The organism is Mesorhizobium sp. M0045 (genome assembly GCF_040323385.1).
GTDB lineage: Bacteria > Pseudomonadota > Alphaproteobacteria > Rhizobiales > Rhizobiaceae > Mesorhizobium.
Map to the genome: position 1 here is coordinate 340,054 of NZ_JAMYUY010000002.1, position 56,111 is coordinate 396,164.

At 63.6% G+C, this 56,111-nt stretch carries 49 protein-coding genes, 1 tRNA gene and 1 other RNA gene (1 of these 51 running past the window's edge); 22 read left to right on the forward strand and 29 right to left on the reverse strand.

All coding sequences use genetic code 11. The annotated features are described in order from the left end of the window. A protein-coding gene (locus NKJ72_RS04345; RefSeq protein WP_502901829.1) for an imelysin family protein crosses the window boundary here: on the reverse strand, positions 1-967 show its 5' portion. It extends 326 nt beyond the left edge of the window; the window shows 967 of its 1,293 coding nt (coding positions 1-967); it begins with the start codon at positions 965-967; its stop codon lies off the left edge, out of view. Positions 968-1,389: 422 nt separating this feature from the next. On the opposite strand from NKJ72_RS04345, the gene NKJ72_RS04350 reads away from it, so the two are divergent. Further along, on the forward strand, positions 1,390-2,640 hold the full coding sequence (locus NKJ72_RS04350) for an NAD(P)/FAD-dependent oxidoreductase (RefSeq protein WP_352475989.1): 1,251 nt from the start codon (positions 1,390-1,392) through the stop codon (positions 2,638-2,640). 120 nt (positions 2,641-2,760) lie between these two features. Beyond that, a complete protein-coding gene (locus NKJ72_RS04355) occupies positions 2,761-3,363 on the forward strand; it encodes a sulfotransferase family protein (RefSeq protein ID WP_352475990.1) in 603 nt (200 codons plus the stop codon). A 63-nt stretch (positions 3,364-3,426) separates the two neighbouring features. Here NKJ72_RS04355 and NKJ72_RS04360 read toward each other — a convergent pair whose 3' ends face one another. The 13 genes from NKJ72_RS04360 to ffs form a co-directional block, all read right to left on the reverse strand. Further along, positions 3,427-4,704, reverse strand: coding sequence for a 4-aminobutyrate--2-oxoglutarate transaminase (locus tag NKJ72_RS04360; protein ID WP_352475991.1), 1,278 nt, complete (start codon positions 4,702-4,704; stop codon positions 3,427-3,429). 144 nt (positions 4,705-4,848) lie between these two features. Then, complete coding sequence (locus NKJ72_RS04365) at positions 4,849-5,598, reverse strand: ABC transporter ATP-binding protein (protein ID WP_352475992.1); 750 nt, start codon at positions 5,596-5,598, stop codon at positions 4,849-4,851. Then, a complete protein-coding gene (locus NKJ72_RS04370; protein ID WP_254816190.1) occupies positions 5,595-6,428 on the reverse strand; it encodes an ABC transporter ATP-binding protein in 834 nt (277 codons plus the stop codon). The genes NKJ72_RS04365 and NKJ72_RS04370 overlap by 4 nt, the downstream gene beginning before the upstream one ends. Further along, positions 6,425-7,345 (reverse strand): nickel transporter permease, encoded by a 921-nt coding sequence (nikC, locus tag NKJ72_RS04375; protein ID WP_352475993.1) that lies wholly within the window; start codon positions 7,343-7,345, stop codon positions 6,425-6,427. The genes NKJ72_RS04370 and nikC overlap by 4 nt, the downstream gene beginning before the upstream one ends. Before the next feature lie 13 nt (positions 7,346-7,358). Continuing rightward, positions 7,359-8,426, reverse strand: a complete 1,068-nt coding sequence (locus tag NKJ72_RS04380; RefSeq protein WP_254816192.1) for an ABC transporter permease — start codon at positions 8,424-8,426, stop codon at positions 7,359-7,361. A gap of 18 nt (positions 8,427-8,444) precedes the next feature. Beyond that, positions 8,445-10,088: an ABC transporter substrate-binding protein gene (locus NKJ72_RS04385; protein WP_352475994.1), complete on the reverse strand. Its 1,644-nt coding sequence runs from the start codon at positions 10,086-10,088 to the stop codon at positions 8,445-8,447. After that, on the reverse strand, positions 10,085-10,243 hold the full coding sequence (locus NKJ72_RS04390; protein ID WP_352475995.1) for a hypothetical protein: 159 nt from the start codon (positions 10,241-10,243) through the stop codon (positions 10,085-10,087). Before NKJ72_RS04390 ends, NKJ72_RS04385 begins: the two co-directional genes overlap by 4 nt. Positions 10,244-10,288: 45 nt before the next feature. Continuing rightward, positions 10,289-11,608 carry a lytic murein transglycosylase gene (locus NKJ72_RS04395; protein ID WP_352475996.1) on the reverse strand — a complete coding sequence of 440 codons (1,320 nt, stop codon included), beginning with the start codon at positions 11,606-11,608 and terminating at the stop codon, positions 10,289-10,291. Positions 11,609-11,628: 20 nt separating this feature from the next. Beyond that, positions 11,629-12,234 carry a recombination mediator RecR gene (gene recR, locus NKJ72_RS04400; protein ID WP_254816195.1) on the reverse strand — a complete coding sequence of 202 codons (606 nt, stop codon included), beginning with the start codon at positions 12,232-12,234 and terminating at the stop codon, positions 11,629-11,631. 147 nt (positions 12,235-12,381) lie between these two features. Next, positions 12,382-13,320, reverse strand: a complete 939-nt coding sequence (locus NKJ72_RS04405) for a cell wall hydrolase (RefSeq protein ID WP_352475997.1) — start codon at positions 13,318-13,320, stop codon at positions 12,382-12,384. A gap of 420 nt (positions 13,321-13,740) precedes the next feature. Further along, entirely contained in the window at positions 13,741-14,064 is a 324-nt protein-coding gene (locus NKJ72_RS04410; RefSeq protein ID WP_254816197.1) for a YbaB/EbfC family nucleoid-associated protein, read from the reverse strand. Positions 14,065-14,095: 31 nt separating this feature from the next. Continuing rightward, positions 14,096-15,922, reverse strand: a complete 1,827-nt coding sequence (locus NKJ72_RS04415; protein ID WP_352475998.1) for a DNA polymerase III subunit gamma/tau — start codon at positions 15,920-15,922, stop codon at positions 14,096-14,098. 104 nt (positions 15,923-16,026) lie between these two features. Next, positions 16,027-16,123, reverse strand: an RNA gene (ffs, locus tag NKJ72_RS04420) — signal recognition particle sRNA small type. A gap of 359 nt (positions 16,124-16,482) precedes the next feature. On the opposite strand from ffs, the gene NKJ72_RS04425 reads away from it, so the two are divergent. From NKJ72_RS04425 to NKJ72_RS04435, 3 genes are read left to right on the forward strand one after another with little or no spacing between them, the layout of a single operon-like run. Continuing rightward, positions 16,483-16,902 (forward strand): HIT family protein, encoded by a 420-nt coding sequence (locus NKJ72_RS04425; RefSeq protein ID WP_023676868.1) that lies wholly within the window; start codon positions 16,483-16,485, stop codon positions 16,900-16,902. A 38-nt stretch (positions 16,903-16,940) separates the two neighbouring features. After that, a complete protein-coding gene (nudC, locus tag NKJ72_RS04430; RefSeq protein WP_352475999.1) occupies positions 16,941-17,882 on the forward strand; it encodes an NAD(+) diphosphatase in 942 nt (313 codons plus the stop codon). A 25-nt stretch (positions 17,883-17,907) separates the two neighbouring features. After that, positions 17,908-18,210 (forward strand): Dabb family protein, encoded by a 303-nt coding sequence (locus NKJ72_RS04435; RefSeq protein ID WP_254816201.1) that lies wholly within the window; start codon positions 17,908-17,910, stop codon positions 18,208-18,210. Between the two features lie 24 nt (positions 18,211-18,234). On the opposite strand, the gene NKJ72_RS04440 is transcribed toward NKJ72_RS04435, so the two are convergent. The 7 genes from NKJ72_RS04440 to NKJ72_RS04470 all read right to left on the reverse strand — a co-directional run bounded on the left by NKJ72_RS04440 (position 18,235) and on the right by NKJ72_RS04470 (position 27,742). Further along, positions 18,235-19,176, reverse strand: coding sequence for a 2-hydroxyacid dehydrogenase (locus tag NKJ72_RS04440; protein WP_254816202.1), 942 nt, complete (start codon positions 19,174-19,176; stop codon positions 18,235-18,237). A 95-nt stretch (positions 19,177-19,271) separates the two neighbouring features. Next, positions 19,272-20,900, reverse strand: coding sequence for an ABC transporter ATP-binding protein (locus NKJ72_RS04445; protein WP_352476000.1), 1,629 nt, complete (start codon positions 20,898-20,900; stop codon positions 19,272-19,274). After that, positions 20,897-22,036, reverse strand: coding sequence for an ABC transporter permease (locus NKJ72_RS04450; RefSeq protein WP_352476001.1), 1,140 nt, complete (start codon positions 22,034-22,036; stop codon positions 20,897-20,899). The genes NKJ72_RS04445 and NKJ72_RS04450 overlap by 4 nt, the downstream gene beginning before the upstream one ends. Then, entirely contained in the window at positions 22,036-23,130 is a 1,095-nt protein-coding gene (locus NKJ72_RS04455) for a microcin C ABC transporter permease YejB (protein ID WP_254816205.1), read from the reverse strand. Before NKJ72_RS04455 ends, NKJ72_RS04450 begins: the two co-directional genes overlap by 1 nt. A gap of 30 nt (positions 23,131-23,160) precedes the next feature. Next, positions 23,161-25,029 (reverse strand): extracellular solute-binding protein, encoded by a 1,869-nt coding sequence (locus tag NKJ72_RS04460; protein WP_352476002.1) that lies wholly within the window; start codon positions 25,027-25,029, stop codon positions 23,161-23,163. Beyond that, positions 25,029-26,915 carry an extracellular solute-binding protein gene (locus NKJ72_RS04465; protein WP_352476003.1) on the reverse strand — a complete coding sequence of 629 codons (1,887 nt, stop codon included), beginning with the start codon at positions 26,913-26,915 and terminating at the stop codon, positions 25,029-25,031. Before NKJ72_RS04465 ends, NKJ72_RS04460 begins: the two co-directional genes overlap by 1 nt. 173 nt (positions 26,916-27,088) lie before the next feature. Next, positions 27,089-27,742 (reverse strand): c-type cytochrome, encoded by a 654-nt coding sequence (locus tag NKJ72_RS04470; protein WP_352476004.1) that lies wholly within the window; start codon positions 27,740-27,742, stop codon positions 27,089-27,091. A gap of 192 nt (positions 27,743-27,934) precedes the next feature. Between NKJ72_RS04470 and NKJ72_RS04475 the strand changes: the two genes are divergently transcribed. Then, positions 27,935-28,663 (forward strand): 3-deoxy-manno-octulosonate cytidylyltransferase, encoded by a 729-nt coding sequence (locus NKJ72_RS04475; protein WP_023676856.1) that lies wholly within the window; start codon positions 27,935-27,937, stop codon positions 28,661-28,663. A 30-nt stretch (positions 28,664-28,693) separates the two neighbouring features. Next, the gene (locus NKJ72_RS04480) at positions 28,694-29,557 is read left to right on the forward strand and encodes a prephenate dehydratase (RefSeq protein ID WP_254816209.1); all 864 of its coding nucleotides are present in this window, start codon (positions 28,694-28,696) and stop codon (positions 29,555-29,557) included. A 7-nt stretch (positions 29,558-29,564) separates the two neighbouring features. Here NKJ72_RS04480 and NKJ72_RS04485 read toward each other — a convergent pair whose 3' ends face one another. Then, positions 29,565-29,921 (reverse strand): hypothetical protein, encoded by a 357-nt coding sequence (locus tag NKJ72_RS04485; RefSeq protein ID WP_352476005.1) that lies wholly within the window; start codon positions 29,919-29,921, stop codon positions 29,565-29,567. Between the two features lie 55 nt (positions 29,922-29,976). Continuing rightward, on the reverse strand, positions 29,977-30,921 hold the full coding sequence (locus NKJ72_RS04490) for a methyltransferase domain-containing protein (protein ID WP_352476006.1): 945 nt from the start codon (positions 30,919-30,921) through the stop codon (positions 29,977-29,979). 108 nt (positions 30,922-31,029) lie between these two features. Here NKJ72_RS04490 and NKJ72_RS04495 point away from each other — a divergent pair, with 108 nt between their 5' ends. After that, complete coding sequence (locus NKJ72_RS04495; protein WP_352476007.1) at positions 31,030-32,040, forward strand: ligase-associated DNA damage response exonuclease; 1,011 nt, start codon at positions 31,030-31,032, stop codon at positions 32,038-32,040. Between the two features lie 22 nt (positions 32,041-32,062). Beyond that, on the forward strand, positions 32,063-33,664 hold the full coding sequence (locus NKJ72_RS04500; protein ID WP_352476008.1) for a cisplatin damage response ATP-dependent DNA ligase: 1,602 nt from the start codon (positions 32,063-32,065) through the stop codon (positions 33,662-33,664). Between the two features lie 102 nt (positions 33,665-33,766). On the opposite strand, the gene NKJ72_RS04505 is transcribed toward NKJ72_RS04500, so the two are convergent. Continuing rightward, entirely contained in the window at positions 33,767-34,918 is a 1,152-nt protein-coding gene (locus NKJ72_RS04505) for a hypothetical protein (RefSeq protein WP_352476009.1), read from the reverse strand. 341 nt (positions 34,919-35,259) lie between these two features. Here NKJ72_RS04505 and NKJ72_RS04510 point away from each other — a divergent pair. Beyond that, positions 35,260-35,335 (forward strand) — tRNA-Thr (locus NKJ72_RS04510). Positions 35,336-35,652: 317 nt separating this feature from the next. On the opposite strand, the gene NKJ72_RS04515 is transcribed toward NKJ72_RS04510, so the two are convergent. The 5 genes from NKJ72_RS04515 to NKJ72_RS04535 form a co-directional block, all read right to left on the reverse strand. Beyond that, the gene (locus tag NKJ72_RS04515; protein ID WP_352476010.1) at positions 35,653-37,242 is read right to left on the reverse strand and encodes an indolepyruvate oxidoreductase subunit beta family protein; all 1,590 of its coding nucleotides are present in this window, start codon (positions 37,240-37,242) and stop codon (positions 35,653-35,655) included. Then, positions 37,235-39,388, reverse strand: a complete 2,154-nt coding sequence (locus tag NKJ72_RS04520) for a thiamine pyrophosphate-dependent enzyme (RefSeq protein ID WP_352476011.1) — start codon at positions 39,386-39,388, stop codon at positions 37,235-37,237. Before NKJ72_RS04520 ends, NKJ72_RS04515 begins: the two co-directional genes overlap by 8 nt. Before the next feature lie 45 nt (positions 39,389-39,433). Further along, positions 39,434-39,913, reverse strand: a complete 480-nt coding sequence (locus NKJ72_RS04525) for a MarR family winged helix-turn-helix transcriptional regulator (protein WP_352455076.1) — start codon at positions 39,911-39,913, stop codon at positions 39,434-39,436. Next, the gene (locus NKJ72_RS04530; RefSeq protein ID WP_352476012.1) at positions 39,913-41,484 is read right to left on the reverse strand and encodes a phytoene desaturase family protein; all 1,572 of its coding nucleotides are present in this window, start codon (positions 41,482-41,484) and stop codon (positions 39,913-39,915) included. Before NKJ72_RS04530 ends, NKJ72_RS04525 begins: the two co-directional genes overlap by 1 nt. A 309-nt stretch (positions 41,485-41,793) precedes the next feature. Continuing rightward, complete coding sequence (locus NKJ72_RS04535) at positions 41,794-42,585, reverse strand: cyclase family protein (RefSeq protein WP_254816222.1); 792 nt, start codon at positions 42,583-42,585, stop codon at positions 41,794-41,796. A gap of 117 nt (positions 42,586-42,702) precedes the next feature. Between NKJ72_RS04535 and NKJ72_RS04540 the strand changes: the two genes are divergently transcribed. The 12 genes from NKJ72_RS04540 to NKJ72_RS04595 all read left to right on the forward strand — a co-directional run bounded on the left by NKJ72_RS04540 (position 42,703) and on the right by NKJ72_RS04595 (position 56,081). Continuing rightward, entirely contained in the window at positions 42,703-44,277 is a 1,575-nt protein-coding gene (locus NKJ72_RS04540) for a phytoene desaturase family protein (protein WP_352476013.1), read from the forward strand. Positions 44,278-44,384: 107 nt separating this feature from the next. Then, positions 44,385-45,911, forward strand: coding sequence for an ABC transporter substrate-binding protein (locus NKJ72_RS04545; RefSeq protein WP_352476014.1), 1,527 nt, complete (start codon positions 44,385-44,387; stop codon positions 45,909-45,911). Positions 45,912-45,975: 64 nt separating this feature from the next. Then, positions 45,976-46,983, forward strand: a complete 1,008-nt coding sequence (locus tag NKJ72_RS04550; protein ID WP_352476015.1) for an ABC transporter permease — start codon at positions 45,976-45,978, stop codon at positions 46,981-46,983. Continuing rightward, complete coding sequence (locus tag NKJ72_RS04555; protein WP_352476016.1) at positions 46,976-47,824, forward strand: ABC transporter permease; 849 nt, start codon at positions 46,976-46,978, stop codon at positions 47,822-47,824. Before NKJ72_RS04550 ends, NKJ72_RS04555 begins: the two co-directional genes overlap by 8 nt. After that, a complete protein-coding gene (locus NKJ72_RS04560; protein ID WP_352476017.1) occupies positions 47,821-48,711 on the forward strand; it encodes an ABC transporter ATP-binding protein in 891 nt (296 codons plus the stop codon). Before NKJ72_RS04555 ends, NKJ72_RS04560 begins: the two co-directional genes overlap by 4 nt. Next, positions 48,704-49,534, forward strand: a complete 831-nt coding sequence (locus NKJ72_RS04565; protein ID WP_352476018.1) for an ATP-binding cassette domain-containing protein — start codon at positions 48,704-48,706, stop codon at positions 49,532-49,534. The genes NKJ72_RS04560 and NKJ72_RS04565 overlap by 8 nt, the downstream gene beginning before the upstream one ends. An 80-nt stretch (positions 49,535-49,614) precedes the next feature. Then, complete coding sequence (locus NKJ72_RS04570; RefSeq protein ID WP_254816229.1) at positions 49,615-50,214, forward strand: VOC family protein; 600 nt, start codon at positions 49,615-49,617, stop codon at positions 50,212-50,214. Positions 50,215-50,357: 143 nt separating this feature from the next. Then, positions 50,358-52,652, forward strand: coding sequence for a bifunctional salicylyl-CoA 5-hydroxylase/oxidoreductase (locus tag NKJ72_RS04575; RefSeq protein WP_352476019.1), 2,295 nt, complete (start codon positions 50,358-50,360; stop codon positions 52,650-52,652). Further along, positions 52,649-53,422, forward strand: coding sequence for an SDR family NAD(P)-dependent oxidoreductase (locus NKJ72_RS04580; RefSeq protein WP_352476020.1), 774 nt, complete (start codon positions 52,649-52,651; stop codon positions 53,420-53,422). Before NKJ72_RS04575 ends, NKJ72_RS04580 begins: the two co-directional genes overlap by 4 nt. Further along, entirely contained in the window at positions 53,416-53,886 is a 471-nt protein-coding gene (locus NKJ72_RS04585) for a MarR family winged helix-turn-helix transcriptional regulator (protein WP_254816232.1), read from the forward strand. Before NKJ72_RS04580 ends, NKJ72_RS04585 begins: the two co-directional genes overlap by 7 nt. Then, positions 53,883-54,695, forward strand: a complete 813-nt coding sequence (locus NKJ72_RS04590) for an enoyl-CoA hydratase family protein (RefSeq protein ID WP_352476021.1) — start codon at positions 53,883-53,885, stop codon at positions 54,693-54,695. Before NKJ72_RS04585 ends, NKJ72_RS04590 begins: the two co-directional genes overlap by 4 nt. A 237-nt stretch (positions 54,696-54,932) precedes the next feature. Then, positions 54,933-56,081: an acyl-CoA dehydrogenase family protein gene (locus NKJ72_RS04595; protein WP_352476022.1), complete on the forward strand. Its 1,149-nt coding sequence runs from the start codon at positions 54,933-54,935 to the stop codon at positions 56,079-56,081. Positions 56,082-56,111 lie beyond the last annotated feature (30 nt).

Below are 56,111 nucleotides of genomic sequence, written 5' to 3' on the forward strand. Positions count from 1 at the left end.
GCGTGTAGCTGCCGTGATAGGCGGCACGGATGCCGATCGCATCGTAGAGATGGGAGTTGTAGGTGTTGTCGGAGAAGCAATCGTGCTCCTCTTCCGGATCGTGCAGCAAAAGGCCGAGCTTCATCCGCTCGCCGGCGAGTTCGCCATAGGACAGCGAGCCCATGCCGGTGAAGATGGTCGAAATGGCGGCGTTCGGCTCGCCATCGACAAGGTTCTTGCGGGCGGCGCCGCCTGCCTTCCAGTCGTCGACCATATCCTTTAGATCGGAAACCAGAAGGTCGCTCGCCGATTTCAGGTACTGCGCCCGACGGTCGCAATTGCCGCCGGTGCAATTGGCGAGGTCGTAATCGGTGTAGGGCCGCTCGCCGGCGCCCGGACCGGTTCCGTGCAGGTCCTGACCCCAAAGCAGGAATTCGATGGCGTGATAGCCGGTCGCCACATTGGCCTCGATACCGCCGGCCTCCTGCAGGGCGCCGGAGAGGAACTCCGGCGTCAGATTGGTGGCGTGGACCTTCTTGCCGTTGATCTCGATCGACTTGTTGGCGATCACATTGGCGGTGTAGAGCGCGTTGGCGTCCGACTCGGTGCCGTAGCTCTTGGCGACATAGTCGATCAAGCCCTCGTCAAGCGGCCAGGAGTTCACCTTGCCTTCCCAGTCGTCGACGATGGCGTTGCCGAAGCGATAGACCTCGGTCTGCTGATAGGGAACGCGCGATGCCTTCCAGGCCTCGCGGGCGGCGTTCAGCGTCTCGGCCGATGGCTTGGCGAGCAGCGCATCGACAGCCTTGTCGAGCGCCTCGGCCGTGATCAGCGAATCCTCGTATTTGGCGAGCGCGATGTCGGAATAGGTCTTGATGACCGCCTTGACATCGGTTTGTGCCTTGGCCGGCAGCACGAACACCGCCGCCGTGAGCATCGCGGTGGCGCCGATCGCCGCAAGCCTGCCGCCATACCGTGCCGTGATCATCGTTCTCATGACTGTCTCTCCTCGGGAATCAATGAAATGCCGGCGCCGCGGCGGGCAGCTGCCAGCGGGCAAAGAAGGGTCGCGCCATCGCGCGGTTCGCGGAAGAAAGACACCGAAATGCCTCCAATCGAAAGGGTTCAAGGCCCAGACATCAAAGGGATGCGCTGACGCGCGAGCTTCCATAAAACGGCGAAGACACCGGATGTCAACTGGTAGCATAGAAAAAATTCAATTGAAACAACGGTTTAGAATTATTCTAAACTAGAACTGTCAACTTTAACACCGATGTATAGGGATGCCGGCGCAGGACGCGGTTGACAGGCGGCCGTTCCGGGTGCGACCCGGATCGGCGCTCTTGCGGCGGGACCAGACAATCGCCACCTGGCGGGACGTCCTAGATTTGGGTGAGGAATCGGGCTGTTATGAAGGTCGGGGTCGTCATTGTCGGTGCGGGTCATGCGGGCGTGCAAGCGGCCGCCAGTCTGCGCGAAGAAGGCTATGACGGGCCGGTAATCCTGATCGGCGACGAAAACGAATTGCCCTACCACAAGCCGCCGCTGTCGAAGACCTTCATCAAGGATCAGCAAGCAAAACCGCAGCCGTTGCGCGGCGAGGCTTTTTATACCGGCAGCGCCATCGACTACCGGCCAGGCCTCCGGGTCGAGCGGATCGACGTCGCCGGCCGCCGGCTGGAGATATCAGGCGGCGTGCTGCCGTTCGACCGGCTGATCCTCGCCACCGGCGCGCGTCCGCGCCTGCTGCCGCTGCCGGGTTCGAAGCTTTCTGGCGTTGTGTCGCTGCGCTCGCTCAGTGATGCCCGCCTGATCCGCGAATTGAGCGCGCAAAGCGAGGAGGTCGTCATCCTCGGCGGCGGCTTCATCGGCCTTGAGATTGCCGCAACGCTCACCGCCGCCGGCCGCAAGGTCACGGTGGTCGAGGCGGTTGACCGGCTGCTCGGCCGCGCCGTGGCGCCGGTGATCGCCGGCCATGTGCGCCAGCGGCTGGAGGCGACCGGTGTGCGCATTCTTACCGGCACCACCATCGAACGGCTGGAGGGCGAGAACGGCCGTGTTTCGGCTGCAATCACCTCATCTGGCGAAGGATTGCCGGCGCAGATGGTCGTCATCGGCATTGGCGTCGTGCCGAATGTCGAATTGGCCGAAGCCGCCGGCATTGCCATCGCCAACGGCATCCGCGTCGACCAGCAGATGCGCACGTCGGTGCCGGAAATCCTCGCCATCGGCGACGCGGCGTCCTACCGGCACTGGTTCACAGGCGGCGACGTGCGGTTGGAATCGGTGCAGAACGCCACTGACCAGGCGCGGCTCGCCGCACGCACCATCGCCGGCCACACCGACAATTACTCGGCGGTGCCGTGGTTCTGGTCCGATATCGGCGACATGAAGCTGCAGATGGTCGGCCTGATTGCGGGCGGCGACAGCCATCTCGTGCTGGGCGACGTGGCCGAGAACAAATTCTCTATCTACCACTATGCCGGAAGCCGGCTGCTCGGCATCGAATCGGTCAACCGGCCCGGCGACCACATGCTTGGCCGCAAGATGCTCGGCGCCGGCTTTTCGCCGTCGCCGCAGATTGTCGCGACTGGGCCCGACGGGCTGAAGGCGGCGCTCGCCGCCTTCCAGGAAGAAGAGCCTGTCCGCGCTGCGGGATAAGATCAAACCCAATCACCCTGAATGACCTAGTCTGGTTCGACCGGGAGCTGACCTTCAAACATATAGCGAAGTAAAGGAAACAGCGGTATTTTGACCAATTGAAATCGTCGGGGGGTGCTCATGGCTCTATATGTCATTGGCGCAGGCATGGGTCGCACTGGCACATATTCGCTGAAGCTCGCGTTGGAGCATCTTGGGTTCGGGCCGTGTCATCACATGGCAGATGTCCACGCCAATCCCGAGCAGAAGACGCTGTGGCGCGCAGCCGGCCAGGGACAACTCCCGACCTGGGATGCGGCATATGCCCGCTATCTTTCCGCGGTCGATTGGCCAACGGCGCATTTTTGGCGCGAAGTGAGTGACCACTACCCTGATGCGAAGGTTATCCTGACAGTTCGTGACCCCGAAGCCTGGTATGACAGCATGGCGCAAACAATAGGGCTCACGATGGATGCTGCTACCAATGATCCACAGTCCTTTGGTGTGGCGGTGATTGGAAACACTGTCTTTGGCGGTCGATTTGATAACCGTGATTACGCAATCGCTGTCTATGAAGCACATAACGCTTCCGTGAAATCAACGCTGCCACCTGAACGCCTTCTTACTTATCAGGCCTCCGAAGGGTGGGAGCCGCTTTGTGCCTTTCTCGGTGTACAGTTGCCTTCCGAACCGTTTCCACGCACCAATTCGACTGCCGAATTTCGTGCTCGCATAGGGCGTTGAACGGCGGCTTGCCGCCTATCTCGGCCTTCGCCGCAGTTGAATCCCAGGCCATATCCTCGCCGCTCAGGCGGCGCGGGCGTCGCGGATCGAACTTTCCAGGATGTCGAGCGCCTCGTTCATGACGCCGTCCTGGATGGTGATCGGCGCGAGGAAGCGGATGACGTTGCCGTAGACGCCGCAGGTCAGCAGGATCAGACCCTTGTCGAGCGCCTTCAGCCGGACCGCATTGGCGAGTTCCGGCGACGGCAGGCCCTTCGTCACATCGTTGAACTCGACCGCGTTCATAAAGCCGGGGCCCCTGATATCGACGATCTCCGGCGCTTCGTCACGGATCGATTGCAGGCGCTGCTTCAGACGGTTGCCCAGCGTGTTGGCGCGGTCGCAGAGCTTCTCCTCGTCGATGACGTCAAGCACGGCATGCGCCGCGGCGACGCCGATCGGACTGCCGCCATAGGTGCCGCCGAGCCCGCCGGGGTTCGGCGCATCCATGATCTCGGCACGTCCGGTGACCGCCGCCAGCGGAAAGCCGCCGGCCAGGCTCTTGGCCATGGTGGTGATGTCGGCCGCCACCTCGTGGTGGTCCATTGCGAACATCTTGCCGGTGCGGGCAAAGCCGGTCTGCACCTCGTCGGCGATCAGCAGCATGCCGTGCTGGTCGCAGATCTTGCGCAATGCGGTCATGAAGTCGCGCGGCGCCTCGTAGAAGCCGCCCTCGCCCTGCACCGGCTCGACGATGATGGCGGCGACGCGGGCCGGATCGACGTCGGCCTTGAACAGCCGGTCGAGCGCCGCCAACGAATCGGCGACCGACACGCCGTGCAGCGCAACCGGGAACGGCGCATGGAAGACATCCGCCGGCATGGCGCCGAACCCGACCTTATAGGGCACGACCTTACCGGTCAGTGCCATGCCCATGAAGGTGCGGCCGTGAAAGCCGCCGGAAAAAGCGATGACCGCCGGCCGGCCGGTGGCGTTACGGGCAATCTTGATAGCGTTCTCGACCGCCTCGGCGCCGGTGGTGACAAAAATCGTCTTCTTGTCGAACTTGCCGGGCAGCATGCCGTTCAGCCGTTCGGCCAGCCGGATATAGCTCTCGTAGGGCACGACCTGGTAGCAGGTATGGGTGAAGCGGTCGAGCTGCGCCTTGACCGCTTCGATCACCCTGGGGTGACGGTGGCCAGTGTTGACGACAGCGATACCGGACGAAAAATCGATATAGCGGCGGCCTTCGACGTCCCAGATTTCCGAGTTTTCGGCGCGATCGGCATAGATCTGAGTGGTCATGCCGACGCCGCGCGAAATCGACTGGTTCTTGCGTTCGGAAATGGCTGAATTTGTCATCGTATCCCTCACCGGACCGGCGCCCGCTCTCGTTTGATGGCTGTTGAGACTCTTTTGGGCTTGTTTCAGGTTTTCCTCAAGTTGGCACCGTCGCCCGGCGATTGGGCCTGTCGATGCCGATGTCGGCAACCGAACGCCCGTCGCTCATGCCGTCCTGACAAACCCCTCGCTCGCCCTCAGCAGATTGCGCGTGTAGTCCTTGGCGACGCGGCGCTCGACGAGGTCGCCGGCGGTGAGGTGCTCGACCGCCTCGCCGTTCTGCATCACCATCAGCCGCTCGCACATATGGGTGATGATGGCGAGGTCGTGGCTGACCATCAGGAAGGTCAGCTTGCGCCGCCGCCGGATCTCTTCCAGCAGGTTCAGCACCTCCGCCTGCACCGAAGCGTCGAGCGCCGAGGTCGGCTCATCGAGCAGCAGGATCGACGGTTCGAGGATCAGGGCACGGGCGATTGCCACGCGCTGGCGCTGGCCGCCGGACAATTGATGCGAATAGCGAAAACGGAAGCCGGTGCCCAGGCCGACCTCGTCCAACGCCCGCTGGATGCGCTTTTCGCCGTCAGCAAAGCCGTGAATGGCGAGCGGCTCCTGCAGCAGGCGGTCGACGGTCTGGCGCGGGTGCAGCGAGCCGTACGGGTCCTGGAAGACCATCTGCACCTCGCGGTAGAACGCCTTGTCGCGGCGCGCGCCGAGCTGTTTGCCGTTGACGGCGATGGTGCCCGAAGCGGCCGGCGCCAGGCCGGCGATTGCCCTGAGTAACGTCGACTTGCCGGAGCCGGACTCGCCGACCAGGCCGAAGGATTCACCGGACTCGACTTCAAGGCTGACGCCCTTCAGCGCGCGAAAACGGTCGAAGACCACCTCCAGCCGGTCGACGGAAAGGGCTGCCGTCATGCCGCCCACTCCGGCTTGCGGTCGAGCACCGGCAGCGGGTGACGGTCGGCGCCGATCTTGGGCATGCAGTTGAGCAGGCCGCGCGTATAGGGATGCTGGGCACGGCCGAGCTCCGAGGCTTTGAGCTGTTCGACCACCTTGCCGGCATACATGACGATGACACGATCGCAGAAAGATGAGACCAAGCGCAGGTCGTGCGAGATGAAGATCAGCCCCATGCCGCGCTCGCTGACCAGCCGGTCGAGGATGCCGAGCACGTCGAGCTGCACGGTGACGTCGAGTGCCGAGGTCGGCTCATCGGCGATCATCATCTCCGGCCCGGCGATCAGCATCATGGCGATCATGGCGCGCTGGCCCATGCCGCCGGAAACCTCGTGCGGATGCAGGTCGAAGACACGGGCCGGATCGCGGATCTGCACAGCCTCCAGCATGGCAAGCGCGCGGTCGCGGGCTTCGGCCTTGGAGACTTTCTCATGCGTGCGCAGTGTCTCGACGATCTGGCGGCCGATGCTCATCACCGGGTCGAGCGAATATTTCGGATCCTGCAGGATCATGGCGATACGCTTGCCGCGCAGTGCGCGGCGCTCGCGCGGCGAGGCGGCCAGCAGGTCGATGCCGTCGAAAGCAAGCGTCTTTGCGGTCACCTCGGCCTGCGGCGGGGTGACGCCCATAATGGCGCGGCCGGTCTGCGACTTGCCCGAACCGCTCTCGCCGACGATGCCGAGCCGTTCGCGGCCGAGCGAGAAGGAAACGCCGCGCACTGCCTCGATCAGGCCGGTGCGCGTCGGGAAGGTGACGCGCAGGTCGTCGACTTCGAGAAGCGTGCTCATTGGTCACCGCTTCGCGGATCGAGCGCGTCGCGCAGGCCGTCGCCGAGCAGGTTGAAGCCGAGGCTGACGATGAGGATGGCAAAGCCCGGCGCGCCCGCCACCCACCACTGGTCGAGTACGAAGCGGCGGCCCGACGCGATCATCGCGCCCCATTCCGGCAGCGGCGGCTGCGCGCCGAGGCCGAGGAAGCCGAGGCCGGCGGCGGTCAGGATGATGCCGGCCATGTCGAGCGTCACCCTGATGATCAGCGAGGAGATGCAGAGCGGCATGATGTGGCGAAGCACGATGCGGAACGGCGAAGCGCCCATCAATTGCACCGCCTTGATGTAATCGGAATTGCGCACCGTCAGCGTTTCGGCGCGGGCAATGCGGGCATAGGGCGGCCACGAGGTGATGGCGATGGCAAGCACGGCATTTTCGATGCCGGGGCCGAGCGCGGCGACAAAGGCCAGCGCCAGGATCAGCTTCGGAAAGGCGAGAAAGATGTCGGTGATGCGCATCAGGATCGCATCGGTCCAGCCGCCGGCATAGCCGGCAACGGTGCCGACCAGCAAGCCGATGGGCGCGGCGATGATGGCGACCAGAATGACGACATAGAGCGTCCAACGCGAACCGAAGATGATGCGCGAATAGATATCGCGGCCGAGATCGTCGGTGCCGAACCAGTGTGCGGTACTTGGCGCCAGCAGCCGCGAGCCCTTGAGGTCGCCGAATGTCGGCGAATAGGGCGCCAGCACATCGGCGAAGGCCGCGACCACCAGCAGGGCGATGATGATGAGCAGGCCGACAAAGGCCAGCCGGTTGGCGGAAAAGCGCCGCCAGGCTACATAGGCGCGGCCGAGCCTTGCCTGCACGCGCGACGCCGGCCGCTCGCTGAGCAGCCAATCACGGCGGGTTTGAATCGCTTCTGCGCTCATCCTGCCTTGGTCCTCATCCTGCCTTGGTCCTTGGGTCGAGCAGCCGGTAGAGCAGGTCGGACAAAAGATTGATGCCGATGAAGACCGAGCCGATGATGATCGTGCCCCCAAGCACGGCATTCATGTCGGCGTTCTGCAGCGAGTTGGTGATGTAGAGGCCGATGCCCGGCCACGAAAACACCGTCTCGGTCAGCACCGAGCCTTCGAGCAGCCCGGCATAGGACAGAGCGATCACCGTAACCATCGGCACCGCGGCGTTGCGCAGCGCGTGACCCCAGATGATGCGCGTTTCCGACAGGCCCTTGGCGCGCGCCGCCACGATGTATTCCTGGGTGAGTTCGTTCAGCATGAAGGAGCGCGTCATGCGGCTGATGTAGGCGAGCGAGAAATAGCCGAGCAGCGAGGCAGGCAGGATGATGTGGCGGAAGGCATCGGCAAATACGTCCCACTGCCGCTGCCAGAGTGCATCCAGCAGGTAAAAGCCGGTAATCGGCGTGAAGGTGTATTCGTAGACGATATCGAGGCGGCCGGGAAAGGCGACCCATTGCAGCTTGGCGTAGAACAGCACCAGCGCCAGCAGCCCCAGCCAGAAGATCGGCACGGAATAGCCGACAAGACCGATTATGCGCACGATCTGGTCGATGATGCTGCCGCGCCGCACAGCCGCCAGCACACCAAGCGGCACGCCGATCACCGAACCGATCAGCGTCCCCAGTGTTGCCAGTTCGAGCGTCGCCGGAAAGGCGCGGCGGATGTCCGTCATCACCGGATTGGTGGTCAGCACCGAGGTGCCGAAATCACCATTCAAGGCATGTTTGACATAGATGTAGAACTGCTCGACCAGCGGCAGGTCGAGACCCATCTCGCGGCGCGTTCGTTCGACGACATTGGTCGGCGCCCGGTCGCCGAGCACCGCCAGCACCGGGTCGATCGGGATCACCCGGCCGATGAAGAAGGTCACCGCGAGCAGACCGAGATAAGTCGTTATCGCGATGACCAGGAATCGGGCGATCGATGAGGCAGCGGCAACGGCGCGAGCGCTGCCGCGCCCCGCCGTCGTTTCCCTTTCAGCCAAGCTCATGCGGCGCGTCCGCCGACATCACTCCTTCGAAACCGGGCCGACGAAGTTGGTGTCGAAGCTCGGACCGAGCGCAAAGCCCTTGAGGTTCTTGCGCAGGCCAGCCACTTCCAGCTGCTGGTGGATGATGACGAAAGGACTGGTATCGAGGATCTTCCTCTGAAGATCCTCGTACATTGCGGCGCGCTTGGCCGAATCCTTCTCGAGCAGGGCCGCCTCCGTCTGCTTGGTCAAGTCCGGAATGTCCCAAGCATTGCGCCAGGCCAGGGTCTTGGTCTTGGCTTCATCCGAATTGTCCGGGTTGCTGGCAAAGGTCTGGGCATTGGAGTTCGGATCGAAATAGTCCTGGCCCCACTGGCCGATATAGATGTCGTGGTTGCGGGCGCGGTATTTGGTCAGCGTCTGCTTGCCGTCGCCGGGGATGATCTCCAGCTTGATGCCGGCCTGTCCCAGCGTCTGCTGGATCGATTCCGCCATGCCGGTGGTCGGCTGGCCGGTGCGTACGTCCATGGTGACGTTGAAGCCATCGGCGAGACCCGCCTTGGCGAGCAGTTCCTTGGCCTTGGCGACATCGAGCTTGAACGGGTTTTCGTCGAGAGCACCAAGGTCGCCCTTGGGCAGGAAGGTCTGGTGGATCTCGCCGATGCCCTTGAGAATGGTTGAGCTCAACGCGTCGTAGTCGACCAGATATTTGAAAGCCTGGCGGACCTCGGGCTTGGCGAGGTTCGGGTTCTTCTGGTTGAGGCTGATGTAAAAAACCGTGCCTTTCGGCGCGCTGGTGGTGGTGAGATCGGCGTTCTTGGCGATGGCGTCGAGATCGTTTGGCTCGAGATTGCGGGCGACGTCGATATCGCCGGTTTCCAGCGCCAGGCGCTGGCCCGAGCTTTCCTTCATGTTGCGATAGATGACGCGGGCAAGCTTGGCCTTCTCGCCGTAGTAATTGTCGTTGCGCTCAAGGACGACAACCTCGTTGGCGCGCCATTCGCGCAGCTTGAAGGCACCGGAGCCGGCATAGCCGGTCTTCAGCCAGGCATTGCCGAAATCATTGTCCCATTTGTAGTCGGCGCTCGGCGTGACCGCCGCGACATGCTCCTTGACCAGCTTGGCGTCGACGACCGAGGCGACCGTCGCCGACAGGCAGTTCAGCACGAAGCTCGGCGCATAGGCCTTGTCGACGGTGAACTGGAACGTCGTGTCATCAACGGCCTTGGCCTTCTCGGTGACGTTGCCGCCGTCGATGCCGAACTGGCCGATGATGAAGGCCGGGCTCTTGTCGAGCTTGATGGCGCGCTCGAACGAATAGGCGACGTCCGCCGCTGTGATCGGATTGCCGGAGGCGAATTTGAGGCCGGGCTTGAGCTTGAACGTGTAGGTCAGGCCGTCGTCGGAGACGCTCCAGCTTTCGGCGAGATCGCCTTTGACCTTCGAGGTGTCGCTGAGGTCGAGGCGCACCAGGAGATCGTAGGTGTTGCCGGTGACTTCGGCGGTAGACAGTTCGAATGCCTCGCCTGGATCCATGGAGATGATGTCGTCGATGGCGAAACCCTCGACCAGCGTGTCGGCGGGCGTGACCGCGAAGGCAGGCGCACCGGCCAGAAGCAGCGCGGACATGGCGGCGCCCGCGAGCAAGAAGCGGGTGCGTAGAGCAATCTTTTCCATCATCATTTCAACTGTTCCCTGTTTTTGTTGACCTGAGTTCCCGGCTCAGGGTTGTGGCATTTCTTGCCGCGTCGAACGGTGATCCCCGGACCGTCGTATTGGCAATTTTTGTGCGGTTCCAGCTCACCATATCCGGCGGTTTCGAGCGCGGCAACGAGCATTTGCAGAACCGTCGATTGGGCCAGACCGGCGGTGCGAAAATCCGGCTATTTCAGCGCGGTAACCAGGTCGGGGTCGGGAAAGCAGGTAGCGGAACGGCCGTTGCTGGCCTGCCATTTGCCGATCGAGCGGCGCGTCTTGAAGCCAGGCAGGCCGTCGGCGCTGCCGACATCGTAGCCCTTGGCTTCCAGCGCCCGCTGCAGGGCGGCGATGTCGGAGCGGTAGAGCCCGCCGACCGCGCCCCAATTGCCCGAGAAATTGCTGTCGCCATGGGCGATGCGATCGGCGCCATGGCCGATGAACAGGGCATAGAGATCGCTGGTGTTATACTGCTTCAGCACGTAGAAATTGGGGGTCACGATGAAGGCCGGGCCGCTACGCCCGGCCGGCATCAAAAGAAAGCCCTCGGCTTTCAGTTCGCTCGCCGGGAACGGTTTACCCGACACACGCCTGATGCCAATATCAGCCCATTGGGAAATCTTCTTGCCCTGGTCCGGACCTTCGAGCGAGCACGAGACGCTTTCCGGCACCGTCACCTCGAAGCCCCAGCCACGGCCCCTGACCCAGCCATAATGCACGAGATAATTGGCGATCGATGCCAGTATGTCCGGCGTCGAATTCCAGATGTCGGGGCGGCCGTCGCCGTCGAAATCGGCGGCATGCTTGAGGAACGACGTCGGCATGAACTGCGGCTGGCCGAGCGCGCCGGCCCAGGACGATTTCATCGCACCGACCGGGGCAAGCCCGCGCTCGACGATCTCCAGCGCCGCCAAGAGCTCGGTGCGGAAGAATTCCTTCTTGGTCGACATGAACGCCTTGGTGCCCAGCACCTCGAAGGCGTCATAAGGCAGCTTCGCTGCGCCGAAGCCGCTCTCGCGACCCCAGATCGCCAGCAGCACTTCGCCAGGCACGCCGTAGCGTTTCTCGATCGCTGCAAGGGTCCTAGCGTTGGCCGCCTCGCGGGTGCGGCCGCCGGCGGTCACCGCACGGACGATCTTTTCGGCGAAATAGGCGCCGGGCGAACCGAACTCGGCCTGATGCTGCTTCCGCGGCGTCGTCGCCTTCTCGCCCGGCTTTACCAGGTCGGGCAGCTTGAGGTTCGGCTTGACGCCGTCGAAGGCGGCATCGAAGGTTTTTCTGGAGATGCCTTTGGCGCTGGCTTCGGGCCAGAGGTCGTAGCCAAGCCACGCGCGGAACTGGTCGTCGATCTTTGCCGCGGAGGCGGGGGTGGCGAGGATGAGGGCAACGATGGTTGCAAGAAGAAACGCGACGGCTATTTTGCGAAAACAGCGATCCTTCCCACCCCCCTCTGTCCTGCAGAGGGGGGTGGGAAGGAGTGCCAGCCTTAAAGAATGCTTAGCAACCATCATCCTTCCCGCAACTCGCCTCAAAACGCCGTCCGCGAGCGCAGTGCCGCGGCGAGCGTGCCTTCGTCGAGATAGTCGAGTTCGCCGCCGACCGGAACACCGTGCGCCAGGCGCGTCACCTTGACGTTGAAGCCGGAAAGCTGGTCGGTGAGGTAGTGCGCGGTAGTCTGGCCCTCGACCGTAGCGTTGACGGCGAGGATCACTTCCTTGACCTCGCCGCCGGCGACGCGATCGACCAGCGAACGGATGTTGAGCTCATCGGGACCAATGCCGTCGAGCGGCGACAGCGTACCGCCGAGCACATGATAACGCACGTTCATGGCGGTCGCCCGCTCCAGCGCCCAAAGGTCGGCCACGTCCTCGACGACGATGAGCGTGGTGGGGTCGCGGCGCGGGTCGGTGCAGATCATGCATGGATCGGAGGTGTCGACATTGCCGCAGGTCGAGCAGATGCGCACCTTGTCGACCGCCTCGCCCATGGCGGCGGCGAGCGGCGCCAGCAGCTGCTCCTTCTTCTTGATGAGGTGGAGCGCGGCGCGGCGCGCCGAACGCGGGCCGAGCCCCGGCACCTTGGCCAGCAGCTGGATCAGGCGTTCGATCTCGGGACCGGCGATTCGCTTCGACATCGCTCCGGTTTAGGATTTTTCAACGGGTTTTGGAACAGCGCTGAGGCGCGCTGTTCAGCCTGCAAAGAGGCAATCGCCCGGCGTTGCGCCGCCCCTCATTGCCCTGCCGGGCATTTCTCCCCGTACAACGCGCCGACGCCGGCCGCCTCAGTTTTCCTCCAGCGGCCGGGTCTGGCCGGCGATCATCGCGCCGATGGCGTCGGTGTTCTCGGGCGTCGTCTCGAACGACATTGTCGGCTCTGCCGGCGCCGCCTGGAATGATGTGACCGGCCGGGGGTTCATGGTTCCACCGAAACGGGCCGCGTCCGGTTCCTGCATTGGCTCTTGCAGCGCCACAAGGATTGGCTTCTCCGGTGCCGCCCTCGCCGCGGTCGCCATTCCTGCAGTCACCCTTGTCTGCCTTGCTGGCTGCGATGCGGCGGCGGTAACATAGGTTGCCTTGGCGAATGTCGGCTTGACCTCGCGAGCCGGCTCCGCCGAAGCGACAAGTATGGCCTGAGCGGCAGGCGCTTGCGGCTTGGCCCGGGCCATGGCGACCACCGGTTCGTCCGGCAACGGCTGCCAGTTGCGGCCGCGCTTTTCATAAAAGGCATTGCCGCCGGCGACCATGGTGTAGTGCATGTTCTTGTAGGGGAAGCGCAGCCCGGCGGTGTGGAAATACATGGTGTTCTTCAACTTGGCTTTGCGCTCGCCCTTGAGAACCGCCTCGGCGGCCTCCTCGACGTCGGGCATCGCCTTCGAATTCATCGGCCGTGTCATGACGCCCGGCGCGAACTGGCCGCGCTCGCCAACCACTTCGCAGATGGTGCTGCCGTGCTTGCCGGACCGCAGCCGGTTCATCACCACGGTGCCGACCGCAATCATGCCGTCACGGCTCGACCGGTTGGACTCGAAGAACATCGCCCGCTCCAGGCATTCCTTCTCCTTCGGCGTGGAATTGTAGGAGCGCGAGCTCAGGAAACCCGGCGTAATGGCATCGGTCAGGCTGGACATGCCGTGCGAGGCGGTCTGACTGCAAGCGGCCAAAAACAGCGGCGAGATAACGACGCCGAGCCGCAACGGCGTCTTCCATCGGGTAGAGATCAACAGGTGTCCCCTCATTCTGCTGCCAGCCCGCCCCTGGTTGCGGCAAGAATGAGACACTTTCAGGCAAAAAGATGGCTAAAGCGTTATTAAGTTTGGGGCGTTGCCCAATAGACACAGCTGGCGGGCGAAGAGCGTTGGATCGCTGCCCTCTTCGGTCAGGTGCCGGCATGGTTCCAAGGATTCATGCCGTGACCTTGGAGCGCCGCAATCTCCGCAAGAGGGCTTGCCCAAGCCTGGAGAGATTGGTTCAGTCGACGCGGTAACTGTAAACACAGCTCGAGGTGTGCTGAGATTCAGGTCAGGCCGAGCCGAAAATGGCGGCTTCCGGGAACCGGAGCGGAGCGTACGTTTCGTACGTGAGCACCGGAAGCGCAGGAAGCCGCCGTTTGCAGGCCGGGATCACCTTAATATCAACACACCTTAGAACGGCAGCTTCATTCCCGGCGGGATCGGCAGTCCCGCGGTCAGCGCCTTGGTCTTCTCCTGCATGATCTGCTCGACCTTGGTCCTGGCGTCGTTGTGGGCAGCGAGGAGCAGGTCCTCGAGAATCTCGACCTCGTCCTCCTTGAACAGCGCCGGGTCGATCTTCAGCGACTTCATCTCGAATTTGCCGGTCAGTGTCACGCTGACCAGGCCGCCGCCGGCCTGTCCGGTGGCTTCCAGCGTGGCAATCTCATCCTGCATGGCCTGGAACTTGGCCTGCATTTCCTTTGCCTTGCCCATCAGGCCGAGAAGATCTTTCATCGCACGGTCCTTTGCAGTTGGTGCTGGTTGTTCAGGTTTCGTCGTCGTCGGCCGGCGGCTCGACCGGCACTTCGGCCTCTGCCGCATCGGCTTCCGGCGCGTCGGGAATGCGCACGTCGATGATCTTGGCGCCGGGAAAGCGCGCCAGGATGGCGGCGACCGTCGGGTCGCTCTTGGCATCGAGGAAGGCGTTTTCGCGCTTTGTCGATTCCATCTCGGCCAGCGTCTGGCCGCCCTCCTCCTTCGACAGCGACACCAGCCAGCTGCGGCCCGTCCAGGCGCGCAGCTTGGCGGTCAAATCGTTGAGCAGCATCTTCGGCGCATCGTCGGTCAGGCTGACGTCGATACGGCCGGGCTCGATGCGCACCAGGCGCACGCAACGCTTCACCAGCACCTTGAAGGCCATGTCGCGCTGGGCGTCGGCAAGGGCGACAATATCGGCCAGCGATTTCACCGGCACCGGCGGCGCCTCGACCACCGGCTCCGGCGGAGCAACGAAGTTGGTCGGCACGGGCTCGGCCTCGACCAGGCGCATCGTCTGCGCGCCGCCATTGGCCGTCGGCATTCGCGTCTGCGCCACGGCACCGGCACCACCGCTCGCAGGCGCATGGTTTGCGGGGCCGGGGCTTGCCGGCGCGCCATTCACGCGCGGCGCGGCGCCCGGCGGCGAAACGCCGTTCTCCAGCGATTTCAGCGCCTCGTCCAGCGTCGGCAGGTCGGCGGCATGCGCCAGCCGGATCAGCACCATCTCGGCGGCGCTGACCGGGCGGTTGGAAGTCTGCACCTCGGGAATGCCTTTCAAGAGCATCTGCCATGTCCGCGACAGCACCTTGACCGACAGCGTGCCGGCGAAATCGGCGCCGCGCCGGCGCTCGTCCTCGGACAGCGAGGCGTCGTCGATGGCAGCCGGCACGAAACGCAGACGGGTGACCAGATGGTTGAACTCGGCAAGGTCGGTCAGCACCGCGGCAGGATCGGCGCCGGTATCGTACTGGGCACGGAATTCGGCAAGCGCGGCGGCGACGTCGCCCTTCATGACATGCTCGAACAGGTCGACGATGCGGGCGCGGTCGGCAAGGCCGAGCATGGCACGCACCGCTTCGGCGCTGACCGCGCCGCCGCCATGGGCGATCGCCTGGTCGAGGATGGACTGCGCATCGCGCATCGAGCCTTCGGCTGCGCGGGCGATCATCGCCAGCGCATCGTCTTCAACTTCGATGCCCTCCAGACCGGCTATCCTGGCAAGGTCGGCCTTGATCATTGCCGCATCGATGCGCCTGAGGTCGAAACGCTGGCAGCGCGACAGGACGGTGATCGGCACCTTGCGGATTTCGGTGGTGGCGAAGATGAACTTGACGTGCGGCGGCGGCTCTTCCAGCGTCTTCAGCAGGCCGTTAAAGGCCTGGTTGGAAAGCATGTGCACTTCGTCGATGATGTAGACCTTGTAGCGCGCCGACACCGGGGCGTAGCGCACACGCTCGATGATGTCCCTGATGTCGTCGATGCCGGTATGCGAGGCGGCGTCCATCTCGATGACGTCGACATGCCGGCCTTCCATGATCGCCTGGCAATGCTCGCCGAGCACGGCAAGGTCGACGGAAGGCTGGTCGACCGTCGGTGTTTTGTAGTTCAGGGCCCGCGCGAGTATGCGCGCGGTCGTGGTCTTGCCGACGCCGCGCACGCCGGTCAGCATCCAGGCCTGGGCGATGCGGCCGGTGGCAAAGGCATTGGTCAAGGTGCGGACCATCGGCTCCTGGCCGATCAGCTCGGAGAAATTCGACGGTCGGTATTTGCGCGCCAGCACGCGGTAGGCGGCAGGCTTGTCCAATTTTCCGGCCTCGTTTCCGGCTTCGCTCATTCGCCCGTCAAGCTCCAAGGGCTGCCACTGGAGGCCGCCGATTCCTGCGCATAGTTTCGCCCGCACGGCTTGGCGCCGTCAATGTCGGGGCAAAAGGCGAAGAGGCGGGAGGCTGGAACAATGACCCGTTCCGGGCTCGTTAGGGCTGCTTCCTTCCGGACCTGACCCGGTTGGCGAGTGGACCGTCCACCACCAACCTCCCAGCCTCCATATCGGCAATCCGGCGATGAAATGCAAGTGCGGATGATAGGGGCCTTGAGCGACGGCGAAAGCTGAAACCAAAAACCCGCCTCGGCGGGCGGGTCATTGGTGCGAATAATCACCATAGCGGGATTAGTAGCATAGCTGCCGGCACAAAGCAAGAACAAAATGTGGCCGCGATCAAAATCGTCGATCTCGGCGGGCAGCGCCAACCTGATGCAATTTGCCCGGGCCTTCACTTTCTTCGCGCACAATCAGCGCCGCGACGGCCAATGTTGCTTGCTGCCCCTTGCGGCCCTTCGGAAGCCGCTCTAGCGTCGATAGAGATCAAAAAACGTCAAAAAGTGAAGGAAACGCCGATGCTGCCGGGCCTCAAGGCCGGATTCACGCTTGACGCCCAGCTGGAAGCCGACAGCGAACAGCTGATGTGGCTCGGCCTGTGCGAATTGCGCGTCATGAACGACCGCCGCTGGCCATGGCTGCTGCTGGTGCCGCAGCGGCCGGGCATCGAGGAAATCCACGATATGACGCCGCTCGACCAGGCGATGCTGACCTTCGAGACCAATATGGTGGCGCTGGCGCTGAAGCGGGTGACCGGCTGCACCAAGATCAATACCGGTGCACTCGGCAACATCGTGCGCCAGTTGCATGTACACGTTATTGCGCGCTCGGAAGGCGATCCCGGCTGGCCCGGCCCGGTGTGGGGGCACGGCCTGCGCGAGCCCTATCAGCGCTCCGACCTTCGCAAGTTTGCGGAAAAGATCAAGGCAGCGCTATAAGCCTCCCCCGTGTCCATCTTGAACCTTCCCGAGTCTGCATGAGCTTTCGCCTGTTTGACGCGCCCTTGCGCGAGCCGAGCCAGTTCGTCGGCTTCGCCGGCAACATTATCGACCGGCAGTCCGAAAACCGCGCCGACGATTCCGTCGAAAAGGCGCTCGCCGATCCCTCGGCGCGGCTTTTGCTGATGCGTGGCGGCCGGCTCTATCTGAAGCTTGCGCAAGGCGCATTCGACCCCTGGTTCGGCGTGGCCGAATGCCGGCCGCTCGAAGCATCGCTCGAAAACGGCGTGCTGCTCGGTTTTTCCGAAAGCGGCCCGGTGCTGGCGGTGCCGGCCGGGGTCGAGCCGGAGCAGCTTCCCGAGACGATCAAGGCCATCGACTATCGCTCGGTCTATATGCAGGGGCTGATCGACGAAGCGGCCGCCGGCGCGCTGGCGCAAGGGGCGGCGCTGCTTGCCTGGCATGCCAGCCATCGCTTCTGCAGCAAATGCGGCACCGAAGCCGAGATGCGGGCGGGCGGTTACAAGCGGCATTGCCCGGCCTGCGGGACGGAGCACTTTCCGCGCACCGACCCGGTGGCGATCATGCTGACGGCAACACCAGAAAAATGCCTGCTAGGCCGCGGCCGGCATTTCGGGCCCGGCATGTATTCGGCGCTCGCCGGTTTCATCGAACCGGGCGAGACGATCGAGGCGGCGGTGCGCCGCGAAACGCTGGAGGAAGCCGGCATTCGGCTAGGCCGCGTCGTCTACCACGCCAGCCAGCCCTGGCCGTTTCCCTATTCGCTGATGATCGGCTGCTTCGGCGAACCGCTCAACGACGATATCCACCCCGACTTCAACGAGCTGGAAGATTGCCGCTGGTTCTTTCGCGACGAGGTGCTCTCGATGCTGGCCCGCGAGCATCCGGGCGGCCTGGTGACACCGCCGAAGGGGGCGATCGCCTATAACCTTATCCGCGCCTGGGCCGACAGCGCGTGATACGAAGACATCGCAGGAGCAAAAAATGATCCGTCACACCGTCGTGTTCACGCTAAAGCACCCGCCGCATTCGCTTGAGGAAAAAAGGTTCCTCGCCGACGCCAAAACGATCCTCACGGCGATAAAGGGCGTCACGCATTTCGAGCAGTTGCGGCAGGTCAGCCCCAAGAACGACTACCGTTTCGGCTTCTCGATGGAGTTCGCCGATCAGCGGGCTTACTCCGGCTACAACGACCATCCCGACCACGTCGCCTTCGTCCGCGACCGCTGGATCCCGGAGGTCGAGGCGTTTATGGAGATCGACTACGTGCCGCTCGGCTGGGGCTGAGACCGGAAAGCGACGCTCTAAAAATCAATACCCCGCGTCGCGATCCACCACATTTTCCAGCGCTTCGCCGCGCTCGAAGGCATCCATCTGACGCAGCATGATCGGCGCCAGGTGAACCGGATCGGAAGTTGCCGCCGCGTGCGGCGTCACGAACACTTTCGGGTGGCTCCATAGCGGGCTGGTCTTCGGCAGCGGCTCGACCTCGAACACGTCGAGGCTGGCTTCCTTCAGCGTCCCGTCGTCCAGCGCGCGCAAAATGTCGGCGTCCTTCTGCAGCCTGCCGCGGCCGGCATTGATCAGCACCGAGCCGCCGAGGCCATTGCGCTTGCGCAGCTCCTTCAGCACGCCGTGGTTGATGATGCCATGCGTCTGTGGCGTCAGCGGCAACAGCACCACCAGGATATCGGTGGCGTTGAGGAACGGGATCAGGCCGGCCTCGCCCGCGTAAGTCGAGACACCTTCCATCGGCCGATCGCTGCGCGACCAGCCATTAACGGGAAAGCCGAGCGACAACAGTACCGATGCCGCAGCACGGCCAAGCGTGCCGAGCCCCATAATGCCGACCGAGATGTCGCCGGCCGGCCGCTGCTGCGGCTCGTGCCAGATCTTCTTCTGCTGCTGGGCGCGGTAGAGCATGCCCTGGCGATGGTGGTCGAGCACCCGCCAGACGACGTATTCGGTCATGTACTGGGTAAGGTTGTCGGCCACCACCTTGACGACCGGTACGTCGGGCAAGGTGGGATCGGCGAAAATGTGGTCGACGCCGGCGCCGATCGAGAAGATAGCCCGCAGATTGGGCAGCGACGACAACAGGTTCGGCCGCTGTTTCCACACCACCGCATAGGTGATCGAGGGATCGCCGGCGCCATTCGGCTCGAGCACCACTTCGCGCTCCGCCGACAGCAGTTCGCGCCAGCGCAGCGGATGAATACCGGTGAGGGCAAGCAGGATGCGGCCTTTTTCCATTGCGGATTGTTTTTCCCTTTTACCAACAGCGTTCGCGTCCGGACTCGCAAGGGCGCGGCAGCGTTTTGATTTTGTGCATGATCTCTGGCGAAAATCTACTCGCTGACGATACCGACCGGCGCCGTTTCGATCTTGAAGGCGGCCGAGATCAACGCCTTTGTATAGTCGGTCCGCGGGTTGCCGAAAATCTGTTCGGAAGGACCGGCCTCGACGATCCTGCCATTACGCATGACGATGACTTCGTTGGCGAGCGCGCGGATGACCCTCAGATCGTGGCTGATGAAGAGGTAGGCGAGGTCGTGCTTGGCCTGCAGGCTGCGCAAGAGGTCTACGACCTGCGCCTGCACGCTCATGTCGAGCGCCGAGGTCGGCTCGTCCAGCATGACGAAACGCGGGTTGAGCACCATGGCGCGCGCGATGGCGACGCGCTGGCGCTGGCCGCCGGAGAATTCGTGCGGATAGCGGTTGCGCGTCGCCGGATCGAGGCCGACTTCCTTCAGCACGTCGACGACACGCTCGTCGCGCGCATCAGGAGACAGTTTCGGCTCGTGGATCTTCAACCCTTCCTCGATGATCTCGGCGACCGACATGCGCGGACTGAGCGAACCGAACGGATCCTGGAAGACGATCTGCAACTCGCGCCGCAACGGCCGCATTTCGCTGAAGGACAGCTGATCGATGCCGCGTCCGTTAAACTGGATGGTCCCGGTCGACGAGATCATCCTGGCCAGCGCCAGGCCGAGCGTCGTCTTGCCTGAGCCGGATTCGCCGACGACGCCAAGCGTCTGGCCGGCCCGCACGGTGACGTCGATGCCGTCGACCGCCTTCACATTGTCGACGGTGCGCCGGAAGAAGCCCTTCTTGATCGGAAACCAGACCTTGACGTCCTTGCCGACCATCACCGGCTTGGCGGCCTGGTTGGCCGCCGGCGGCTTGCCTTTCGGCTCGGCGGCAAGCAGATGCCGCGTGTAGGCGTGCTGCGGATTGGCGAATATCTCCTTGGTCGGGCCGGTCTCGACGATCTTGCCCTTGGTCATCACGCAGACCCGGTCGGCGATCTTCCTGACGATGCCGAGATCGTGGGTGATGAACAGCATCGACATGTCCTTGCGGCTTTTCAGGCCGGCCAGCAATTCGAGGATCTGCGCCTGGACGGTGACGTCGAGTGCCGTCGTCGGTTCGTCGGCGATCAACAGTTCAGGCTCGTTGGCGAGCGCCATGGCGATCATGACGCGCTGGCGCTGGCCGCCGGAAAGCTGGTGTGGATAGGCGTCGAGCCGTTTTTCCGGTTCCCGGATGCCGACCTCTTGCAGAAGTTCCAGCGTGCGCGCCTTGGCGTTGCGATCGCCCAGGCCCTGGTGCAGCTTCAGCACCTCGACGATCTGCTGCTCGATCGTGTGCAGCGGGTTGAGCGAGGTCATCGGCTCCTGGAAGATCATGGTGATCTTGTTGCCGCGCACACGGCGCAAGTCTCTCTCGTCCGCGGCAAGCAGGTCGGCGCCGAGGAACAGGATCTTTCCCGACGGGTGGCTGGCGGTCGGATAGGGCAGCAGCTTCAGCACCGACAGCGCGGTGACCGACTTGCCGGAGCCGGATTCGCCGACCAGCGCCACCGTCTCGCCCCTGGCGAGGTCGAAGGAGATATGGTCGACGGCGATCGACTGGCTGCCGCCTTGCGTGAAGGCGACGCTGAGATCCTGGACCGAGAGGAGAGGGGCGGTCATCTGAACGTCTTGCGCGGATCGAAGGCGTCGCGGGTGGCCTCGCCGACGAAGACCAGCAGCGACAGCATCAGCGAGATGACGACGAAGCCGGAAATGCCGAGCCAGGGGGCATTGAGGTTGCGCTGCGCCTGCTTCAACAACTCGCCCAGTGAGGCGGAGCCGGGCGGCAGGCCGAAGCCGAGATAGTCGAGCGAGGTCAGCGTCGAGATCGAGCCGCTGAGCAGGAAGGGCAGGAAGGTCAGCGTCGCCACCATGGCATTGGGCAGCAGATGCCGGAACATGATGGTGATGTTGGGCACGCCGAGCGCGCGCGCCGCATTGACATATTCGAAATTGCGGGCGCGCAGGAACTCGGCCCGCACCACGCCGACCAGCGCCACCCAGGAGAACAGCAGCATCAATCCGAGCAGGATAAAGAAGCCGGGCGGCAGGATGGCGGCGACGATCAACAGCAGGTACAGCACCGGGATCGCCGACCAGATCTCGATGAAGCGCTGGAACAGAAGGTCGGTCCAGCCGCCGAAATAGCCCTGCAAGGCGCCGGCCGCCACGCCGATCAGCGCCGAGCCGGCGGTCAGGATCAGGCCGAACAGCACCGATATCCTGAAGCCGTAGATGACGCGCGCCAGCACGTCGCGGGCCTGGTCGTCGGTGCCCAGCCAGTTCCAGTTGCCGACGTTGCAATTGGGGTCCGCTTCGCCTTTCGGATACTGGTTGCAGCGCGTCTTCTTGTCGTAGAGCCAGGACGGCTTGGTCGGTGCTGCTTCGGGAATGGCGTTGTTGACGGTCTGGTAGGAGTAGCGCACCGGCGGCCAGACCATCCAGCCATTGGCATTGATCTCGTCCTGGATGACCGGGTCGCGGTAGTCGGTGACCGCATAGAAACCGCCGAACTTCTCCTCGGGATAGGCGATCAGGACCGGAAACAGGATCTCGCCCTTGTAGGAGGCGATGATCGGCTTGTCGTTGGCGATCAGTTCGGAAACCAGCGACAGCACGAACAGGAACAGGAAAATCCACAACGACCAATAGCCGCGCCGGTTGGACTTGAAGTTCTGCAGGCGCCGCTGGTTGAGCGGCGACAGAAAGGGCCGCGCGATCCGAGGCGGCGCCGTTTCGGCTGTCGCCTGCGCCATCAGACGTCTCTCCGCTCGAAGTCGATGCGCGGATCGACCCAGGTATAGATCAGGTCGGACAGCAGCCCGACGAACAGGCCAAGCAGCGAGAAGATGTAGAGATTGGCGAAGACCACCGGATAGTCGCGCTGCACCACCGAGTTGAAACCAAGCAGGCCGAGGCCGTCGAGCGAAAAGATGTTCTCGATCAGCAGCGACCCGGTGAAGAATGCCGAGATGAACGCACCGGGGAAACCGGCGATGACGATCAGCATGGCGTTGCGGAAGACGTGGCCATAAAGCACCTGCCGCTCCGACAGGCCCTTGGCGCGGGCTGTGACCACATATTGCTTGCGGATCTCCTCAAGGAAGGAATTCTTGGTGAGCAGCGTCGTCGTGGCGAAGGCCGACAGCACCAGCGCCGTCAGCGGCAGGGTCATGTGCCAGAAATAGTCGACGATCCGCTGCGGCCACGACAGCTGGTCCCAATTATCGGAGGTGAGGCCGCGCAGCGGAAACCAGTCCCAGAATGAGCCGCCGGCAAACAGCACCATCAGCAATATACCGAACAGGAAGCCCGGAATGGCGTAACCGACGATGACGACGCCGCTGGTCCAGACGTCGAAGGTGGAGCCGTCCTTGACCGCCTTGCGGATGCCGAGCGGGATCGAGATCAGATAGGACAAAAGCGTGATCCACAGCCCGATCGAGATCGACACCGGCATCTTTTCCAGGATCAGGTCGAGCACCGAGATGTCGCGGAAATAGCTGTCGCCGAAATCGAAGCGGAGATAGTTCCACAGCATCATGCCGAAGCGCTCGAGCGGCGGCTTGTCGAAACCGAACTGCTTCTCCAGCTTCTTGATGAATTCCGGGTCGAGCCCCTGCGCGCCGCGGTATTTCGAGCCGACGTCGCCGGCGACATCGAAATTGGCGCCGCCAGCATCACCGCCGCCACCGCCGAGGCGATCGCTGCCGCCCTGGTTGGTCAGCCTGGCAATGACCTGCTCGACCGGCCCGCCCGGCGCGAACTGGATGACGGCGAAGGATACCGCCATGATGCCGAACAGGGTCGGGATCATCAACAGGATGCGGCGCAGTATATAGGCGCCCATCAGGTTCCCTGCCTCGCTTGTGCAAAAATCTCAGCCTTTGCCAATCTTTGCCGCCTTGTCTTTGTCGAACCACCACGACGTCTCGACCGGAAAGTCGTAATCCGGCTTTTGAGCGGGAAAGCCGAACATGTCCCAGAAGGCTGCTCGGTGATTCGCCAGATGATATGTTGGAATCCAGTCTAGCCGCGCGCGCAAGACCCGATCGAGCGCGTTGAGCGCGGTGACGAGTTCGATCCGGCTCTGCGCCTTGCCGGCTGCCTCGATCAGCGCGTCGATGGCTTTGCTTTCCGTACCCGGATAGTTGCGCATCCCCGGCGTTTTCGCCATCCGGGAAGCATAGAGTATCTCCAAACCGTCGGCGGTGGGCGTCGCTCCGATCGACCATGCGAGCATGTTGAAGTCGAAGTCGAAATTGCTCTGCCGCGCTTCAAATTGCGTCGAGTCGACCTGCCGGATCGAAGCGTCGATGCCGATCGCCTTCATATTCTCGGACCATGGCGCGAAAATACGAACGAGACCCTCGTCCTCGGCAAGCATTTCCACGCGCAGGCGCTCGCCTTTGTCGTTGAGGACGAAATTGCCCGCTCGCTTCCAGCCGCCTTCGGCAAGCAGCCTCGAAGCCTCGCGCAGCAGCTTACGGTCGTGCCCGGAACCGTCGGAGACGGGTTGCATCACCGGTTCGCCGAAGGTCTCCGGCGGCAACTCGGCTCGAAACGGCTCCAGCAGGGCCAACTCCTTGGGTGAGGGCAGGCCCTTGGCCTTGTAATCCGATCGCTCGAAGTTCGATTGCGAACGCTCGTAGGAGTCGAAAAACAGAACCCGCCTGGTCCATTCGAAGTCGAAGCAATAGGCGATTGCCCGTCTCACGCGAATGTCGCGGAACTGCGGACGGCGCTGGTTCAGCGCGACAGCCTGCATGGATGGCGTTTTCTCGCCAGGAAATTCGCGTTTGACGACCCTGCCATCCTTCAGTGCTGGAAAGTCGTAGCCGGTCGCCCATACCCGCGAGGTGAACTCCTCGCGAAAATGCGTATCCCCTTTCTTGAATGCTTCAAAGGCTGCCTGGCGATCAAGGTAGAAATCGATACGGATGCGGTCGAAATTATAACTGCCGCGGTTCACGGCCAGATCGCGGCCCCAATAGTCGGCGACGCGTTCATATTCGACAGTCTGCCCGGCCACCACCCGTCCAACCCTGTATGGTCCGGAGCTGAGCGGTGGCGTCATCGTCGAGGCGTCGAAATCATTGGCGGTGTAGAAAGCTTTCGACACGATCGGCATTACGACGATCGCGAGGATATTCTGCGCGGACTGTTGGCCGTTGAAGGTAAGGTTGACTGTAAGCGGATCGATTGCGACCGCTTCCGTCATGTGCCGCAGCGCTTGGGAAAGGTTCGGATGTCCCCGGTCTTTGTAGAGGTTCAAGGCGAAGGCAATGTCGTCGGCGGTCAGCGGCGACCCGTCATGGAAGCGCGCTTGTGGCCGCAGGCTGAAGCGGTAGCCATTGCGATCCTGCGACAAGGTAACGGATTCGGCAAGCAGGCCGTAGACCGCATCCGGTTCGTCGACTGCCCTTGCCATCAGCGAATCGAAGCAGAGCTCGGTGCGCGGCGGCGAATCCCCCTTCAACACCAGTGAGTTCAGCGTGTTGAAAGTCAGGAAGCTCTGATTGAGGGTGGAGTTCGGCGGGGCGAAATTCATCCGGCCGCCCTTGGGAGCGTCCGGATTGACATAGTCGAAATGCGTGAAATCCGGAGGATATTTGAGATCGCCAAAAGCCGACAACCCGTGCAGTTTCACGCCGGTTGGAATGGCCGCGAAAGCCCGGCCGGGCAGCAGCGCTGCGGCCGCGGCGGCACCGCCCAGGGCGAGGAAGTCGCGACGGGGCAGCGCCGCCATCAATTGCCGCTCTTGTATCTGGCGGCCAGCGCCTTTTCCTTGGCCGGGTCGATCCACCACGAGGATATGTCGACGCCTTGGTAGCTTGGCTGTTTTGCTGGTATGCCGAACTTGTTCCAGTAAGCGATCCGAACTTTTCCCAGGTGCCACTGTGGGATCATGTAGTAGTTCCAGAGCAACACCCGATCCAGCGCATGGGTGGCCGCTATAAGATCATCCCGATCGGTGGCGAAGATCACTCGGTCGATAAGCGCGTCGACGACCGGGTTCTTGATCCCCGCCAAATTACGTGATCCGGAGGTGTCGGCTGCAGTGGAACTGAAAAAATCCCGCTGTTCGTTGCCCGGCGAGTTGGATTGCTGGAAGCCCGCCAGCGCCAGCATATCGAAGTCGAAGGCGCGGGTCCGGTTTGTATACTGGCTGTCGTCAACGATACGCAGCGTGGCGTCGATGCCTAGACGTTTGAGATTGTCGATCAAGGGCGAGGCGACGCGTTCGTCAACTGGATCGTTGCCCAGAAACTCTATCCTGAACGGGTCGCCAGTCTTCTCATTGACCAGCCTGCCGCCTCGATTGACCCATCCCGCTTGCTTCAAAAGCTCATAGGCTTTCCGAAGATTTTCACGCCCTGACTGCGGCGTATTGTAGACCGGTAGCTTAAACTCTTGGGTGAATAGTTCAGGCGGCAGCTTGTCGCGATATTGTTGCAGGATTTCCAATTCCTTCCCCTGCGGCAAGCCGCTTGACGCCAAATCACCACCTTCGAAGTAACTGTCCGTGCGCGTATAGGCGCCGAAAAAGATGGTGCGGTTCATGCTCTCGAAATCATAGGCGTAGGTCAGAGCCTGCCGCACGCGCACGTCCTGAAAAAGCGGCCGGCGCGTATTCATAACGTAGGCCTGCATTGGTTCCGGGGACGTCGTAGGATATTCCGCCTTTGTGACGTCCCGCGCCTTGATGGCCGGAAAAGTATACTCGACGGCCCATCGCTGGGCACGTGACTCAAAGCGAATATCCTGAAATCCACCCTTGGTGAAGGCCTGCCACGAGGCATTGTCGTCGAGAAAATAGGAGAAGCGCTGTCTGTCGACATTCTCGCGGCCGATCTTCACGGGCAGTTTAGCGCCCCAGTAATCGGGGACGCGCTGCCAGATGATTTCCGAACCCGGCTTGAAGCTGGCGATCTTGTAGGCGGCCGAGCCGAGCGGCGGCTCCTGCGTCGGCCTGGTGACGTCGCGCTTCTTGCCGCTGGCATCGGTGCCTTCCCACCAGTGCTTGGGCAGCACGACGAGATCGCCGATGATCTTCGGTAGCTCCCGGTTGCCCTTCTGGTTGAAATGGAACTCGACCTCGCGGTCGGAGATGGCGACGGCGTCGGTGACGTTTTCGAAATAGCGGCTGTACATAGGGCTGCTGGCCTTCAGCACCTTGAACGACCAGATCACATCGTCCGTGGTGATCGGCTGGCCGTCATGCCATTTCGCCCGCGGATCGAGCCGATAGGTCGCCGAGGAATAGTCGGCCGGATATTTATAGGCATCGGCGATCAGCGGATGGCTGGTACTGCCCTCGTCGGTCGCCTGCTCCATCAGCGTGTCGTAGAGCAGGCCGCCGCCAAACTGCGCGAAGCCGGCGGCCGGCGAACCCTGCACGATGTAGGGATTGAAGCTGTCGAACGTGCCCAGCACAACCGAATTCAGCGTGCCGCCCTTCGGTGCATCCGGATTGACGTAATCGTAATGCTGGAAATTGTCGCCGTATTTGGATTCGCCGATCAGCGACGAGGTCGTGCGCCATTCGTCCGCGAAGGCCGCCTGCAGGCCGCCGGCAAAAGCAGCCAGCATCAGCACTGATTTCAGAAGCGTCCGCGCTCGGCCAACCGTCATGCGTTCTCCTCTTCGCGATATAGCGCCGTCACAATAGCGTCTGGGCTCAATCTAGATCATTTGGCGGCGCTGAAAACCGCAACCGAGTGGCTTTGTCGTCGCATATGCATTTTCCCTAACGAAAAAGCCGGGCTGAACCCGGCTTTTTCAAGGATTATGTCATTACAGTTTTGTTATTTTGCGGGTGCGGCCGGAGCGGCCGGAGCCGCGCCTTCTGCCGGCTTGGCAGGGGCTGCACCTTCGGCCGGCTTGGCGGGCGCGTTCTCGGCCGAGGCGCCGGGCGCCGGCAGCGGCTTCGGATTGTCCGACAGCGTGCGCAGATAGGCGATGACGTTGGCGCGGTCCTCATCCTTCGGCAGGCCGGCGAAGCCCATCGCCGTGCCCTTCACGAACTTCTTCGGCGAGGTGATGAAGTGGTTGAGGTTATCGTAGGTCCACTTCTCGCTGCCACCCTTGGAGAACTCCTTCATGCCGGCCGAATAGGCAAAGCCCTCATGCTCGGCGACCGGACGGTCGATGATGTCCCACAGATCGGGGCCAACCTTGTTGGGGCCGCCTTTTTCGCCGGAGTGGCAGGCCTGGCATTTCTTGAAGATGGCTGCACCCGCTTCGGCGTTGGCGGTGGCCAGCAGCTCGGCGATCGGCTTGGCCTCCGCGGCTGGAGCGGCCGGGCCGCCTTCGGCGGGCTCGGTCGCCTCGATGGCGAAGCCGGGCTTTTCCGGCGTCGGCGAGGCAAACAGCGCGTCAGATACGATGCCAACGGAAAAGACGATGAACACCGTGCCGAGGAAACCGGCGAGCAGCTTGTTGACTTCGTTGGAATCCATACGCCCCAGGCTCCCTTTTCCGGCGGACCGATCCGTCCACTCCGTCCGTCGGTATCGTGAACCACCCTGCGAGGCGGTCAAATCGCGCGGAAACTAGGTCTTTTGCTCCGGCGTTGCAACACCTATAAGGGCGCTGCCAGTGAGACCTTTTGCCACTTTTGTCCCCCTCTTTTTCGAGCCCCTGCCCGCCTCATGTCCACGCTCATCCTGATCCCGGCCCGCATGGCCTCGACCCGCCTGCCGGGCAAGCCGCTGGCCGACATTGCCGGCACTCCGATGATCGTCCACGTCGCCCGCCGTGCTGCCGAGGCGGGGCTCGGCCGGGTGGTCGTCGCCACCGATACGCAAGGCGTTGCGGAGGCGGTGCGCGCCCATGGTTTCGAGGCGGTGATGACGCGGGCGGACCACGAAACCGGCTCCGACCGCATCTTTGAAGCGCTGACCATTCTCGACCCTGGCAACAGCGTCGAGACCATCGTCAATGTGCAGGGCGATCTGCCGACCATCGACCCCCTTGTTATCGGTGCCGCGCTGAAGCCTTTCGAGAACGCGGCGGTGGATATCGCCACGCTCTGCGTCGAGATCGTCCGCGATGAGGAAAAGACCAATCCGAACGTCGTCAAGCTGGTCGGCTCGCCACTCTCGACGACGCGGCTCAGGGCGCTCTATTTCACCCGCGCCACCGCCCCTTGGGGCGAAGGCCCGCTCTACCATCATATCGGCCTCTATGCCTATCGCCGCGCCGCACTCGAACGCTTCGTTGCGCTAAGGCCGTCGCCTCTGGAGCGCCGCGAGCGGCTCGAGCAGTTGCGGGCGCTGGAGGCTGGCATGCGCATCGATGCCGAGATCGTGCAGTCGGTGCCGCTTGGCGTCGATACGCCGGACGATCTCGAACGCGCCAGGGCGCTCCTTTCCAACTAAGAAATTCCCCCAATTCCCGAGACTCCGCGCATGCCTGAAAAGACCAACAAAATATCCTTCCAGGGCGAGCCGGGCGCCAATTCCGACACCGCCTGCCGCAACATGTTCCCGTCGATGGAGCCGTTGCCGTGCCCGACCTTCGAGGACGCCTTCAACGCCGTCGAGACCGGCAAGGCCGATCTGGCCATGATCCCGATCGAGAACACCATTGCCGGCCGCGTCGCCGACATCCATCACCTCTTGCCGGAATCGAAGCTGCACATCATCGGCGAATACTTTCTGCCGATCCACTTCCAGCTGATGGTGCTGCCGGGCGTCAGGCGCGACGAGATCAGGACCGTGCACAGCCACATCCACGCGCTCGGCCAATGCCGCAAATACATCCGCAAGAACGGCTGGAAGGCGGCGGTTGCCGGCGACACCGCGGGCGCCGCCAAGATGGTCGCCGCGATGAAGGACCGCACCATGGCCGCGCTGGCGCCGGCGCTGGCCTCGACCCTCTACGGGCTCGACATCATCGAGGAGAATGTCGAGGACACCGACAGCAACGTCACCCGCTTCGTGGTGCTGACCAAGAACAAGCAATGGGCCGAACGTCCCTCGGCCGACGCCAAGATGATGACGACCTTCATCTTCCGCGTCCGAAACGTGCCGGCGGCGCTCTACAAGGCGATGGGCGGGTTTGCCACCAACGGCATCAACATGACCAAGCTGGAAAGCTACCAGCTCGGCGCGTTTACAGCGACGCTGTTCTACGCCGACATAGAGGGCCATCCCGACGATCCGCTGGTGAAGCTGGCACTCGACGAGTTGCGCTTTTTCTCGCGCGAAATGCGCATTCTCGGCGTCTATCCCGCCAGCGCCTCGCGCGAGCAGTGGAAGGTGGCGGATTAGGATCCGGTCAGGTCAGGCCGAGCTTGTTCTTTTTGGCCGGCTTGCCGCATTCGCGGCGGGCAATCGACCGGTTCATGGCGTCGATCTTGCCGCTTGCCTGGTCGGCGTCGCGCTTGGCTTTTGAGCGCATATCCGGCGTGAACGGGCCAAAGCCCGTCGCCGGGTTGGAGAAGGACGGCTTGGCGTCCACCGGCAGATGATATTGCTGCGCCAGGCCGTTTCGTTGCGCCAGCAATTGATCGCAAGGCACCTTGTCATACAGCAGCGAGGACTGGACGTTTTCGTCCTGCCGTTCGGACATCGAATTGCCGACGCAGCCGGCCATCGCCAGGCAAGATGCCAAGACCGTCATGTTCCAGCGCATGAACGTGCTCCTTGTCTTTCGCAGCTGCGGCTTCTCATGCGCAGCGGCAGAAGTCTTAGCCAGATTTTACGCTGCCGGAAAGCAAGCTTGCCACTACGGCCAGCCCTTCGACCGGTTCGCGGCGATCCTGCCGGATGATCGTTGCCTGCAGCGACAGGACCGAAAAGCCGTCGGCATCCAGAACCCGCTCTATATAGCCTTGCCAATGCGCGTAGCGGCGCGACGGCTGCAGGGCGAAGCCGGCGCGGTCAGACGATTCTCCGCCCGGGAGCGTCTCGACAGAGAACGCAAACAGACCGCCGCCGGCAAGCATTCCGGCAATCTTGTTCACCACCCTGTCGAGTGCGCCGACATAGATGAACACATCGGCCGCCGTCACCAGATCGGCTTTCGGGCCAGAATAGCAAAAATCCTGCAGGTCCGTCTTGACGAGCAGATCGTAGAGGCCTTTGGCGCGCGCCTGCCGCAGCATGCCGGCCGAGATGTCGTAACCCTCCAGCCGATCGGCGATCGGCCGCAGCTTCTGGCCCATGAGGCCGGTGCCGCAGCCGAGATCGAGTGCCAGCGAAAACCGGCCCGGCCGTGCTGCCCGAATGGCGCGGTCGAGGCATTCGGGCAGACGGTAGCCGAGCCTGTCGACCAGCTCAGCCTCGAAGCTTTCGGCATAGTAGTCGTAAAGCGTCTCAACAAAGGCGCTGGGCGGCGCCTGGGCAGCCGCTGCCCTGCCGATCAATTGCAGCTTGAGCACCGCGCCGAGCCTGTCCGCCGGGTCGAGCCGCAGTGCCGTCGTCCAGGCCTGCGCGGCACGATCGGGCGCGCCCGCCGCTTCCTGCATCTCGCCGAGGCGGAACCAGCCGGCTGGCCATTGCGGCGCCAGTTCGAGCGCGCCGAGCAGCAATTCCGCGGCGGCCGCATGATCGCCGGATGCATGGAGCATTTCGGCATAGTCGGCGCGGCGGTCGGCAGTCAAATCGCCGGACGAGGTCTGGAGCGGTTTCATCGTGATCGAATTCCGCCGGGTGTTTGCAGCCGGCTTGCGCTCTATGCTGGAGTCAGCAGTGACTTACAACAGGCTTCCCGCGCCGGAATTAGTGCCTATCTTGGGGCCATGCGCGCCAGCGACCTGCTTCATCCCCGGCCGGAAGGGCTGTATTGCCCGCCCGGCGATTTCTTCATCGACCCGGTGCGGCCGGTCAACCGGGCGCTGATCACGCATGGCCATTCCGACCATGCCCGCTCCGGCCACCGCTCGGTAATGGCGACGCAGCAGACGCTCGATATTATGGGGCTGCGTTATGGCGAAGGTTTTGCCGGAACGACGCAAGCCGCCGTGCTCGGCGAGACGATTGCGCTTGGCGGTGTGGCCGTCAGCTTTCACCCGGCCGGCCATGTGCTGGGCTCGGCGCAGATCAAGGTCGCGCATCAGGGCACATGCATCGTCGCGTCCGGCGACTATAAGCGCCAGAAGGACGCGACTTGCGAGCCGTTCGAGCCGCTCAAGTGCGACGTCTTCATCACCGAGGCGACGTTCGGCCTGCCGGTGTTTCACCATCCGCCCGATTCCGACGAGATCGCCCGGCTGCTGAAATCGACCGAACAGTTTCCCGAGCGCACGCATCTGGTCGGCGCTTATGCGCTGGGCAAGGCGCAGCGTGTCATGCGGCTGCTGCGCCATGCCGGCTACGAAAAGCCGATCTACATCCATGGTGCGCTGGCCAAACTCAGCGAATATTACCAGAGCCAGGGCATCGATCTCGGCACGTTGGAGCCGGCGACGGTCGAGGCCGGCCAAAAAAGCGACTTTGCCGGCGCCATCGTCATCGGCCCGCCATCCGCCTTCGCCGATCGCTGGGCGCGGCGTTTTCCCGATCCGATGTCGTGCTTCGCCTCAGGCTGGATGCGCATCCGCCAACGCGCCAAGCAGGGCGGCGTCGAGCTGCCGCTGGTTATCTCCGATCACTCCGACTGGGACGAGCTGACAGCAACGATCAAGGAGACCGGCGCGGAAGAAATCTGGGTGACGCATGGCCGCGAGGAGGCGCTGGTGCGCTGGTGCGAACTCGAAGGCATCGCCGCCAGGCCGCTGCATCTCGTCGGCTATGAGGACGAGGGCGATTGATGGTACTCATGGCGCTCCGCTCATGAACCGCTTCGCCGAGCTTCTCGACCGGCTGGTGCTGACGCCGTCGCGCAACGGCAAGCTGACGCTTTTGACCGACTATTTCCGCAGCGTCGAGGATCCGGATCGCGGGCTGGCGCTGGCGGCCATTACCGGCGATCTTTCCATCGCCGCGGTCAAGCCGGCAATGCTGCGCACGCTGGTCGTCGAGCGCATGGATCCCGTGCTGTTCGGCTATTCCTACGACTATGTCGGCGACCTGGCCGAGACCGTGTCGCTGGTCTGGCCGCAAGCGCCTCTCGATATTGCGAACCACGCGCCGACGCTGGCCGAGGTGGTGGCCAAGCTGCAGGCGGCAAGCCGTTCCGACGGGCCGCAGGTGCTGGCCCGGCTGCTCGACAGCGCCAGCACGTCCGCGCGCTTTGCCATCATAAAGCTGGTCACCGGCGGCCTGCGCATCGGTGTCTCGGCGCGGCTCGCCAAGCAGGCGCTGGCCGATTTCGGCAAGGTCGATATCGCCGAGATCGAGGAACTCTGGCACGGGCTGACGGCGCCTTATGCGGCTCTGTTCGCCTGGCTGGAGGGCAAGGCGGAAAAACCCAGGAAGACGGCGCTGGCGCTGTTTAGGCCAGTGATGCTGTCGAACGCCGTCGGCGACGGCGACCTCGAAAAGCTCGACCCGGCCGACTACGCGGCCGAATGGAAATGGGACGGCATCCGCGTCCAGGCGGTTTGCGAAGGCGGCATTCGCCGGCTCTATTCGCGCACCGGTGACGATGTCTCCGGCGCCTTTCCGGATCTTGCCGAGGCGATGGATTTTTCAGGCGCCCTCGACGGCGAGCTTCTGGTCGGTGACCCCAGGCAGGCGACGGGCACGTTCTCGGACCTGCAGCAGCGGCTGAACCGCAAGAGCGTGTCACCCAAGATCCAGCAGCAATACCCCGCCTTCATGCGCTGCTACGATGCGCTGCAGATTGGTGACGAGGATGTGCGGGGATTGCCCTTCCGCCAACGACGCGGCCGGCTCGAGGCCTTCGTGAGGACACTCGATCCGAGTCGCTTCGATCTGTCGCCGCTGGTCGAATTCACCACCTGGCAGGCGCTGGAGGAATTGCGCCGCAAGCCGCTGCATCCGGTCATCGAAGGCGTCATGCTGAAGCGCTGGGATTCGCCCTATGTGGCCGGGCGACCGAAGGGCCCGTGGTTCAAATGGAAGCGCGATCCGCACACGGTCGACGCCGTGCTGATGTACGCCCAGCGCGGCCACGGCAAACGCTCGAGCTTCTATTCCGACTACACATTCGGCGTCTGGTCCGGGCCGGAAGGATCGGAGGAGCTGGTGCCGGTGGGAAAGGCCTATTTCGGCTTCACCGACGAGGAACTGAGGCAAATCGACAAATATGTTCGCGACAATACGATTGAGCGCTTTGGCCCGGTGCGCTCGGTACGGGCCGACCGCAGACATGGCCTGGTGCTGGAGGTGGCGTTCGAAGGGCTTAACCGTTCGACGCGGCACAAATCCGGCGTCGCCATGCGCTTTCCGCGCATTTCGCGGCTTCGCTGGGACAAGCCGGCCGCGGAAGCCGACCGCATCGAGACGCTGCAGGCGCTGCTCGATAGTTAATGCATGTCGCGCAAAAAGCGTGCAGCGGTTTTGCGGTACCGACATGCATCAAAACAAGAATTTAAACTGCGTCGCATGAGGCCGGTCCGAACGCGACGTGCTTTACGGAACGACCGAGACGCGAATCTCGTAGATGTCGACCGACTTGCCCTGCTTGTCGAAGTCGGAATTGATGGCGATGGTGCCGGCAGCACCCGGATGCTTGTCGGGAAAGCGCACGTCGAACAGATATTCATTGCGCTCGCGACCGACGGCATAGCGTTTGCGGCCGCAGTCGCCGAGTTCGCCGAAATTGCAATCGACGGAAATCTGCGTCTCCTGGCCCTCCTCGGAGCGCGCGATGATGTCGAATGTGGCATGCTTGCCGGCGAGTTTTTCCAGCACGCCTTGCCCGACGTCGAAGCTGATGGCCGAACCGGATGCACCCGAGCGGATGCGCAGGAAGGAACCGCTTTCGTCCTGGATGACGTCGGCCTTGGCGTCCGACGGTGCGTTGACCTGCGTCGGGTCACCCGGCGAAAAGACGTTGATCCAGTCGCGCGCCTGGTCCTGCTCGCCCTGCTTCGGCGGCGAAGCGGTGTCGTCCGGCGTGAAATCATCGCCATCGACCGTTGGCGGCGCTTCCGGCGGCGCCGTGTCGAGTTCGGTCGCCGATTTGAAGACGCCGGTCTGGTTGGCGAAATAAAGGCCGATGCCGGCGGCTGCGAGCAGCGTCACGCCGAAGAAGATCGCGGTCAAAGGCAGGCGCCGCCGCCTCGCCCGCCGGTCGTCGCGGTCGGGCGTCACTTCCGCGTCGTCTGTTTCGGCGTCGGCTTCGGTCGGAGCCGAGGCCCCCATGTCGATCACCGGCGCGTCGGGAACAGGCGCATCGGGCATTATGTCGGGGACGACCGGCAGGACGCGCGACCGGGGCGCATCGGATTCGGGCGGCTGTGCCGGACCGTCAATGACGACATCGGGCGACGGCGCGGGCTCGGCTTCGGCCGGAGGCTCCACCTCCGGTGCTGCCTCCAAACTGTCGGTCGGCGCGGCGACGTCGGCAACCGCCGGCAGGAATTCCGATTCGATTTCGGTGATCTTCGCCTGGACCGCCTTGCGGCGCTTGATGGCGACTTCCACGGTGACGTTTGGATTGGCCTGCAGGGCACGGTCGAGTGCCGCGAAAGCCGATCGATAGACCCGCTCGCGAAACGCCCGGTCGTCGGCATTGCCTTTCTCGAAGGCGTTGCGGATCGCTTTTTCGATCGCGTCCAAACGAATTCCCTCTGCAATTTCACTCACATTGTCATGATCGTTAGCCGCAGGCGACCAATCAATCAACAAGCGAGCGGCTGCATTCTGCCTTGCCGAGGGATACAAAGCTCATTTCGGCGGTTTTCGGTAAAGAAATCAACCTTTTTCGCTGATTTTCCGTCACGGCCCCGACGTGACGGACGGGGCGGCCTGCCGATACGGCATCGCATCGGCGCGGCGGCTGCCCTTGTGCCCGTCCTGGGACGGAGACGAATTGCTCGTCCTGAATTCGCGGCAGCCATCTTGAATTCGCGGCCAGTTGCGTCTATCACCCAGCCCATCTTGGAAGCACGGCTTCCCGGGCCGCTTTAGCTCAGTTGGTAGAGCACATCATTCGTAATGATGGGGTCGCGTGTTCGAGTCACGCAAGCGGCACCAGTTATCCCTTGGAATTGCGGCAAATTTAGCCCTGTCTGTTAGAGACGTTATTTGGACGCAAGCCCCAATAAGCGAAACCCATGTCCGTAGCCGACACGTCGGGCACCCCGGATTTCCAGGGTGCCCTTCGTAGTTCAAGCAAGCGCCGGTTGCTTCTCGTAATAGAGCGAGATCTGTTGCGCCTGTCGCGGGGGTAGAAGTCGGCGTGCTGGAGGCGGCGATCGCTGAGATCATTGGCCTGAGAATTGCCGTGCAGACCGCCGCGTCGAAGGCGACATGGACGACAGACTGAGTTGCAGCCCGGTCGAACGTGCGCCTCAGCTCGGCGAGGTGTCGCCCAGCGACGCCACGGTCTTCAGCGCGCCGTCGAGCATGTCGCCCTTCTCGTCCTTCAGCGCCGCTTCGCGCAGGCGCCGGATCCAGTCGGCGGCGTCCGGGCGGCCCTTGACCATGTCCAGCGCCGACAGCACCCGGTCGAATTTCGACTGCGCGCGGGCGTGGGTGTCGCTGTAACCCTTGATCAGCCGGCGGCAGTTGAGGATCTCCGTACCAAGCGCGTAATCCTGGCCGACCTGGCCCAGCGCCAGCGCATACCAGCGATCGAGATGCGCGGTCTCGACCTTGTGGCGCAACAGGCGGCGGCGCCAGCGGCGCAGGCCGCCGATGAACCACAAAGCGGCAAAGCCGGCGAAACTGTCGGTGCGGATGTGGCGGCCGCGATTGATGCGGCGGTCGAGAAAGGCGGCGAGCTTCGGCCGGTCCTCGATGTAGCTGCCGAGCCCGGCCGGCAGCGTGCCGCAGAATTCCTCAATGCGCGGATGGAAATATTCCGTCACCTGCAGGACTGAGCCTTGCTTGACACCGACTTCGCGGCGTACGCGGTGGTCGCGCGTCGAGCGTGTCTTCAGATCGGCGACGCGGATCATGTCGTCGTAGCACATGGCGTTGGCCAGATGCTTGGCCGCGGCGATCGACAGCACGTAGTCATGTTCGGCATTGTCCAGGACGACCGCCCGGTCGAGCCGGTCGAGATACTCGCCGCCATAGGCGACGTCCTGGTAGTCGACGACTTTTTTCAGGCCGCGAAGCGCCATGTCGTGCACGGGTAAAGGCAAAGCAGCGACGCGCGCCGCCAGTTGTTGCCAGCCCTTCAACAGGCTTTCCGGGCCGCTGACATTTGTCGCCGCGGCCGAGCGGGTTTCAGCGGCCGCCGGCTGTACAGTCTTGTCGCCCGAAGGCGCACTCGCGATGGCGCGCGCCCGATCGTAGGCGGCGGCGAAGGCAGCGAGGCTTGCCTTGACGCCGCGGCCGCCGGCGCCGATGGCCTGCTCATAGCTCTCGCGTGTGAACGGCAAGGCATCGGACCCGGCCAGCGCGCCGAGCAAGCTGGCCGAGATCATCGAGCCGTTATCGACGGCGATCTTCTCCATGTCGAAGGCGATGAAGCGCTTGGCCGCGGCTTCAGCCGTGGCATGGACCTTCGAGGACGATGCGCGGCCGTCGCCGGGTTCGATCTTCTCGGAGACCGCTGCGATGCGGTGCGACGAGGCGATCAGCGTGGTGCGCTCCGGCGTGACGAACCCGCGGATGATGGCGCGGCCGGCTTCCATCAGTTCGGCGGCGATCAATATATCGACGTCGCCCTGCGACGGCGACAGCGCGAAGACCGGCAGCCGGCCGGTGTCGCGGCACATTTCGACATAATAGATGGTGGCGCCGGTGCGCTGGGCGACGCCCGCAACCGAGGTCGATTGGGCGACGTAGCCGTTGCGCTCGGCGACGTCGGTGATCCAGTCGGCCAGCACGCCGCCGCCCTGGCCGCCGACCGCCAGCACAGCAAGCTTTATGACGCGCTCATCGCCCTGCGCGCCGGCCTTGGAACGGGTTGATGGGACAGCGTCAAGCATCGGCAAATATCAGCCGCCGGCTTTCGCGGCGGCGCTGCAAGAGGCGGATCGTGGCGCGCCGCGCGGCTTCAAGCAAACGGTCCCAGCGGCTTGGATTATGCACCACGTCGGCTCTGTAGAAGGATGGGCACAGCACCGCCGCATCGGCAACCTCGCCGCAATTGCCGCAGCCGACGCAGCTCTGGTCGATATGCGCCACCGGATCGTCGCGCAGCGGGTCATCGAGCGACTTCACCGACAGCGACGGACAGCCGGAGAGCCGCATGCAGGCATGGTCGCCGGTGCAGATGTCCTCGTCGACGCCGAATTTCGGCTTGACGACCCGCTCACCGCCCTTGATCGCCTTTTCGACCAAAGGCTTCTCGCGACGCTGGCGGTTGAGCATGCATTCGGACGAGGCGACGATGACTTTCGGGCCCTTCTCGTCCGTCGTCAGCGCCTCGCGCAGCGTGTCTTGCATCCTGGTCACATCATAGGTGCGGTCGATGTGGCGCAGCCATTTGACGCCCATGCCTTTCACCGCCTCGGTGATCGGATGCTTGGTCGACTTGGTCTTGTTGCCGGCGCGGGAGGAAAGGATATCCTGCCCTCCCGTCGCCGCCGAATAGAAATTATCGACGATGACGATGACGCCATCGTTCTTGTTGAACACGGCATTGCCGATCGAGGACGTCAGGCCGTTGTGCCAGAAGCCGCCGTCGCCGACGAAGGAGATCGAGCGGCGCTTGGCATCGGGCGAGTTGAACGCCGAGGCCGAGGCCGGCCCCAGCCCGTAGCCCATGGTGGTGGCACCTAGCTCGAAAGGCGGCATGATCGAGAACAAATGACAGCCGATGTCGGAGGCGATGTGGTGCTTGCCCAGCTCCTGCTCGACCAGCTTGGTGGCGGCGAAGATCGGCCGCTCCGGGCAGCCGACGCAGAAGCCGGGCGGCCGGCCCGGGACGACGTTGATCAGGTCGGCGGTGTCGAGCCCGTCGCCGATCTTGTTGGGCGCGCGGACCTCACTTGGCAGCAGATGCGGGATGGTGGCACGCAGGAACGATCCGATGCCGTCGAGCATCACCTGGCCGGTATATTCGCCGGCCATAGGCAGATGTTCCTTGCCAACGAGCTTGGTGCCGCGGCCGGCCTTGTGCAGCATCGCGGCAAAGGCCTGTTCGATGTAGTTGGGCTGGCCTTCCTCGACGACGAGCACGGCGTCCTTGCCTTCGCAGAAGGACAGGAATTCGTCATCGACCAGTGGATAGACGGCGTTCAGCACATAGAGCGGCACGTCGGTGTCGCCATAGGTGTCGGCGAGGCCGAGCCGCTGCAGCGCCCGGATGACCGAATTGTACATGCCGCCCTGCATGACGATGCCGACCGAGCCGTGCTCTGGGCCGAAAAACTCGTTGATCTTGTTGGTGCGGATGAAGTCGACCGCCGCCGGCCAGCGTTTCTGCACCTTTTCCTTCTCGTGCAGGAAGGACGCGGGCGGCAGCACGATGCGGCCGGTGTCGCGGCGCGGCGCGGCGAGCGCATCGGCCACTGTCATCGCCGGGCGCTTGTTGTCCTTGGCGATGAAATGGCCGTGGACATGGCAGCAGCGAATGCGGACCTGCAGCATGACCGGTGTGTTGGAAACCTCGGACAGCTCGAAGCCGTCCTCCACCGCCTTGACGATCGACGGCAGGTTCGGGCGCGGGTCGAGCAGCCAGACCTGACTCTTCATGGCGAAGGCGTGGCTGCGCTCCTGCATGATCGAGGAGCCTTCGCCGTAATCCTCGCCGACGATGATCAATGCACCGCCGGTGACGCCGCCGGAAGCGAGATTGGCGAGCGCGTCGGAGGCGACATTGGTGCCGACCGTCGACTTGAAGGTGGCCGCACCGCGGATCGGATAATGCACCGATGCCGCCAGCATGGCGGTGGCGGTCGCTTCCGAGGCGCTTGCCTCGAAATGCACGCCGAGCTCGCCCAGGATATCCTGCGCGTCGGCCAGCACGTCCATCAAATGGCTGATCGGTGCACCCTGATAGCCGCCGACATAGCCGACGCCGCATTGCAGCAGCGCCTTGGTGATGGCGAGAATGCCTTCGCCGGAAAACTCCTCGCCGGCGCCGAGCCTGAGCTTTTCGACTTCCTTGGCAAAAGACCGTTCGGCCATTTTTTGCTCCTTCCGTTACCGTCCCGATGGCGGCGCGTAAGATCGTCAGATGTCGTGCTTGCGAATGTTCTTCAGCATCTTCTGCAATGTCGCGATCAGCGCCGCGTATTCGGCATCGTCGACATCGTCGAACATAGCCTCGAAAGCGTCGTGCATGGCCGGCCAGGCGCGCGCGAACTCGGCGCGGCCATCGTCGGTCAGGAACACATGGCGGATCCGGCTGTCTGTGACCCCCTGCTCGCGCCGAACAAACCCTTGTCCCTCCAGCGTGTCGAGCGTGCGGCTCAAGGTCGACTGCTCGATGACGGTATAGACCGAGAGATCGTTGACGGTGACGCCATCGGTGACCGACAATACGGCCAGCGTGCGCACCTGCGGAATGGTCAGGCCCTGCTTGCGGAAATTGTCGCGCAGCGTGGCGTTGTAGCGGCCCATGATGCGGTTCATCAGATAGGGCGCGAACTGCTGCAGGCCGATCTGGCCCAAAGTCGAGATGCGCTGGCGTTTTTCAACCTTCTGTTCCATCACAGCCTCCCCGCCAGGAGAAAGCCGGAGCCGCCGCCCAAGCCAGCACCCGGATGGGTCGAGGCGCCGATGTGGTAGAGACCCCTGACCCCGGTTTCGTGATTGCGGCTCGTCTTGAGCGGCCGCCACAGAAACGACTGGTCGATGGTCGAGGAACCGCCATAGGGGTCGCCGCCGACCAGATTGATGTTCATCGCTTCCAGGTCGGCCGGCGAACAGGCGCGGCGCGCGATGACGCTGTCCTTGAACCCATCGATATGGCTGGCGAGGATCGCTTCGGCACGGTCGGCATAGGCTTCGCGCAGCGCCTCGGTCCAGCGACCGTCTGCCGGTGTTTGCAGTTTGCCGGCGGCATCGCCCTTGATATGGCGTGGCGCCTCGGGCAGTTGCAGCCACAGGACCGCCTTGCCGTCCGGGCAGCGCGATGGGTCGAGTACGTGCGGCTGGCCGACGCAGATGGTCGGCACCTCCGGCAGCATGCCGCGCATGGCTTCGTTGCAGGCCTTCGAGACGCCGTCGAGCCCCGGCGTCAGATGCAGCAGCGCGACCTTGTCCAGGCCCTCGCCGCGCCATGCCGGCGGCTTGTCCAAGGCATAGTGGATCTGGAAATTGCTCTTGCCATAGCGGTATTTTTGCGCTGCCTCGACGTCTGCTTTCGGCGCCGCGTCGCCGAGCAGCCGCCCGTAAAGCTGGGTCGGCGTGACCGAGCAGATGACGCTCTTGTTCACGCTGATCGTTTCGCCCGAAGCCAGCCGCACGCCGGCGGCGCGGCCTCCGCCTTGGACAATAGCCGCGACGTCGGCGCCGGTGCGGATTTCGCCGCCACGTTCCCTGATCAGGGCTTCGAAGGCTGACAGCAGATTCCTGGCACCGCCCTTGACGATCGGCGCGCCGGCCGCCTCAAGCGCGAAGGCGATGACCTTGGCGATCTGGCCGGAGAACGCGTCCTCAGGCCCAAGGCCGGCATGCAGCACCCAGGGCGCCCACAGCGCGCGCATGGTTTCCGACTGGTAGGTGCTTTCCAACCAACCGCGCGCTGGCACCAGCGCGCGGCCGAGAAAGGCGGCAAGGCCACGCGGGCCGCGCCGCCAGGCTTCGCCCGCGAGCAGCTTTACCGTCGGGTAAGACCACAGGCTGCCGCCGAGCAGACCGAACAGCAGGCCAGCATTGCGTTCGATCTCGCCGACATCGTTTGCGTGCCGGTCGCCGTCGCCCGCGGCAAGCGCATTGATCGCCGCTACATTGGCGATGCGATCGGTGCGCAGGACGGCATGGCTGCCGTCCGGGCGCAGCACACCGGTCGGCGTGGAGGTGTTGCAAAACTCCAGGCCGTGCCGCGCCAGATCCTTGCCCAGCGCGGCATAGGCCGGCGAGGTGATGAACAGGACAAAGGTCGTCGCCATCACGTCGTGGATGAAGCCGGGCGCGGTGATTTCTTCGGTGCGCATGCAGCCGCCGATGCGGTCGTTGCGCTCGAGCACCAGCACCTTCGCCCCCTTGCCGCCAAGCATCGCCGCGCAAACCAACGCGTTGATGCCGCTACCGACGATGATGTGATCGATATCGCTCATCGAGGGTTGCTCCGGGTGAGCGGAAGGTGGAATTCATTTGTGTGGATTGGCGTTTCTTCGCGCCCCCCTCTGTCCTGCCGGACATCTCCCGCACTTGGCGGGAGATCGGCTGTCACCGCGGCCTTCGCCACTCTCCAACGTCGCAGGAATGAGCGGGGCACCGAAACTGCCAATCTCCCCCTAAGTGGGGGAGATGTCCGGCAGGACAGGGGAGGGCGCCGTAGAGCAGCCTTGCAAGACTGCCGCTCCCAACTCGTCACCACAGCATTGCCTGCAAGCATGATCTTCTCCCGAAGACCGCCAGTTGCCCTATTGTCTCGGCACGAGCGCCAGTGCGCGGATCGGGCTGCCGGTGCCGTGCTCGATCTTGAGCGGTGCGGCGATCAGGATCGCGCCCTTCGGCGGCAGCCGGTCGAGGTTGCACAGGCTGGCGAGCCCATAGCGGTTGGCCTTGTGCATCAGGCTGTGCGCCGGGAATGGCGGCTCCATTCCCCCTGCTTTGCCAGCATCCGTGCCGATCGTCTCGCTGCCCCAGCCCTTGATGTCCTTGCTGATCAGATACTGGATGGCCTCGGCCGTCGGTCCGGGCGTGTGCGGTCCGGTCTCATTGGCGTTGAGGAACTCGGCTTCCGAGCCGTTGCGCTTGTACCAGTCGGTGCGCATCACCACCCATTCGCCCGCGTTGATAGCGCCATGTTCGGCTTCCCAGGCCTTGATGTGGTCGACGGTGAGCAGGAAGTCGTGATCGGCGGCGGCTTGCTTCGAGCAGTCGATGACATTGACCGGGCCGACGAAATTCTGAACCGGAATGGTGTCGGTGGCACCGTCCGGATAATCCTTGCCGGTGATCCAGTGCTGCGGCGCGTCGAAATGCGTGCCCGAGTGTTCGCCGAGCTTCAGCCAGTTCCAGGCCCACCACGGACCGTTCTTGTCATAGTGGGAGATGGCGTGGATCTCGACCTTCGGCGTGTCCACCGCCAGCTCCGGCGGCAGCTTGATCAGCGGCGTGTTGGGCCCGAGCGGCGCCGTCAGGTCGACCACCTGGATGGCGCCTGAAAGAAGCTGGCCGGCGACGTCGCCGAGGAGTTGTTGTGTGTCCATGGTCTCTGTTCCCTCTTTCTCAATGGTGCTGAAGGCTCTCGCGGCCCTTAATATCCTACTAGACGAAAACATATGCATCTGCAATTATCTTTAAGCATAAAGGAAATGGGACGGGGCGTGAGCGAGTTCGACGCCATATTTGTCGGGGCAGGCCACAACAGTCTGGCATGCGCCGCGCATCTGGCGCTCAAAGGCTGGAAAACAGCGGTTTTCGACCGCAATCCAACGATCGGCGGCGCCGTCCAGACGCGTGAATTCACGCTTCCAGGCTTCCGGCACGATTTCGGCGCAATGAATCTGGGCCTGTTCGCCGGCTCGGCCTTTCACAGGAAATATGCAAATGAATTGAAAACCCACGGGCTGGAATTCGTGCCGGTGGCCGACTGTTTTGCCAGCGCCTTCCCCGACGGTCGCTGGTTCGGCGTCAGCAGCGACCTGGAGAAGACCACTGGACGGATGACCGCCTTCTCCGCGACCGACGCAGCCACATGGCGCCGTCTGGTTGCGGCATTCCCGGCGGAGGCCGAGCATCTGTTCCGGCTGCTGGGCTCGCCGATGAGTGGGCGTGCGCTCGCCGGCACGGCCTGGAAGCTCTGGCGCAAGAAGGGTATTGGCGGCGCGCTCGATACCGGCCGATTACTGCTTTCCTCACCCCGCGCGTGGCTCGAGCAGACTTTCGAGTCACCGCATGTCAGGGCGACGCTGGCCACCTGGGGCATGCATCTCGATTTCGCGCCTGACATCGCTGGCGGCGCGGTATTTCCTTACCTCGAATCGATGGCCAACCAGTGCTTCGGCATGCTGCTCGGCAGAGGCGGCGCCGACACGATCATCCGCGCTTTGTCGGGCATGCTCACGGCAGCCGGCGGCAAGATCGTCACTGGGGCTGATGTCGCCGAGATCACGGTTTCGGCCGGCAAGGCGACCGGCGTGCGGCTCGCTTCCGGCGAGACTCACACCGCCACCAGGGCCGTCATCGCCGGTGTCGCACCCAAGGCGCTGACCGGGAAACTGTTGCCCAATGGATCGGGCGACGCCGGCTTCGACACGGCCATGAAAAAATTCCGCCACGCGCCGGGCACGATGATGATCCATCTGGCACTCGACGATTTGCCGGACTGGCGCGCCGGCGCCGAGCTTCGGCAGTTCGCCTATGTGCATCTCTCGCCGTCGCTCGACGCCATGTCGCGAACCTATCAGCAGGCGATGGCAGGCATGCTGCCGGAAGAGCCGGTGCTGGTCGTCGGCCAGCCGACCGCGGTCGATCCGTCGCGCGCGCCGGACGGCAAGCATGTGCTCTGGGTGCAGGTGCGCATGCTGCCGGCCGAGATTGTGGGCGATGCGGCGGGCATGATCGCGCCGGCCCACTGGGACGAGGCTAGGGAGCACTACGGCGAGCGCGTCCTCGACATTATAGAGCGCTATGCGCCCGGCCTTCGCCGGAAGATCCTCGGCCGCGCCGTGTTCTCGCCCATCGACCTCGAACGCGAGAATCCCAACCTGGTCGGCGGCGACCAGGTCTGCGGCAGCCATCATCTGGCGCAGAATTTCCTGTTCCGGCCGGCGCGCGGTTACGCCGGCTGGAACACGCCGATCGGCAATCTGCACCTGACCGGGGCGGCAACATGGCCGGGCGCCGGCACCGGGGCGGCGTCAGGCTTCATGCTCGCACAACAACTTGGCGGGAGGTAGGCTCCATTTTTCATCCAGGGTGAAGGAGGACAAGGCGCGGTTGCCCAAGGAGCCTGAACCCACCGATTGACAACGACACCGCGCATAAAAGCAACAGGGGAACGACCATGACAATCAACAGACGAGAATTGCTCGGATACGGCGCGGCCGCACTTGGCGCCACGGCGCTCGGCCTGCCGCAAATCGCCAAGGCTGCCGGCGAACTGACTATCGCCTACAACGTCAACCTACCGTCCTGGGACCCGACCACCGGGCCTTCGGCGGTCAACCCGACCATCCAGGGTCTCTACCAATCGGTGTTCGACCAGTTCATCCCGCAGAAGCCGGACCTTTCTTTCGCACCCGGCCTGCTCACCGAATGGGGCTGGAACGAGGATCGCAGCAAGATCATGATGACGGTGCGCGAGGGCGTCACCTGGCATGACGGTTCGCCGTTCACGGCCGAAGACGTGGTCTGGTCGCTGCAGCGGGCGGGCGATGAAAAGACCGGCAACCCGATCCAGTTCGTCTGGAAGAACGTCAACAACTTCAAGATCGACGGCAACAAGATCACCGGCGACGTCGTGCAATTCGACCCGGTGTATTTCAAATGGATGTCGTTCCTCACCGGCTACATCATGCCGAAGGCCTATTACGAAAAGGTCGGCGCCGAGGGTTTTGAGAAAGCCCCGATCGGCACCGGGCCCTATATGGTCGACAAATTCGAGCGCAACGCCTTCCTGCGGCTCAAGGCCAACCCGAACTACTGGGGCGGCAAGCCGGCCTTCGAAAACGTAACCATCAAGTTCGTCACCGATGCGGCGAGCCGCGTCGCCGAGATCGAGTCCGGCTCCTCGCAGGTGACTCTCGAAATCCCCTATGAGGAATATGACCGCCTGATCGCCAAGGACGGACTTACCGGCTCATGCAAGAATGTTTCCGACATCGGCATGATCTTCTTCAACGACATCGACGTGATGCTGGACAAGAACGTGCGCCAGGCAGCGGTGATGGCGGTCGATAAAAAGCTTTTGGTCGACCGGCTGCTGCGCGGTTACGGCCAGCCCATCGATACGCTGGAGACGCCGGAATACGCCGCCTACGATGCGTCGATCAAGGCCGAACATAACCCGGAAAAGGCCAAGGAATTGCTGGCCGCCTCCGGCTATTCGCCGGAAAAGCCGGTCAAGTTCACGATACAGACGACCAAGGGCTTCAAACCCAAGGACTACGAGATGATCCAGGCGATCGTCGGCATGTGGCGCAAGGTCGGCATCGAGGCGACGATCGAGGTCTACGAGATCGCCAAGCATTATGAGTTGCGCGCCGCCGACAAGCTGGCGCCGGCCGCCTTCTACAATTGGGGCAACGCCATCGGCGACCCGACCACCTCGACCGGCTTTGCCATGTATGGCCCGAGCCCGCATTCGGTGTGGGACAGTCAGGATCTGATCGACATGATCAACCCGCTGTGGGGCGAGAAGGACGAGGCCAAGCGCATTGCCGGCTGGAAGGCCGTCGACAAGTACATTGCCGAGCAGGCCTATGTACTGCCGCTGATCCAGTATGCGCAGCCGATCGTGCATGCCAAGGGCGTCAATGTCGTGCAGCATGTGTCGGGCGCGCTGTTGCCGGCGCTGATGAGCCCGGCCTGAGACAGCCTTCGGCTTGCCGCGCGCCGTGCGGAATGACGGCGCGCATTTTCTGTCACGGGCGACCATGCTGCTGCAAAGATTCCTGATCCGTCTTCTGACGATGGCGATCACGCTGTTCGGCGTGGCCGTCGTCGTCTTCGTCGTCATCCGTGTCGCGCCAGGCGATCCGATCGCGATGATGCTGCCGCCCGGTGCAACCGATGCCGACATCGCGCGTCTGCGCGCGCTTTACGGGCTGGACAAGACCATCGTCCACCAATTTTTCATCTGGCTGGCAGGTGTCGTCAGGGGCGATTTCGGCACTTCGATTTCGCTCCGGCAGGATGTTCTGGGCCTGGTCTTCAACCGCCTGCCGGCGACGCTGGAACTCGCGATCGTCGCGCTCTTGATGGCGCTGGCGATCGGCGGCACGACGGCGATCCTCGGCGCGCGCGAACGCGGCACCGCGGTCGAGGCTGGCATCGACATCGCCAGCGGTGCGGCGCTCTCGATTCCCGATTTCCTGTGGGGTTTGGTGCTGATCCTTTTGTTCGGCGTGCTGGTGCCGGTTTTTGACATTTCCGGCCGGGTGTCGCCGCAACTCGATCTGCCCTTCGTCACGCAGTTCTATTTGTTCGAGAGCATCGTGCGGCTGCGCTTCGACCTGACCAAGGATCTGCTGGCGCATATGCTGATGCCGGCCGTGGCTCTGGCGCTGCCACTCGCCGCGATCATCTCGCAGCTGCTGAAACAGTCGCTGAAGGAAGTGCTCGACCTCGACTATGTCGTGCTGGCGCGGGTAAAGGGCTTTTCGGAAACGCACGTCATCCTGCGCGAGGCGTTGAAAAACGCCGCCCTGCCGACGCTCACTCTGGTCGGCGTGCAGTTCACCTTCCTGATCGGCGGCACGGTCATCGTCGAGCGGCTATTTTCCTATGAGGGTCTCGGCAACATGGCGATCGATGCCGTCATCAACCGCGACCTGCCGCTGATCCAGGGCATCGTGCTGGTGTTCGCGCTGCTGTTCGTGCTGATCAACCTCAGCGTGGACATGATGTATGCGCTGCTTAATCCGAGGCTGCGCCATGGATGAGGCCCGCATTTCAAGACATGGCTCGCAGGCACGCCTGTGGCTGGCCGGCGGCTGGCTGCTGATTGGGCTGTTGGCCGCGATTTTTGCGCCGTTGGTCGCGCCGCAGGACCCACTGGCGCAGGATTTGATGCTGGAGCGGCTGCCGCCGTTCTGGCTGAGCGGTGCTGAGCCCGGCTACTGGCTCGGCACCGACAGCCTCGGCCGCGATCTTCTGTCACGGCTGATCTTCGGTGCCCGCATCGCCTTCATCGTCGCCTTCGTGGCAGCCCTTGCCGCCTGCCTGGTCGGCTCGACGCTGGGGCTGATCGCCGGCTATTTCGGCGGCTGGGCCGACCGCATCATCTCGCGTATCGTCGATGTCTGGATGGCGTTTCCCCCGGTGCTGTTTGCCATCCTTCTGGTCGCTGTGCTCGGCACCGGCTTGAGCTCGGTTATCATTGCCATTGCCGTCATCGACTGGACGCGCTTCTGCCGGGTGATCCGCGCCGAGACGATGGGCCAGTCGCGCATGGACTATGTCGAGAACGCCCGCATCGCCGGTTACGGCCGCATCGGCATCATGCTGCGCGAAGTGCTGCCCAATGTGGTGCCGTCGATCGTGGCGCTGCTGTCGCTGGAGATGGGCATTGCCATCATCGTTGAGGCGATCCTGTCCTTCGTCAATCTGTCGATCTCGACCGACGACCCAACCTGGGGCGGCATCATCGCAGAGGGTCGCCTATCGATCCATCAGGCCTGGTGGGTGCTGGTGTTCCCGCTGGTCACCCTGATCCTCACGGTGCTGTCGTTCAGCCAGTTCGGCGAAGGTCTTAGGGCACGTTTCGATCCGGTGCTGCGATGAACGCGCTGGCGAAATCCTGCCTCGACATACGCGACCTTAGCGCGGTGCTGCCTAATGGCTTGCGCGTGTTGCGCTCGGTATCGCTTTCCGTTCAACCCGGCGAGGTCCGCGCGCTGGTCGGCGAGAGCGGCGCCGGCAAGACGATGATCGGCAAGGCGGTGCTCGGCGTGCTGCCACCCAGCGTGCGCATTGTCGAAGGCGACATGCTGCTCGAGGGCGAGGACCTCGGCAAGCTTCAGCCGAAGGCAAGGCGCACGCTGATCGGCGCGCGCACCGCGCTGATCCCGCAGGACCCGCTGACCGCGCTCAATCCGTCACGGCGAATCGGCCCACAGATGACCGACCGGCTGGTGCGCATCCTCGGCTGGAGCGGTGAGAAGGCCGATACACGCATCCGCCAATTGCTGGACGAGGTGCAGATCCGCGACCCCGAGCGTGTCCTCAAATGCTATCCGCACGAGCTGTCCGGCGGCATGCGCCAGCGTGTGCTGATCGCCGCGGCGTTCGCAGCCGAACCAAGGCTGATCGTCGCCGACGAGCCGACCACGGCGCTCGACGTGACCGTGCAGAAGCAGATCTTGCGCTTGATCGCTGCGTTGCAGCGCGAGCATGGCACGGCGATCCTGTTCGTTACCCACGATCTCGGCGTCGTCGCCAAGATCAGCCAGAAAGTTTCAGTGCTCTACGCCGGCAAGGTGGTGGAGGAGGCCGAGACGGCTGCTCTCTTCGCTGCCCCGCAGCACCCCTATACGCGGGCGCTGATGGCCGCGACGCCGCGCTACACCGATCCCCTCGCTTCGCTGAAACCCGTGGACGAGGCGGTACTGGCCGGGCTGGCCGCGGAGATCGCCGCCGCCGACCAGGCCTGGAGGCACCCGCATGGCTGAGCCGCTGTTTTCCGTGCGCGGGCTGAAGGTTGCCTTACCCGACATGACGCGCAAGCCGTTGTTTGGCCGCGCTCCGTTGGCCGAGATCCTGAAAGGCCTGGACTTCGATCTGCCCAGGGGATCGGTGACCGGCATCGTCGGCGAATCCGGGTCGGGGAAATCGACGCTCGGCCGCGCGCTGGTGCGTCTGCTGGAGCCCAGCGCCGGCAGCGTCAGCTTCGACGGCCGCGACATCACGCATCTGCCAGAGGCGGAGCTGCGGCCCGTACGCCGCAATCTGCAGATGATCTTCCAGGACCCGATGTCGTCGCTTAACCCACGCCGCACCATCGCCAGCATCATCGCCGCACCACTCAAACAGAATGGCCTCGGCGACAATCTGAAAGCCCGAGTTGCTGAAGCGCTTCAGCGCGTCGGCCTGCCGCAAGGCTTCGCCAGCCGCTATCGTCATGAATTGTCGGGCGGCCAGCGCCAGCGCGTCGGCATTGCCCGCGCGCTGGCGCTGTCGCCGAAATTCGTGCTGGCCGACGAAATCGTCTCAGGCCTCGATGTGTCGACCCAGGCACAGATCCTGACGCTGTTGGAAAAACTCGCCGCCGAGATGGGCCTGACCGTTGCCTTCATCAGCCATGACCTGTCGGTGATCCGGCGGCTCTGCCGGCAAGTGATCGTCATGCGCGAAGGCGCGATCGTCGAAGCCAGTGCGACGGATACTTTGTTCGAGAAGCCGCAGCAGGCTTACACGCGCGACCTCCTCGCCGCCATTCCGCTGCCCGAGATCGATGACGCCTGGCTGCTTCCCGCCGCAAAGGCGCCGGCATGAACACATTCCTACTCGCACACCGAAGAGCGGGCCTCGGACGTGCGCCGACAAGTCAGCTCGCGAAACGGAGGAGAACTGGAATGAAATACGCAATCAGAAACACGATGCTTGCGGCCGCTCTGGCCGGCTCGATGGGAGCAGCCTCGGCTGATTCGATACCCGGCATGCGTGGCCACGACCACACCGGCGTCACCGTCCCCGACATGCAGCAGGCCGTCGAGTTTTTTACCGAGGTGGTCGGCTGCAAGAAGGCGATGTCGTTCGGCCCGTTCGCCGACGACAAGGGCACGTTCATGCAGGATCTGCTGGGCGTCGATCCCAAGGCAGTGATCGAGGAGATCACCCTGGTCCGCTGCGGACACGGGTCGAACATCGAGCTGTTCAAATACACCGCGCCGGACCAGAAGGACCTGACGCCTCGCAACAGCGACATAGGCGGCTTCCACATCGCCTTCTATGTCGACGACATCGCCGCCGCAAAAGCCTATCTTGACGGCAAGGGCGTCAAGACGCGGATGGGGCCGCTGCCGGTTACCGAAGGCCCGGCCGCCGGCCAGACTATCCTCTACTTCCAGGCGCCCTGGGGCTTGCAGTTGGAAGCGATCAGCTATCCCAATGGCATGGCCTATGAAAAAGATGCGGAGACGGTGCTGTGGAGCCCGAAGAACCCGGAAAAATAGCCCGGAGCTTTCCTGGCCCGCGCAAGCCGACTGCCGGCAGGCTGGGTTTCTGAGACGGATTGTTTCAATCCTGAAACTTCAAGCTTGAATTAATCTGCTTCAGGCGTAAACTCGACAGACAGAAGCGAAGAGGAGATCGCACGATGAAAGTTGCGGTTCTCGGTGGCGGACCAGCCGGGCTCTACTTTGCAATCTCGCTGAAGCTCAGGGATGCCGCGCATGAGGTCACGGTATTCGAGCGCAACCGTGCCGATGATACGTTCGGCTGGGGCGTCGTGCTGTCGGCCGAAACGCTGGAGAACCTGACCAAAAACGACCCGGTCAGCGCCGTCTGGATCCGCAAGCATTTCGCCTATTGGGACGACATCGCCGTCATCCATGACGGCGTGCGAACGGTCTCGACCGGTCATGGCTTTTGCGGCATCGGCCGCAAGCGGCTGCTCACCCTGCTGCAACGGCGGGCGCGCGAGCTCGGCGTCAAGCTGGTCTTCGAATCCGACATCGCCGATCCAAAGCCGTTTATGGAGACGCACGACCTGGTTGTCGCCGCCGACGGGCTGAACTCGAAAGCGCGAGGCACCTTCGTCGACGTGTTCAAGCCCGATATCGACATCCGTAAATGCAAGTTCGTTTGGCTCGGCACCCACCAGAAATTCGACGACGCCTTCACGTTCATCTTCGAGAAAACCGAGCATGGCTGGGTGTGGGCGCATGCCTACCAGTTCGACAGCGATACCGCGACCTTCATCGTAGAATGCAGCGAGCAGACCTGGCAGCGCTTCGGCTTCGGCGCGATGTCGCAACAGGAATCAATTGCCGTCTGCGAGCGCATCTTTGCCCGTCATCTCGGCGGCCACGCGCTGATGACCAACGCCAGTCATATCCGCGGCTCGGCGTGGATCAATTTCCCGCGCGTCTTGTGCGAACGCTGGTCCTACAAGAACCTGGCGCTGATGGGCGACGCGGCGGCGAGCGCGCATTTCTCGATCGGTTCCGGCACCAAGCTGGCGCTGGAAAGCGCGGTGGCGCTGGCCGACTATGTCGAGTCCGAACCGGATCTCGAAGCAGCCTTCCGCAAATATGAGGACGCCCGCCGCACCGAAGTGCTGAAGCTGCAGTCGGCGGCGCGCAATTCGCTCGAATGGTTCGAGGAGGTCGAGCGCTATCTCGGCCTCGATCCGGTGCAGTTCAACTATTCGCTTTTGACGCGTTCGCAGCGCATCAGTCACGAGAATTTGCGGCTGCGCGATGCCGAATGGCTGGCCGGCGCCGAGGAATGGTTCCAGCGCCAGGCCGGTGCCGGCGGCAACAATCTGCGTCGCGCGCCTATGTTCGCGCCGTTCCGGCTGCGCGGCATGGCGCTGCAGAACCGCGTCGTCGTCTCGCCGATGGCGCAGTACAAGGCGGTCGACGGCTGTCCGACTGACTGGCATTTCGCCCATTACGCCGAACGGGCCAAGGGCGGCGCCGGTCTCCTCTACATCGAGATGACCTGCGTCAGCGCGGAGGGCCGCATTACGCCTGGCTGCCCCGGTTTCTATGCGCCCGAGCATGAGGTCGCCTGGAAGCGGCTGGTCGAGTTCGTCCATGCCGAGACCGAGGCCAAGATCTGCGCCCAGATCGGCCATTCCGGTGCCAAAGGGTCGACCAGGCTCGGCTGGCAGGGAACCGACGTGCCGCTGCCCTCAGGCAATTGGCCGGTCATGGCAGCCTCTTCCGTGCCGTGGTCGCCGGAAAACCAGGTGCCGAAGGCGATGGACCGCGCCGACATGGATATGGTGCGCGACCAGTTTGTCGCTTCGGCCGAGATGGCGGCGCGCTGCGGCTTCGACATGCTCGAAATCCACGCCGCGCACGGCTATCTCCTGTCCTCCTTCATCACGCCCGTGACCAACCGGCGCACCGACTCCTATGGCGGCTCGCTGGAAAACCGCATGCGCTATCCCTTGGAAATCTTTCATGCGGTGCGCGCCGCATGGCCGGCCGAGAAGCCGATCTCGATGCGCATATCCGCCAATGACTGGCTGGGTATCGAAGGCGTGACGCCGGCCGACGCCGTAGAGATCGCGCGGCTGCTGCATGAGGCGGGCGTAGACATCTGCGACGTATCGGCCGGCCAGACTTCGGCCGTGGCAAGACCGGTCTATGGCCGCATGTTCCAGACGCCGTTTTCCGATCGCATCCGCAACGAGGTCGGCATGGCGACGATGGCGGTCGGCAATATCTATGAGCCGGACCACGTCAACTCGATCCTGATGGCGGGCCGCGCCGATCTCGTCGCACTGGCTAGGCCGCATCTTGCCGATCCGTACTGGACGCTGCACGCGGCCGTCACGCTTGGCGATCGCGGCATCAAATGGCCGGATCCCTATCTGCCCGGCCGCGACCAGCTCTACCGGCTGGCCGAGCGCGAAGCGGCAGCGGGGTTGAAAGTATGAGTGCCACGGCGACGATTTCGGGACGTCACGCGCTGGTCACCGGCGGCGGCTCCGGCGTCGGCCGCGCGATCGCGCTGGCGCTGGCCGGCGCGGGCATTAACGTGACCATCTGCGGCCGGCGCGTGGAGCCGCTTGCCGAGGTTGCCGCCGAGAACAAGCGCATCTTCGCAGTTGCCGCCGACGTCACCGACGAGGCATCGATGACGGCGCTCTACGAGGCCGCGGAAGCGGCACACGGAGCGTTCGACATCGTCGTTGCCAATGCCGGCATGTCCGGCAGTGCTCCGGCGCAGCGGACCTCGCTGGCAGACTGGCAGCGCACGCTCGACGTCAACTTGACCGGTGCGTTCCTGACGGTGAAGCCGGCGTTGGCCGGCATGGCAGTGCGCAAGACTGGCCGTATCATCTTCGTCGCTTCCACCGCCGGATTGAAAGGCTATCCCTATGTGTCAGCTTACGTTGCCGCCAAGCATGGCGTCGTCGGCCTGATGCGGGCACTCGCCGTCGAGACCGCCAAGTCCGGCATAACAGTGAATGCCGTGTGCCCAGGGTTTGTCGAAACCGAGATGCTGGAGAGCGCCGTCCAGCGCATCGTCGAAGCGACCGGCCGCTCGTCCGAGCGGGCACGGGCAAGTCTTGCCGCGACCAACCCGCAAGACCGCTTCATCCAGCCGGAAGAAATTGCGGCCGCGGTACTTTATCTGTGTGGCGACGCCGCCCGGTCGATTACCGGGCAGACGATTTCGATCTCCGGAGGTGAGACATGGTAGCCGGTCCCCTACCCGCCCCGTCCGGACCCGGCAAGGACCGCCTGCGGCTGTGGATTCGCCTGCTGCGCGCCTCGCGCACCATCGAGGCCGAGCTGCGCGAACGCCTGCGCCAAGAGTTCAACACGACGTTGCCACGCTTCGACGTGATGGCCGCGCTCTACCGCGCGCCGGAAGGCATGCTGATGAGCGACCTGTCGCGCTTCCTGCTGGTGTCCAACGGCAATGTCACCGGCATCATCGACCGGCTGGTCTCGGAAGGGTTGGTGATGCGGGCCCGACGCAATGGCGACCGCCGCACTTCGATGGTACGGCTGACGGAAGAGGGATCGAAGACTTTCGCTGTGATCGCCGCCGCGCATGAAAAATGGGTCGGCGAGTTGCTGGGCAATGTGAGCGAGGACGAGGCGCGCCGGCTGACCGGCATGCTGACCTCCTTCCGCAGCAATTGGGAGGGACGGGAATGACGAAGATGGCTGGCCGCAAGCCGAAGCATTTCCTCTGGCAGGTCGAAGGCAAGATCGCAAAAATCCGGCTCGATCGGCCGGAGCGCAAGAACCCGCTGACCTTCGACAGCTATGCCGAATTGCGCGACACTTTTCGCGATCTCGTCTATGCCGACGATGTCGATGCGGTAGTGTTCCTTCCCAATGGCGGCAATTTCTGCTCGGGCGGCGATGTCCACGAGATCATCGGCCCACTGGTCAAGATGGACATGAAGGCGCTGCTCGCCTTCACCCGCATGACCGGCGATTTCGTCAAGGCGATGCTGAATTGCGGCAAGCCGATTATTGCTGCGGTCGACGGCGTGGCGGTCGGCGCCGGCGCAATCATCGCCATGGCGTCGGATATCCGCATCGCCACGCCACAGGCCAAAACGGCCTTCCTGTTCACCCGCGTCGGCCTTGCCGGCTGCGACATGGGCGCCTGCGCGATCCTGCCGCGCATCATTGGCCAGGGCCGCGCCGCCGAGCTGCTCTATACGGGCCGCACGATGAGCGCCGAGGAAGGCGAGCGCTGGGGCTTCTACAACCGGCTGGTCGATGCCGCAACGCTAGAGGCCGACGCGCTCGACATGGCCGCGCGCGTCGTTTCCGGCCCGACCTTCGCCCATGGCATGACCAAGACGCAGCTGAATCAGGAATGGTCGATGGGGCTTGACCAGGCTATCGAATCGGAAGCGCAGGCGCAGGCGATCTGCATGCAGACACGCGATTTCGAACGGGCGTACGAGGCTTTCGTCGCCAAGGAAAAGCCGGTGTTCGAGGGGAATTGAGGATGTTTTCTTCGATAAAGACCGACAGGTTCGCGGGACAGCGCCCCCCTCTGTCCTGCCGGACCTCTCCCCCTCAAGGGGGGAGATCGACTTTGGTTCCCACCTTAGCCAACCGCAACCGCCGCAAGATGCGGGCGGACGCCGGAGCTGCCAATCTCCCCCCTAGAGGGGGAGACGGCCGGCAGGACAGAGGGGGGCGCTGTAGAGCGCGAGGCCCGAAGCATAGCGGAGGCGGAAATGCCTGATCGGTCCTTCCTCAACTGGCCGTTCTTCGAGGACCGACACCGCGCACTCGCCGAAGAACTGGATGCCTGGTGCGGGAAAAACCTGCCGGTCGCCCATGACGATGTCGACGCCGCCTGCCGCGAGCTGGTGGCCAAGCTCGGCCAAGACGGCTGGCTGAAACCAACGGCGCTCGACACGGAAAGCCCCGGGCCGCTCGACGTGCGCGCGCTCTGCCTCACGCGCGAGACGCTGGCCCGCCATGATGGGCTGGCCGATTTCGCCTTCGCTATGCAAGGGCTCGGCACTGGCGCGCTCAGCCTGTTCGGCACGCCAGACCAGCAGCACTGGCTGGCAAAGACACGGGCCGGCAAGGCGATTTCGGCGTTCGCGCTTTCGGAGCCGCGTTCGGGCTCGGACGTTGCCAATATGGAAATGACCGCCGCGCGTGACGGCGACAGCTATCACCTATCCGGCGAAAAGACCTGGATCTCCAACGGCGGTATCGCTGACTTTTATGTTGTCTTTGCCCGTACCGGCGAGGCGCCCGGCGCCAAGGGGCTTTCCGCCTTCGTCGTGCCTTCCGAGGCCGAGGGGCTGACTATCGCCGAGCGGCTGGAGGTGATCGCGCCGCACCCGCTCGCCCGGATATCTTTCGACAATGCACGCGTCCCAGCCTCGGCGCTGATCGGCAAACCCGGTGACGGTTTTCGCATCGCCATGTCGGTGCTCGACGTATTCCGTTCGACTGTCGGCGCAGCGGCGCTCGGCCTTGCCCGGCGCGCGCTGGACGAATGCATCACAAGAGTGGCCGAGCGCAAGCTGTTCGGTGCACCGATGGCCGAGCTGCAGATGGTGCAGGGCCATATCGCCGACATGGCGCTGGATGTCGATGCCGCCGCCTTGCTGGTCTACCGCGCCGCCTGGACCAAGGACATGGGCGCGGCCCGGGTTACCCGCGAAGCCGCCATGGCCAAGCTGTTCGCTACCGACAAAGCGCAGGAGGTGATCGACAAGGCTGTACAGCTGCATGGCGGCGACGGCGTCCGCAAGGGCCATATCGTCGAAAGACTGTATCGCGAGATCCGGGCACTGCGCATCTACGAGGGAGCGTCCGACGTGCAGAAGGTGGTGATTGCACGGCAGGTGATGGGGGCGGCCTGAGACGGAGTTGTGTGGAAGAATTGATTGTCT

What these genes read in the sequence shown, in the direction of transcription:
- NKJ72_RS04480 (WP_254816209.1), top strand. Translation starts at nt 28,694, where the DNA reads ATGCCTGAAAAGACCAACAAAATATCCTTCCAGGGCGAGCCGGGCGCC.
- NKJ72_RS04525 (WP_352455076.1), bottom strand. Translation starts at nt 39,913, where the DNA reads ATGGAACAGAAGGTTGAAAAACGCCAGCGCATCTCGACTTTGGGCCAG.
- NKJ72_RS04365 (WP_352475992.1), bottom strand. Translation starts at nt 5,598, where the DNA reads ATGACGGCAGCCCTTTCCGTCGACCGGCTGGAGGTGGTCTTCGACCGT.
- NKJ72_RS04440 (WP_254816202.1), bottom strand. Translation starts at nt 19,176, where the DNA reads ATGGAAAAAGGCCGCATCCTGCTTGCCCTCACCGGTATTCATCCGCTG.
- nudC (WP_352475999.1), top strand. Translation starts at nt 16,941, where the DNA reads ATGAGCTTTCGCCTGTTTGACGCGCCCTTGCGCGAGCCGAGCCAGTTC.
- NKJ72_RS04570 (WP_254816229.1), top strand. Translation starts at nt 49,615, where the DNA reads ATGAAATACGCAATCAGAAACACGATGCTTGCGGCCGCTCTGGCCGGC.
- NKJ72_RS04500 (WP_352476008.1), top strand. Translation starts at nt 32,063, where the DNA reads ATGAACCGCTTCGCCGAGCTTCTCGACCGGCTGGTGCTGACGCCGTCG.
- NKJ72_RS04555 (WP_352476016.1), top strand. Translation starts at nt 46,976, where the DNA reads ATGGATGAGGCCCGCATTTCAAGACATGGCTCGCAGGCACGCCTGTGG.
- recR (WP_254816195.1), bottom strand. Translation starts at nt 12,234, where the DNA reads ATGTCGAAGCGAATCGCCGGTCCCGAGATCGAACGCCTGATCCAGCTG.
- NKJ72_RS04410 (WP_254816197.1), bottom strand. Translation starts at nt 14,064, where the DNA reads ATGAAAGATCTTCTCGGCCTGATGGGCAAGGCAAAGGAAATGCAGGCC.
- NKJ72_RS04575 (WP_352476019.1), top strand. Translation starts at nt 50,358, where the DNA reads ATGAAAGTTGCGGTTCTCGGTGGCGGACCAGCCGGGCTCTACTTTGCA.
- NKJ72_RS04445 (WP_352476000.1), bottom strand. Translation starts at nt 20,900, where the DNA reads ATGACCGCCCCTCTCCTCTCGGTCCAGGATCTCAGCGTCGCCTTCACG.
- NKJ72_RS04350 (WP_352475989.1), top strand. Translation starts at nt 1,390, where the DNA reads ATGAAGGTCGGGGTCGTCATTGTCGGTGCGGGTCATGCGGGCGTGCAA.
- NKJ72_RS04595 (WP_352476022.1), top strand. Translation starts at nt 54,933, where the DNA reads ATGCCTGATCGGTCCTTCCTCAACTGGCCGTTCTTCGAGGACCGACAC.
- NKJ72_RS04460 (WP_352476002.1), bottom strand. Translation starts at nt 25,029, where the DNA reads ATGGCGGCGCTGCCCCGTCGCGACTTCCTCGCCCTGGGCGGTGCCGCC.
- NKJ72_RS04380 (WP_254816192.1), bottom strand. Translation starts at nt 8,426, where the DNA reads ATGAGCTTGGCTGAAAGGGAAACGACGGCGGGGCGCGGCAGCGCTCGC.
- NKJ72_RS04475 (WP_023676856.1), top strand. Translation starts at nt 27,935, where the DNA reads ATGTCCACGCTCATCCTGATCCCGGCCCGCATGGCCTCGACCCGCCTG.
- NKJ72_RS04495 (WP_352476007.1), top strand. Translation starts at nt 31,030, where the DNA reads ATGCGCGCCAGCGACCTGCTTCATCCCCGGCCGGAAGGGCTGTATTGC.
- NKJ72_RS04550 (WP_352476015.1), top strand. Translation starts at nt 45,976, where the DNA reads ATGCTGCTGCAAAGATTCCTGATCCGTCTTCTGACGATGGCGATCACG.
- NKJ72_RS04585 (WP_254816232.1), top strand. Translation starts at nt 53,416, where the DNA reads ATGGTAGCCGGTCCCCTACCCGCCCCGTCCGGACCCGGCAAGGACCGC.
- NKJ72_RS04390 (WP_352475995.1), bottom strand. Translation starts at nt 10,243, where the DNA reads ATGCTCGTTGCCGCGCTCGAAACCGCCGGATATGGTGAGCTGGAACCG.
- NKJ72_RS04450 (WP_352476001.1), bottom strand. Translation starts at nt 22,036, where the DNA reads ATGGCGCAGGCGACAGCCGAAACGGCGCCGCCTCGGATCGCGCGGCCC.
- NKJ72_RS04535 (WP_254816222.1), bottom strand. Translation starts at nt 42,585, where the DNA reads ATGGACACACAACAACTCCTCGGCGACGTCGCCGGCCAGCTTCTTTCA.
- NKJ72_RS04360 (WP_352475991.1), bottom strand. Translation starts at nt 4,704, where the DNA reads ATGACAAATTCAGCCATTTCCGAACGCAAGAACCAGTCGATTTCGCGC.
- NKJ72_RS04530 (WP_352476012.1), bottom strand. Translation starts at nt 41,484, where the DNA reads ATGAGCGATATCGATCACATCATCGTCGGTAGCGGCATCAACGCGTTG.
- NKJ72_RS04590 (WP_352476021.1), top strand. Translation starts at nt 53,883, where the DNA reads ATGACGAAGATGGCTGGCCGCAAGCCGAAGCATTTCCTCTGGCAGGTC.
- NKJ72_RS04395 (WP_352475996.1), bottom strand. Translation starts at nt 11,608, where the DNA reads ATGGTTGCTAAGCATTCTTTAAGGCTGGCACTCCTTCCCACCCCCCTC.
- NKJ72_RS04425 (WP_023676868.1), top strand. Translation starts at nt 16,483, where the DNA reads ATGCTGCCGGGCCTCAAGGCCGGATTCACGCTTGACGCCCAGCTGGAA.
- NKJ72_RS04515 (WP_352476010.1), bottom strand. Translation starts at nt 37,242, where the DNA reads ATGCTTGACGCTGTCCCATCAACCCGTTCCAAGGCCGGCGCGCAGGGC.
- NKJ72_RS04490 (WP_352476006.1), bottom strand. Translation starts at nt 30,921, where the DNA reads ATGAAACCGCTCCAGACCTCGTCCGGCGATTTGACTGCCGACCGCCGC.
- NKJ72_RS04455 (WP_254816205.1), bottom strand. Translation starts at nt 23,130, where the DNA reads ATGGGCGCCTATATACTGCGCCGCATCCTGTTGATGATCCCGACCCTG.
- NKJ72_RS04370 (WP_254816190.1), bottom strand. Translation starts at nt 6,428, where the DNA reads ATGAGCACGCTTCTCGAAGTCGACGACCTGCGCGTCACCTTCCCGACG.
- NKJ72_RS04385 (WP_352475994.1), bottom strand. Translation starts at nt 10,088, where the DNA reads ATGATGATGGAAAAGATTGCTCTACGCACCCGCTTCTTGCTCGCGGGC.
- NKJ72_RS04580 (WP_352476020.1), top strand. Translation starts at nt 52,649, where the DNA reads ATGAGTGCCACGGCGACGATTTCGGGACGTCACGCGCTGGTCACCGGC.
- NKJ72_RS04465 (WP_352476003.1), bottom strand. Translation starts at nt 26,915, where the DNA reads ATGACGGTTGGCCGAGCGCGGACGCTTCTGAAATCAGTGCTGATGCTG.
- NKJ72_RS04485 (WP_352476005.1), bottom strand. Translation starts at nt 29,921, where the DNA reads ATGCGCTGGAACATGACGGTCTTGGCATCTTGCCTGGCGATGGCCGGC.
- NKJ72_RS04470 (WP_352476004.1), bottom strand. Translation starts at nt 27,742, where the DNA reads ATGGATTCCAACGAAGTCAACAAGCTGCTCGCCGGTTTCCTCGGCACG.
- NKJ72_RS04355 (WP_352475990.1), top strand. Translation starts at nt 2,761, where the DNA reads ATGGCTCTATATGTCATTGGCGCAGGCATGGGTCGCACTGGCACATAT.
- NKJ72_RS04435 (WP_254816201.1), top strand. Translation starts at nt 17,908, where the DNA reads ATGATCCGTCACACCGTCGTGTTCACGCTAAAGCACCCGCCGCATTCG.
- NKJ72_RS04565 (WP_352476018.1), top strand. Translation starts at nt 48,704, where the DNA reads ATGGCTGAGCCGCTGTTTTCCGTGCGCGGGCTGAAGGTTGCCTTACCC.
- nikC (WP_352475993.1), bottom strand. Translation starts at nt 7,345, where the DNA reads ATGAGCGCAGAAGCGATTCAAACCCGCCGTGATTGGCTGCTCAGCGAG.
- NKJ72_RS04560 (WP_352476017.1), top strand. Translation starts at nt 47,821, where the DNA reads ATGAACGCGCTGGCGAAATCCTGCCTCGACATACGCGACCTTAGCGCG.
- NKJ72_RS04520 (WP_352476011.1), bottom strand. Translation starts at nt 39,388, where the DNA reads ATGGCCGAACGGTCTTTTGCCAAGGAAGTCGAAAAGCTCAGGCTCGGC.
- NKJ72_RS04415 (WP_352475998.1), bottom strand. Translation starts at nt 15,922, where the DNA reads ATGAGCGAAGCCGGAAACGAGGCCGGAAAATTGGACAAGCCTGCCGCC.
- NKJ72_RS04545 (WP_352476014.1), top strand. Translation starts at nt 44,385, where the DNA reads ATGACAATCAACAGACGAGAATTGCTCGGATACGGCGCGGCCGCACTT.